The sequence below is a fragment of the Postechiella marina genome, from assembly GCF_039538365.1.
GTDB classification, from domain to species: Bacteria; Bacteroidota; Bacteroidia; order Flavobacteriales; family Flavobacteriaceae; genus Postechiella; species Postechiella marina.
Genome location: NZ_BAABCA010000002.1, coordinates 576,714 through 634,384, shown reverse-complemented (window position 1 = coordinate 634,384; position 57,671 = coordinate 576,714). Strand labels below are relative to the sequence as shown.

Genomic DNA, 57,671 nt, shown 5'->3' with positions numbered 1-57,671 from the left:
TAAGCCATTAGACTTTGACATTTTCTTTGTAGATGTACCTCTATTACTATTTAAAGACTATGTTTATTCTTTTGATGATACATCTAGATTTTTAGCCTTTCAAATAGCAGCCTTAGATTGGTTACTAACCTGGCATGATTTTCCAGATGTTATACATTGTCACGACCATCACACTGGTTTAATACCCTTTATGCTACAAGAAAGTTATAAATACGAGGTGTTTAGAAACATACCAAATATATTAACCATACATAATGCACAATATCAAGGTTGGTTTTCGCATAATAAAGTTAATTTAATACCTCCTTTCAATTTTAATAACGTTGGTTTACTAGATTGGGGCGGTCAAATAAACCCTTTAGCTGCAGCAATAAAATGTGCTTGGAGCGTAACAACGGTCTCTCCAAGTTATATGGAAGAATTAAAATCTAATGCAAACGGATTGGAACATTTATTAAGTGCAGAAAGTGCAAAATGCACAGGAATATTAAATGGAATAGATTGGAAAGTATGGAATACAGAAACCGATACCTATATTAAAAAACAATATACAGAAGGCTCTATAAGTGCAGGAAAAAAAGCAAATAAAAAATATTTGTGCGACACCTTTAATTTAGATATAGACAAACCTTTATTTGCTTTTATAGGTAGATTAGTGGGCGAAAAAGGATCTGATTTATTTCCAGAAGCCTTTAAAAACAGCCTAGAAAAGGGAAATGCCAATATTTTATTACTAGGTTCTGGTAATGATGCTGTAGAAGCAGAATTAGAAAAATTAAAAGCGCCATACAAAGGTATATACAATGCTTTTATAGGCTACGACGAAACCTTATCGCATATTATTTATGCTGGTGCAGATTTTCTTTTAATGCCCTCTAGAGTAGAACCTTGCGGATTAAACCAAATGTACTCTTTAAGATATGGAACCATTCCTATTGTACGAAGCATTGGCGGTTTAAAAGACACCGTTACAGATATAGCCGAAAAAGGTGGCTTTGGTATTTGCCATAAAAACACCGACGTTTTAGAAATAAACGAAGCTATTGATAGAGCTGTAGAACTCTATAAAAACAAAACAATATTTAACAAAATAAGAAAGCAAATCATGAAAATAGACCATTCGTGGGATGCTTCTGCTCAAGAATACATAACTCTATACGAATCAATAAATTAAAACCAACAAAGCATGATAAATAATAAGGTATTAGCCATTATACTAGGTGGCGGACAAGGCTCAAGATTGCATCCATTAACAGAAGAACGATCAAAACCAGCAGTTCCTATCGCTGGTAAATATAGACTTGTAGATATTCCTATTTCTAACTGTATTAATGCAGACATTAAACGCATGTTTGTACTTACTCAGTTTAACTCTGCTTCGCTTAATAGGCATATTAAAGATACCTATCATTTTAGTTTTTTTAGTAGTGCATTTGTAGATGTATTGGCTGCAGAGCAAACACCAGGAAACAAAGGGTGGTTTCAGGGCACTGCAGATGCTGTACGCCAAAGTATGCATCACTTTTTAAGACATGAGTTTGATTATGTTTTAATTCTTTCTGGCGATCAATTATACCAAATGGATTATGAGTTAATGATTAAAGCTCATAAAAAGAGTAATGCAAAAATATCTATTGCAACCATTCCTGTAAATGCAAAAGATGCTACTGGATTTGGTATTTTAAAAGCTGATGAAGATAGTATTATTAAATCGTTTGTAGAAAAACCAGATGCTAGCTTATTACCAGATTGGACATCGGAAGTTAGTGATGAAATGAAAGCCGAAGGTAGAAATTACCTAGCATCAATGGGAATTTACATTTTTAACAGAGATTTATTAATCGATTTAATGGCTGATGATAGTACTATTGATTTTGGTAAAGAAATAATTCCTCAAAATATAGAAAAACATAAAACATTAAGTTACCAATACGAAGGCTACTGGACAGATATAGGTACCATAGATTCTTTCTTTGAAGCCAATCTTCGTTTAACTAAAGATATACCAGATTTCGATTTATACGATAAATCTAAACGTATTTACACCAGAGCAAGAATGCTACCTACCACAAAGGTTTCTGGTACAACATTAAACAAAACGGTAGTTTCTGAAGGTTGTATTATTAGCGCATCTAAAATAGAAAATTCTGTAATTGGTATTCGTTCTAGAATTGGAGACGAATCGAACCTAATAAACACCTATATGATGGGTAGCGACTATTACCAAAGCTTAGAAGATGTAGATAACCCTAACATTAACACACTTGGTATAGGTTCGCGTTGCTTTATTAAAAATGCCATTTTAGATAAAAACTGTAGCATTGGTAACGATGTAAGAATTAATGGAGGAAAACACCTAGAAGATGTAGAAACAGACACTTATGCTGTAAGAGATGGCATTGTAGTTATTAAAAAAGAAGCTGTAATTCCTAATGGGTTTGTACTATAATTATGGCGCAGGTAAAACCACATAGTTTATTTTCAGATTTTGATATTAGCTTATTTAAATCGGGTAAACACTATCGTTTATATGAGAAATTTGGTTCTCATTTAGTAACGGTTGACGGAATAGAAGGCACCTATTTTGCAGTTTGGGCACCAAGTGCAAAATCTGTTTCTGTAGTTGGAGATTTTAATTATTGGACCGAAGGAGAACACCAATTAAACGTACGTTGGGACGAAAGCGGTATTTGGGAAGGTTTTATTCCTTTGGTAGGAAAAGGCAATATTTATAAATATAAAATAACAAGCCATAATAATGGTATAAAAACCGAAAAAGCAGATCCATACGCACGTCGTTGCGAACACCCGCCAAAAACAGCTTCTGTTATTTGGGACGATTCTTATAAATGGAAAGATACCTCTTGGATGAAAAAGCGTAAAAAGCACAATGCTTTAGACGCGCCATACTCGGTATACGAAGTCCATTTGGCCTCTTGGAAAAGACAAGTAGAAGAAGACCGATTTTTATCTTATTTTGAATTGGCAGACGATTTGGTTACCTACGTAAAAGAAATGAATTTTACCCATGTAGAGCTTATGCCCATCATGGAATATCCATACGATCCTTCTTGGGGTTACCAACTTACAGGTTATTTTGCACCTTCATCAAGGTTTGGATACCCTGAAGAATTTAAATATTTAGTCGATAAATTACATCAAAACGATATTGGTATTATTTTAGATTGGGTACCTTCTCATTTTCCTGAAGATGCCCATGGTCTTGGCTTTTTTGACGGATCTAATTTGTACGAGCACCCAGATAGACGCAAGGGCTATCATCAAGATTGGAAAAGCTTAATATTTAATTATGGTCGTAACGAGGTTAAATCTTTTTTAATTAGTAACGCTGTGTTTTGGATGGATCAATACCATGCCGATGGTTTACGAGTAGACGCTGTGGCCTCCATGCTTTTCTTAGATTATTCTAGAGAAGATGGCGAGTGGGAACCAAACATATTTGGCGGACGCGAAAATTTAGAAGCTATTGATTTTTTAAAAGAACTTAACGAAGAAATATACAAATCGTTTCCAGATGTACAAACCATAGCAGAAGAATCTACAGCATTTCCAGGAGTTTCTAAACCCGTATTTCTTGGAGGACTAGGTTTTGGTATGAAATGGATGATGGGATGGATGCACGATACTTTAGAATACTTTGGAAAAGATCCTATTTATAGAAAATACCATCAAAACGATATTACATTTAGTTTAGCCTACGCATTTACCGAAAATTTTATGCTACCACTATCTCACGACGAAGTGGTTTATGGTAAAAATTCTATTTTAGGCAGAATGCCTGGAGATGAGTGGCAACGTTTTGCCAACCTACGTCTATTATACGGTTACATGTTTACACACCCAGGAACAAAACTAATGTTTATGGGGGGCGAATTTGGACAATATGATGAATGGGATTTTCAAGGCAGCTTAAATTGGAATCTATTAGAGTTTGAACCTCATAAAAACTTTCAAGGGTATTTTAAAGCCTTAAACGGACTTTATAAATCTACACCAGCCTTGTACGAAAAAGGATTTTCTGGAGAAGGTTTTGAATGGATAAGTTATGATGACCACGAAAATTGTGTAATATCTTATATTAGAAAAGGAAAAGTTGCTAAAGACGATGTGGTTGTGGTTTGTAACCTATCTCCTACTGTACGAGAAAAATATAGAATAGGACTTCCTGTAAAAGGCAAAATTTCTGAAATTTTTAATAGTGATGCTCAAGAGTTTGGAGGCAGCGGTATAGGTAACCCTAAAAATATAACCATAAAAAAGAAACCTTGGAATGGTAAAGACTTTTCGGCAGAGGTTACATTATCGCCACTAGGCATAACCATTTTTCAGTTCAAATAATCAAAAATTAATGTTTTAGTAATTATCTGACTGAAACATTGATGTTTATATAATATTAGGTCTGTTTTTTTAATAAAAACAGACCTTTTATACATCTAAAAATTAGTAAATTCGTTACTCATATTAACTAGCCCACTATGATTTTAAATACCGAATTAGAATATAAAGGGGACATGTTCCCTTCAACCATAACAACTTATACAAAAGATGTAGATGTACTACATTTTTCTACAGCAAATAACGTTATTCTTCAACTTACTGTTTTAAGAGATAGTGTACTTAGATTTAGGTATACTACTGTTGGCAAATTTGGCAAAGATTTCTCTTATGCTATTGATGAAGATGCTAGTAGAGGTTATAATCATCTAGAAATTTCTGATGATGATGAAAAATATATTATTACAACTTCAAAATTAATTTGTCACATCTTTAAATCAGATTTAAGAAAATCTATTTATGATGCTAACGACAATAGTATAATTTGCGAAGACGAAAAAGGTTTCCACTGGGAAGAAAGTTACGAATTAGGTGGCGATATTGTAAAAATGAGTAAAGCTGCTCAAAATGGCGAAAGTTATTACGGGTTAGGCGACAAACCTCAACATTTAAATTTAAAAGGACGTCGTTTTGAAAATTGGGCAACAGATTCTTATGCCTTTGGAAAAGATACAGACCCAATTTATAAAGCCATTCCGTTTTACACAGGCTTACATAATGGGAAATCTTATGGTATTTTCTTTGACAATACCTTTAGAACATTTTTCGATTTTTGTAGCGAACGCAGAAATGTAACGAGCTTTTGGGCACAAGGTGGAGAGATGAATTACTACTTTATCTACGGACCCAAAATGCAAGATGTAGTTACTAGCTATACCGACTTAACAGGTACGCCAGAACTACCACCTTTATGGGCTTTAGGTTACCACCAATGTAAATGGAGTTACTATCCAGAATCTAACGTAAAAGAGGTGACTCAAAAATTTAGAGATTTAAAAATTCCTTGTGATGCTATTTATTTAGACATCGACTATATGGAAGGTTTTAGATGTTTTACTTGGAGCGAAAATTATTTTCCAGATCCAAAACGTATGGTAAAAGAACTAGCAGACGATGGTTTTAAAACCGTAGTAATTATAGATCCAGGAATTAAAATTGATAACGAGTACAGCGTTTTTAAAGAAGGATTGGATAACGATTATTTTTGTAAACGTGCCGATGGCCCTTACATGAAAGGAAAAGTATGGCCTGGAGAGTGTTACTTCCCAGACTTTACCAGACCTGTAGTAAGAGAATGGTGGGCAGGTTTATTTAAAGAACTTATTGAAGATATAGGTGTAAAAGGTGTGTGGAACGATATGAACGAACCTGCAGTAATGGACGTTCCTGGAAAAACTTTCCCGTCAGATGTACGTCACGATTACGACGGAAACCCTTGTTCTCACAACAAAGCACACAACATTTACGGTATGCAAATGGCTAGAGCCACTTACCATGGCGTAAAAAGGTTTAACTACCCAAAACGTCCATTTGTAATTACACGTTCTGCTTACTCTGGTACGCAACGCTATACATCAACCTGGATGGGAGATAATGTTGCAACTTGGGAGCATTTACAAATAGCAAATATTCAAGCACAACGTTTAGCCTTATCTGGTTTCTCTTTTGCGGGATCGGATATTGGAGGCTTTGCAGAACAACCAAATGGCGAATTATATGCACGCTGGATTCAGTTAGGTGCATTTCACCCATTTTGTAGAACACACTCTTCTGGAGATCATGGCGATCAAGAACCATGGGCTTTTGACGAAGAAGTTACAAATGTTGTTAGAAAATTTATAGAAATTAGATATCAGTTATTACCGTATTTATACACTTCTTTCTACCAGTATTCAGAAAATAACATTCCAATGCTAAAATCTTTAGTGTTATTCGATCAAGAAGATAACCAAACACACTATAGAATAGATGAATTTATTTGCGGAAACCAATTATTAATTTGCCCAATTAACGAGCCAAATGCCAAAGGAAGACGCATGTACATACCTAGAGGTGAATGGTATAACTATTGGACAAACGAAATAGTTTCTGGAGGTAGAGAAACTTGGATTGATGCCGATTTAGATAGTATGCCAATTTTTGTTAAAGCAGGAGCGGTTATTCCTAAATATCCAATACAACAATATGTAGGAGAAAAAGAAATAGACCAATTAACTCTTGATGTATATTACAAAAACGGAAAAGAAGATTCTGAATTATATGAAGATGCAGACGATGGTTACGATTACACAAAAGGACGTTACAGTTTGAAAAAATTTAATGTAGCTGGATCTGAGGACAAGTTAATTATTAGAATTCATAAAAGTGGTAAATACATAACATCGTACAGCACATTTAAAATTAATTTACTTGGCTTACCATTTGATGTAAAATCTATAAAATTAGATAACGAATATATAGACTTAGAAGAGGTTAGTTTTAAAGACAACACATTAGTAGTTTCTAAAGAATTTACAAACCTTCAAATTAAAGGATAAAGAATAAAATTATTGAAATTATTAAAAAGCTTCTTTGGTGTTATAATCAAAGAAGCTTTTTTTATATATTACACTCATAAACAACACTATAAACAAAAATGACACATCAAGAATTACAAAATTCAGATTATAGAATTAGAAAATTAATAGGTATTTTGGGTTTATGTCTTCCATTTATTTTAATTTTTGCAAAAGGTGAGTTATTAGCCTCTATAAGTCATTACTATTATAGCACATTATCGTCTTTATTTTTTATTATAATACTATCTGCTTTTGGTTTATTTTTAATCTCTTATAAAGGCTATAAAAAAGATAAAACTAACGAAACCATAAGTGATGATTTAATAACCAATATAGGAGGCTTAGCAGCTCTTATTGTTGTTTTTATACCCACACGATGCATGGATAGTACAAGTATGGCTATAGATCTTATTTGCAAGAGCGAAAACTACCCTTTGTTTGGGCACAACAACATGCTTAAAAGTGGTATTCATTTAGGTAGTGCTGCTGTATTTATTCTTTCTATGGGGTGGATGTCTCGTTATAAATTTACTAGAGATGTAAACGATAGTAATAATAAACTATACCGCATTTGTGGTCTTTTAGTTTTTATATCTGTAGGCCTTATAGTCTTGCTTATTGTATTAGAAAAACTAGGTTTAGATACAAAAACTATGTTTTCTAACTATTACGTATTTATTTTTGAAACAACTGCAGTTATTCCGTTTGGTATCTCGTGGCTTGTAAAAGGCAAAGTACTAGACGATGTAAAACGATTAAAGGCTAAGTTTTTATAATTTTTAAGTTGATATAAAATTGTTTTCTACACTTTTTCTACATCAAAAGGTTTTCCTAAATACACTAATTGGTAACCTTCTTCAATGGTATCTATATCTAAACTATAAGACGAAATAATATGTAATTCTCCTTCATTATCCTTAATAAACAACGGAATAATATCTTTATCATTATTCGTTATTTTTATAAGCCCTTCATAATGTTCTTTATCATCTAAATCAATTTCTTGTATAGAAGGGAATCGTCTTGTTAATTCTATTAAAGATGTAAAATCGTCTTTATGCGAAAACAGTCCTTCTTTTGGGTTATTTGTATCGTCTAGCATTTCTTCGGTTGTAACTAACCTAAACGAACCATTTTCTCCAAACTGTTTACCAAATTTATTAATAGCGTATTTGTTAATATCAGAATTTACGGTTAAAGCCATTAAATAACCAATGTCGTTTAACTCTATATTATCTAATAAAGTATCAGAATATATATTTGTAGCAATAGCTTCTAGGCCTAAACTTTTAGCTTTTTCTATATTTTTCTCATTACTATCAATAAGTACTACATGTCTATTATTACTTTCTAAATAATGCCCTAAAAGCCTAGAAACTTTTGATGCACCAACAATTAAAATTCCGCCAGACTTATTAAGAAACACACCAACAAACCTAGCAAAAAGCCTTGCTGTAGTTGCATTTAATAAAACGGTACCCAAAACAATCATAAAAACAAGAGGCGTAATATACTCTGCCCCTTCTACTCCATTTTTGGCTAATTTTAAACCAAATAAAGAAGCTATACCTGCAGCTACTATACCACGAGGCCCAACCCAACTAATAAAAATCTTTTCGTTTAATTTTAATAATGAGCCTTGCGTGCTTAAAAAGACTCCAATAGGTCGTATTACAAAAGCAACCAAGGCAAATAAAATAAGTGTATTCCAGTTATAAATTAACATTAAATCGTCTATGTTAATATTTGCAGCAAGTAAAATAAATAGAATAGATATAAGTAATACACTTAAAGATTCTTTAAAATAAAGTAACTCTTTTAAATATGGCGAATTCGAGTTACCAAGTACCATACCCATAACCACAACAGCTAATAAGCCAGACTCGTGCGCAAAACTATCAGACAAAACAAAAACACCTAAAACCGAAGCCAAAGCAAACACGTTTAGTAAGTAATGAGGCACTAATTTTTTGTTAATAGCAAAATTTAAAGCATGAGCAAATGTATAACCAAAGGTAGAGCCAAAAAGTACAATTTTACCAAATTCTATAGATGCTGTTTTGGTAAACTCTCCGCCAGCGTCTACACTTATAAACTCAAAAACCAATACCGCTACCAAAGCACCAATAGGGTCTATTAAAATACCTTCCCATTTTAAAACAGTAGAAATATCTTTTTTAAGAGGTATGTTTCTTAAAATAGGTGTTATAACCGTTGGACCAGTAACTATAATTAATGCAGAGAATAAATACGAAATTTGCCAGCTTAAATCAAAAATATATCGTGCAGCCATAGCTGCTCCAAAAAAAGTAACGATAGAACCTAAGGTAATAAGCTTTGTAATTACAGGACCTACATTTTTAATTTCGCTTAATTTTAAAGTCAGTCCACCTTCAAACAAAATAACACTAATAGCAAGCGATACAAAGTAAAAGAGACTCTCTCCAGGAAAAAGGCCCTCTGTACCATTCCATATGGGTTCTATCCATTTGGTGCCATCTTCGCTTAAAAAAGCAGCAGCAATAGGTCCAACAAGTAAGCCTATTAATATTAATGGTAAAATAGCTGGAATTTTAAATTTCCAAGCTACCCATTGCGCCAATATTCCTAAAATTATAATACCTGCTAGTTCTATCATATCTCTATTTTACTATAAAAAAGACTAAATTAAGTAAAACAGATGGTTATTTTTGAAGTCATCTTCAAAAAATGCTATATTACCACTTCTAGTAAAAAAATATAACATCAGTGTCTATAAAGACTTTTAAAAGTATTGGTATAGGTGTGGCATATTCACCTAACTTAAAGGCAAACCTCTTTGAAGCAGCTAGATTAGCTGTTTTTTTTAAAGCTAAATTATTTTTAATTCATGTTGGAGAAGCATCAGAAGATAAAAAAAACATGCTTCGTGTTATTCTTAAAAGTTTTGAAAAAGATAATTTAGATTACGAGGTTGTATTTAAAAAAGGAGACCCTGTAAATGTTATTCTATCCACTTCCGAAGAAAAAAAAATAGACTTACTAATACTTGGTGCTCTACAACGCGAACGTTTTGTAAAATACTACATTGGCTCTATTGCTAGAAAAATTACACGACAAGCAAAATGCTCTGTTTTGCTATTAATAAAACCATCGGTAAATCGTGTAGCTTGCCAACACATTGTTGTTAATGGTTTAAAAGACCCTAAAACAGCACAAACCATTAAAAGGGCTTTTTATGTAGGCCATAAACTTAAATCTCAAAAAATTACAATTGTAGAAGAGATTAATAAAGAAGAACTAGCTGTTAAGGTTGAAGATGATAAATCGCTTAGAAGAGCCACCATAATGAAGGAGCGTATAAAACTAAGAGAAAACCTAAGAATTAAAGAAATAATAGAACATATACCAAAACAATACACCGAGAATATAGTTGTAAAATCGCAACCTATTTTTGGTAAAAAAGGCTATTCTATTGGCCATTATGCCCAAATTTCTCGTGCCGATTTATTAATAATGAATGCGCCTACAAAAATGACTTTTTGGGACCGTTTATTTCCTCACGACATCGAGCATATTTTAACCGAATTACCAACCGATGTGTTAATTTTACAATGAGTCCAAAAAAAAATAATATAAAACACTTTTTAAGCGCTTTACCTAGAAATATATTTTCGGGTTTTGTAGTAAGCCTTATAGCATTACCCTTGGGCTTAGGTTTAGCTATGGCCAGCGATGCTCCACCAATAGCAGGTATTATAGCTGCAGTAGTTGGCGGTATTACAGTATCTATTTTAGGAGGAAGCCATGTTACTATTACTGGTCCGGGTAACGGACTAGTAGGCGTGCTACTTGTTGCCATTACAACTTTAGGTTTACAAAATGCTTATATAGCTATACTCTTTTCTGGAGTGCTATTAATGCTTTTGGGCTTTTTTAAAATGGGTAAACTAGCCGATTTTTTTCCCTCGTCTGCCATTCAAGGTATGCTTGCTGCTATTGGACTTATTATTCTTGGTAAGCAGTTTCATATAATGCTAGCGCATAAAATTAAACGCGAAGACACTATAGATTACCTTTTAGAAATACCCTTTACAATAAACGATGCTGTACATTACGGTAATAAAGGTTTAATTTTTGCATCTCTAGCTGGTGTTATTAGCTTAGCTATTATGCTCTTTTATTCTAAAATTAGAAATAAATATTTACAGCTTATTCCTGCACCAATGTGGATTGTTTTACTATCTATTGGGTTTAGCTATTATTTCGAAATGTGGCTACACGAGCCCAACCCTATTGCTAAAGATTATATGATTTCTGGCATACCCTCTATTCAAACTATTATTAACGATATACCAATACCTAACTTTAATGGTATTTGGAGTTTTTCGTTTTGGGGAAGCGTTTTAGCACTAACTCTTATTTCTAGTATAGAATCGCTTTTAAGTATTAAAGCTGTAGATAAATTAGACCCAGAAAAAAGAAGATCTAACGTAAATAGAGACTTAAAAGCTCTAGGTTTAGCAACCATTGGTAGTAGTTTATTAGGCGGTTTAAATGTGGTAACCGTAATAGCGCGTAGCTCTGTAAACGTTAATAACGGAGCCAGCAACAGATCTTCTAACTTTTTTCACGCTGTATTTTTGGTTTTATTTATTGTATTATTTAGCACACAACTTACAAGAATACCACTACCAGCTTTAATGGCTATTTTAGTATATACAGGTTATAAACTAGCTGCGCCAACAGTAATAACTAAAATATTTTTTATTGGTAAAGAACAACTTATTATATTTTTTGTAACTCTTATTGTTACCTTAAAAATTGGCTTAATAATAGGTATTCTTGCTGGTGTTTTGGCTACCCTTATTATTCATGTAGTTATAAATAAAAGTCTTAGCTTTTTTGTAAGAAACGTGTTAAAACCTAATGTTTTAATGTATCAAGAAACAGGAGAACAGCAAAATTTTTATATCAGTGTAAAACATTTTTGTAGCTTTTTAAATTACTACAAGCTTAAACAACAATTGGATGCGGTGCCAGAAGACCAAGATGTTATTGTAGATTTTTCGCTTTGCCAATTTGTAGATCATACGGTTATGGAAAACATTAATAATTATCAAGAATTGTTTGATAAACGAGGTGGCCATTTCGATGTTATTGGGCTAGATATGCACGATACAGATTCTAAACATCCGTTTGCTTTAAGGCGTATGTTACCTGTGCCAAAAATTATAAAAAACAACCTTACTAGACGTCAAACTAGTATAGAAAGTTTGGCGAAAGAGTACCAATATAATTATAGCTCTAAAAAAGTAAAAAAAGTATCGCATTTAAATAATTTTCAGTTTTTTAAAACAAAACATATTAATCATGTTTACAACAAGTTATCGCATAAAGATAAAGCAATGAAGCTTTTTGATATCGAATTTTCTGAAGGTGAATTTATAGCAAAAGAAGTGGTGAGATGTACCATGCTACATATTAATTTAAATAAAACAATTCCGGAATTTACATTAGACAAAGAGGGTTTTTTAGAAAAAGTTTCGGCACTTGCAGGTAATAAAGATATTGACATTAAGAATCACAACGATTTCTCTAAGCGTTTTCATCTTTTAGGCGATAATGAAACCGGAATTACTAAGTTTTTTAATAACGATATTACAAATTTCTTTGAATGTAACCCGTATTATCATGTAGAGTCTAACGGAGAATCTCTCCTTATTTTTGGTAAAGAACGACTTGCTAGCGTTAAAGAAATTAAAGCTTTATTTGATTTTGGTAAACGATTAAAAGTTGCTATTAAAGGAAGTGATTAAAAATGACAATTAATCAAAAAGAAATATGGAACAAGATTTAAAAATAAAAAAAGATGCTTAATAATAAGTCAATCATAGCTTGTAAACTAATCCTTTTTCTATAATGAATTATAAAATTTTAGTTGATTCCAAATCGTTATACGAATTTGCAGATGAGAAAACGCGTCTATCGGTATTTAACGCTTTAATTCTTAGTGGTAAAACTACGAATTATAAGTTTGAAGAATCTCTTAATATACAAGTTCAAAAGAATATTCCTGATTCCAATTTAGAATCCGAAAGAAAGCCTGTTCAGTTTATGACTGTAGGTGGTAAAATTTTTATTTCTCAAACCATAAGAAACATCTTTGAAAGCCATAAAGTAATTGGGGAATATTTTAGTGCTCAGGTAAAAAAAGAAGGAATAGCTTTTAATGAAAATTATTATCTGTTTAACCCACTAGTGGGAATTGATTGTTTAGATTACAAAAATTCTACATATCGCAAAGAGTATGATGATTGGAGTAAGTTATATAACATTTCTCAAATTTCACCTTTGAAAATTGACGAAAAAAAAATCCCAGACAATCCATCTTTATTTTTTTTGGGACAATTTCCAAATAAAGAAAATAATAATAGAATTTTAGATAGTATCATTATTATAAGGAATGATTTGGCAAAAAAATTACTAAAATCTAAATTAGTGGGAGTTAATATTTTCGAAATTGAAAAATATGAGCGTAGTTGGAAATGGAAATGAATGGAAAAACAGTACGCAAAAGCCTGTTGCCAACAATTTGAGAACCCATTTTAGCCTAGATCTCAGAAAACCTGCTGAAGTACATTTGAATCCAAATATCAAATACAAATTCTATAGAAAAAATAATGAAAATTTACCCGAACTTACGATTTAAGAACCGAGAATTTTAACTAAAAAAGAGTTAATCTATATCAGTATAATACAAAGAAGCTGATACTAAAAAAGGAAATTTAGTTTTCTATGATTATAGAAAAGATAATAATTCACCTATTCTAATTTACCAAACAAGTGTATTGCTTGATAAGGAAAAAATAAATATGTTTGATGCAGAAATTAGACAGATTTATGCAAATGAATTTAATGAAAGGTACAATTTTATAGAGTTTTCACCGAATTAAAAATCTTCAGTTTATACTTTAGTTATTATATAGAATTTAGGATTAAAAAAAAGAGACACTACCTAAATTTAATAGTATAATGCCTCTTATATAAACTATAAAGCAAGCTTAACATTTTCTAAAACTAAATAACAGCCTTTCTACCTCTTAAAAACTCAACAATTGCAATAATAACTACACTTGCTCCAAACAAAGGGAATACTATAGCTAAAACAATAATAATTGCTACAATACCATAACTTGCTTTAAACGATTTTGGCACCTTTGGTGTACTCCATTTTTTAGGTTCTTTTCGTTTTAAATACGATACCAAACCAGCAATAGCTACAAAAGCTAATAAAATGGCCACACATAGCATTACAAACCAGTTCCAAAGTCCAAATTGCCCTTGATGAAAAGCCATAAACCACAAACGACCACGCATTAAAACACCAACATCTTCCCAATTATGACTTATAAGTTGCTTACCAGAATACTGATCGAAATGAAAACGCTTTTGTGCTCCCAAATCAAACGTTGTGTTGTAGATGCTGTAAACACCTTTAGGGTTACTAGGTAAACCAATACTAACTTCGCCTTTTAAATGCATAGACTTAGCTAAAACAACCATTTCGTCTAGAGTAATTGCTTCTCCTTTTATGTTAGATTGTATACCTCTAGCGCTCCATGTTTTAGGAAAACCTGTATTTGTAGCGTCTTGTAACCATTTAAAATTAGCACCAAAAACATCGGTCCATGGCATGCCTCCAGCCAAAGTTATTAACAACAATACAGATATCCAAAAGCCAAAAACGGTGTGTAAATCTCTGTAGAGTGTACGTTTTCCTGCGTTAAATCTAATTTTAAAAAAGCCTTTTACACCTTCTTTTTTGTTTGGCCAAAACACATAAACACCTGTAATAATTAATACAAACATCCAGCTAGCAACCAACTCGATTATTTTTGTACCAAACTTACCCAAAAGTAATTCGCCATGTAGTTTTCTAACCGTATGCATATTAGAGTTTTTCGGACTTATTTTACCCGACACCTCAGCTTTATATGGATTTATATACACACTACTTTTATGGCTAAACATACCCGAAGAAAAAATAGTAGCTTGATTAGCTTTGGTTGGTATAACCATACTAAAAGGTGGTTTATGTAACTCTGGTTTTGCCAATTCCCATTGTTTTTGATAAGAAATAGCTTCCTTTTCAACTTTAACTGTTTTAATATGTGCTTGTTTTGGCGCATCGTATTTATCTTTAAATAAATATATACCTCCTGTAATGGCTAATAAAATAACAAATGGCATACTAATAAGACCAGCAATAAAATGCCATTTCCAAAGCCATTGGTTTAGTTTTCTGTTTTTCATAAAAAATGATATTTAAAAGAAGCTGCCAGTAAGCCTTTAATAATATTAAGTACTTTGAAACTAAAATTAATTAATAGCGTAAAAAATAATTCTAAAGCTTAATATCTCCCCCAAAACTTACATTTTAAGGCAGCTTCTTATTTTACTTAAAAATGATATTTAATGCCAAAATGAAATGCTCTTGGGTTACCAACACTATACGAGTTAGCACGACTCCATTTACTATAAGATACTCTAGGCGAATACAAATCGTCAAAAATATTTAAAACATGGCTCCAAATTTCTATATTTTGGTACCTATACGATGCTAAAAAGTTAAAAATATTATGCCCATTGTAAGTTGCTGTACCAAAAGTACCATCGCCATTATCTACTTGGTTTTCAAAACTTGTATTGTATTTTCCAACCAACTCGTGTGTTAGGCTTAAAACCATATTTTTTACATAAACAGGTTTGTATATAATTTTTGAATTCCCTAAAACCTTTGGTGCTGTTGGTCTATCGGTTTTAGAGTAATCTACGCCACCATCAAAAAAATCGATATATCTGTGTTTAGCAAAGCTTCCGTTGTGCGATATTGTTAATTCGTTTGTTAGTGTATATTTAAAACCATATTCTATACCGTAAGATCTTGTTTTTCCTGCGTTAGCACTAAAAAAATTATCGGCTTCGTCTCTTAAAGTTACTAGGGTGTTTTTTCCATCTAAAAAGTAAACAGCAACGTCTATTTTAAAGTTTTTGTGTAGTGTTAAGTATGTTCCAATTTCGTAGTTATGGTAGTTGCTAGGTTTTAAATCGAAAACATTTTCGCCAACTCCAACATAGCTATTTCTATATAAAGACGATGTTTGCGGAGGTGTAAATCCGTTAGAATAATTAGCATACAACCCTAAATTACGAGACACATTATAATTAGCACCAAATTTAGGTGACACATTATTATAACTATTTTTAGAATCTTTTGGGCCCGCAACACCATCAACTAAATTATTATAATCGTAATCGAAACCATCATAACGCAATGCAGCTGTAAGCTTTAATTTTTCTGTAGGGTTTATTTCGTATTGAAAATACCCTGCGTAGTTAAAAATATCTGCATCATAATTAATAATATAATCTCCTGCATTTAAAGTAAAACCAGTGTTTTGTCCTGTCTCTGTATTTACAATAACCGATATCGTTTCTGCTTGATAACTTTGCGGAGAAAAATCTGCGGAAGCACCAATAATTAAAGATGAATTTGCAAAATCAAAATCTATTTTATGCTGAATTAATCCCACATAACTTGTAAATCCGTTACTATTAATCTCTCCTGTTCCTGTTCCTGTTAACTCTCTTGTAGTCCAATCTCTTCCTTGCGAAACACGATACGAAGGGTTTTGATCCATATTGTTTTTTCTAAAAATAAAGTTGAAAGCTGTTTTATTTTTAACATTCCATTGTTTGTCTAAAGTAGATCTAAAGCGAAACGAGAACGCTTCGCGCTCTGTAAATGTTTGATCGCTTTCGTAGTTACCCTTAGAATAATCAGATTCACTTAAAGACCCAGACATGTCCGATCTATACTCTATAATATCGAATACATTTACCCAATTTGATGTTGCCGATAAATGATTTACATTTTTAAATGTTAATGCAAATTTTTCGTAATCACTGTGCTCAACAGGTCCATTTTTACGTTGCACATATTGTGTACCTAAATAAAAACCAACATTTTCTCCAGCATATTGAGAGACTTCTAAATCGTATTTAGTTAATCCCATATCGTTAATTTGAAAACCAATACCTCCTGTAAAATCTCTTGTTGGGTTTTTGGTTAAAAAATTAAAACTACCTCCAATGGCTTCGCTACCGTAAATACTAGATGCTGGGCCTTTTAAAACCTCAACCCTATTAAAAGCGACATCGTTCATTTCTAATAAAGCATTATGATTAAATACCGCAGTTGGACGAATTGGTAAACCATCTTCTACATATAAAAACAAAGATTTGGTAGATATTGGCGAACGCACAGACATCATATGTTGCTCGTTTCCTGCAGCTCTAGACATACTCATGTTAACACCTGGCACATCGTTAACCAATTGGTCTAAACCAAAGGCTTTTGTATCTGCTATTTCTTTTGCAGAAATTACAGAAATAGATGCTGGCACCTCTTTACGTTGTTGTTTTTCTCTACTTGCAGATATAACAACCTCGTTTAAAAGCTCATCGCTTTCTATTAATTTTATTTTATTATTTGATACTGATAGTGTTTGATCTACGGTTGCGAAACCCATAAATTTTACAATAACATGATTTCCTTTTTTAAGTGTAATTTTAAATGTTCCGTTTCCGTCAGAGATAACAGCATTATTTTTGTTTAATTTTGATTGAATAGTTGCTCCTGGTAATGGTTGATTATTCTCATCAATAATTTGTCCAGAATATGTGTTTTGAGCATATGTAAATAAGCTTACTAAGCAAATAGTAAGTGTAATTAACTGTTTCATTTTTTTAATTAAATAATATGTAGCACCTATTAGCCACTTTATTAAAAGCGAATTTTAAGGCAATTTTAAAAAGTTTAGTTTTTGTTCTCGATATAAATTACCGAGACTTTAGTGTAGTATGTTATTCTAATATTTTTAACTAAGTGTAAATACATTTAAGCCTAAAATTTGCTTTAATGAGGCACAGCGTAACATTAATTATTATTAACAATGTATACATTAGCCCTATTTAAATAGCAAATAGACTTAATAATTAAAAATAAAAAAATAGAATTAAACTTTTGGAGGAGGGTTTAGCACTTCGCTGTATATAGAATTAAACGTATTGTAATAATTCCAGTTATTTAAAGTAGAAACAAAACTATTTTTATTAAAAATGAAGGGCCTATATTCTTGAAAGTAAACAGGAACAAAGGCCTCAAATAATGTTGTTAAATAAGAATCTGAAGATGTATTTGTAGACAACTGGCTCATTAAATGGCATTTACCATTACATTGCAATTGTGGTTTTTCTTTATTAATACAATAAGTATCAATAATATAATCAATATTTAATTCATAATAAGCCACATATCCTACATTATACAATGGCCTAATAGCCAATGCTAAAAACAACATATATGATAAATAAATCTTCAATTAATTAATAATATTTGTGCGATTGCAAAGCTAATTTAAAAAACCATTAAAAAAAGAACGAATAACCTTATAATTTATTCTTAATAAATTCTTAACAATTCGTTATAATCGTTGCGTTTTTTTTAATTTTACAGCCATATGAACTTATTTCCTATAAATGCAGGTAATTTTAAATTAGATGGTGGTGCCATGTTTGGCGTTGTACCAAAATCGCTTTGGCAACGAACCAACCCTGCAGACGCTAATAATATGATCGATTTAACTGCACGTTGTTTACTTATAGAAGACGGTAATAGGTTAATATTAATTGATACAGGTATGGGCAATAAGCAATCTAGCAAGTTTTTTGGTTATTACCACCCTTGGGGCGATTTTACTTTAAACAACTCGTTAAAACAACATGGTTTTCATAAAGACGATATTACTGATGTATTTTTAACACACCTTCATTTCGATCATTCTGGTGGAGCTATTGAATGGAACAGTAATAAAACAGGTTATCAATCGGCTTTTAAAAACGCTCAGTTTTGGAGTAACATAGACCACTGGAAATGGGCTACACAACCAAATAACAGAGAAAAAGCATCGTTTTTAAAAGAAAACATAATTCCGATAGAAGAAAGCGGACAGTTAAAATTTACAACGCTACCAGACAATGATATTTTAAAAAATTCGGAACTAGGTTTCGATATCTTTTTTGCAAACGGACATACCGATAAGCAAATGATTCCCATGATAAATTATAAAGGAAAAACCATTTGTTTTATGGCCGATTTATTACCAACCGTTGGTCATCTTCCACTTCCCTATGTTATGGGTTACGATACAAGACCACTGCTAACCTTAAACGAAAAAGAAAGTTTTTTAAACCTAGCAGCCAAAAATAATTTCTATTTATTTTTAGAGCACGATGCTCACAACGAAATTATTACAGTAAAACAAACAGAAAAAGGGGTTCGTTTAAAAAACATACACACCTCTCAAGACATATTCTATTAAATAACAAAGACTAATTCAAATATATAAAATGAGCACATTCAAATCTTTAACATTTACTGCTGTTACAGCACTTTTACTTTCTAGTTGTGGTAGCACAGGAGATATTTTATCTACTCCTATAGAAAACATAGACAATACACCTTTAAAAGTTTCAGAATTAACTGAAGCCGAAAAACACAATTGGGGACATTTAGATTTGGCTAACGATACCATTCCAGGTATGGGTGTAGATAAAGCCTACTCTGAAATTATTAAAAATAAAAAAGGAAAAACGGTAATTGTTGCGGTTATAGATTCTGGTATAGATATAGACCATGAAGATTTAGACGATGTTATTTGGACCAACAAAGGCGAAAAACCTAACAACGGTATAGATGATGACAAAAACGGATACATTGACGATGTACATGGTTGGAATTTTTTAGGTGATGGTTATAACGAGCAATTAGAGTATGTACGCATTCTTGCAAGTAAAGACACAAATAACCCAGATTATGCTAGCGCTAAAGCTCAATACGACCAAGATTATAAAAAATATACAGGTTATAAAACTAACTACGAGCAAACATTACAACAAGTAACAGCTGCAGATGATGGTATTGCTAAATTTTTAAACAAAACCAATTATACTAAAGCAGATGTAAATGCAATAAAAACTGAAGACCAAACCATACAACAGTATGTTTCTATTATAAAATATGTGTATAGCGTAGATATGGAATCGGCTGCAGAGTTTAAAAAAGAATTATCTAACGCATTAGAGAGTATTACAGATCGTTTAAACTATAACCTAAACACTACTTTTAATGGTCGTGTAACAGGAGATAACCCTGACGATATGTCTACTAAGTTTTACGGTAATGGTAATGTAAAGCCAGTTAAGAAAAGTGAAAGTCACGGTACACACGTAGCTGGAATTATTGCTGCAGAACGCAACAATGGTAAAGGTGTAAATGGCGTTGCAAATAATGTACAAATTATGAGTATTAGAGCTGTACCTAACGGTGACGAGTACGATAAAGATGTAGCATTAGCAATTCGTTACGCTGTAGATAATGGTGCCTCTATTATAAACGGAAGTTTTGGTAAAAGCTTTTCTCCGCATAGCGACTGGGTAAGAGATGCTATTACTTACGCCTCTAAAAACGATGTTGTTTTTGTTCATGCTGCTGGTAACGATAGTAAAAATGTTGATGTAGAACCAAATTTTCCAGACGATAATGTTAACGGGCAAGAAATATCAGATACATACATAAGAGTTGGTGCTTTAGCTCCAAAATACGGTTCTGGTTTATTAGCTGGGTTTTCTAACTATGGTAAAAATAATGTAGATGTTTTTGCACCAGGAGCAAAAATATACTCTACAACACCAGAAAACGAATACCAAACCAAAGGAGGAACATCAATGGCTGCTCCTGGAGTTGCTGGTGTTGCAGCTTTAATTAGATCATACTACCCACATTTAAAAGCAGCACAAGTAAAGCAAATTATTATGGAATCTGGATTAGCTGTTCCTGCTAAAGTTGTTGTTGGTGGAGACACTAATAATGTACAACCTTTTAAAGATATTGTTAAGTCTGGTAAAATAGTTAATGCATACAATGCTTTAATAATAGCATCAAAAACATCAAAATAAAAGCGAGTTTTTTTATTTAAATAATTCAAATTTTTAGTAATATGAATCGTTTTTTAATTTCTATTTTTTGTATTTCGTTATTGTGGTCTTGTAATGGTAATAAAGCTGTTTTAGCTTCTGCTACAAATACACCAGAAAATCCATCAACTAAAAAAACTACATATTGGCAACAACATGTAGATTATAAAATGGAAATTGATATGGATGTAAATACCTATCAATACAAAGGAAAACAAGAATTAGCATACACTAACAACTCACCAGATGTATTAACAAAAGTATACTATCACTTATACTTTAACGCTTTCCAACCTGGTAGCGAAATGGATGTACGCTCGCGTACCATTGCAGATCCAGACAAACGTGTTGGCGATAGAATTAGTAAGCTTAAACCTAACGAAATAGGATATATTAAAGTTAATTCTCTTAAACAAAATGGTACCAAGCTTAATTACGAAACAGTTGGTACCATACTAGAAGTTGAGTTAGCAAAGCCTATTCAACCAGGAGAAAAAGTAATTTTTAATATGCTTTTTGATGCACAGGTACCTACTCAAATTCGTCGATCTGGAAGAAACAGTGCAGAAGGTGTTGCACTTTCTATGACGCAATGGTATCCAAAACTAGCCGAATATGATTTTGAAGGTTGGCATGCAGACCCATACATTGGTCGCGAATTTCATGGTGTTTGGGGAGATTTTGATGTAAAATTATCGATCGATAAAAATTATATTGTTGGTGGCTCTGGCTACCTTCAAAACCCAAACGAAATTGGTTATGGTTACGAAACTGGCGTGGTAAACAGGCCAAATTCTGATAAGCTTACATGGCATTTTAAAGCACCTAATGTACACGATTTTACTTGGGCTGCAGATCCTGATTATATTCACGATACCTACCAAATGCAAAATGGTCCTAAATTACATTTTCTATACAAAAAAACGTTAGAGGCCGATTATTTAAGAGATTGGAAAAAAATGCAGCCAAAAGCTGCCGAATTAATCCAATATTATAGCGACAACATTGGTAAATACCCATACAAACAATACTCTGTTATTCAAGGTGGAGATGGCGGTATGGAATATGCCATGTGTACTCTAATTACAGGAAAACGCTCTTATGGTAGCTTAGTTGGTGTTACTGCTCACGAAATGGCACATACATGGTTTCAGTTTTTGTTAGCTACCAACGAAGCTAAACACGAATGGATGGACGAAGGTTTTACAAGCTATATAAGTGATCATGCAATGAATACTGTTTTTAAAGAAAGCGAAAAAAATCCGACAGCAAATGCTTATAAAAATTACCTTTATTTAGCTAATTCTGACAAACAACAACCGCTTACAACTCATGCAGATCGTTATCATTATAATCAAGTATATAGTATATCGGCATATAGTAAAGGTGAGGTATTTATGGCACAATTAGGTTATGTTATTGGCGAAGAAAATCTAAAAAAAACCATTAAAAAGTATTTTGACGATTTTGCTTTTAAACACCCTAGGCCTATAGATATAATTCGCTCTGCCGAAAAGATAACAGGTTTAGAGCTAGATTGGTATTTAATAGACTTTACGCAAACTACAAACACTATAGATTACGGTATAAAATCGATTAAAAATAAAACTATTACTCTAGAACGCATAGGTTTAATGCCTATGCCAATAGATTTAAAAGTTACTTATACAGATGGTACAAGCGAAGATTTTTATATTCCGTTACAAATGATGCGTGGCGAAAAACCAACATCGGCAACCATTATAAAAGATTGGGCTTGGGCTTATCCTACTTACAGTTTTGATGTTTCTAAAACTGTGAAATCTGTTCAAATAGACCCAACAGAAATGATGGCCGATATTGATAAATCGAACAATAAAAAATAATTTTTGAATACATCAAACAACCATATAAACTACGTCGAGTTTAAAGCTAAAAACCTTGAAGACATTAAACGGTTTTACTCCTCTTGTTTTAATTGGGTGTTTACAGATTACGGACCAACTTATATCGCTTTCGCGGAAAGCGGTATAGAAGGTGGTTTTGAAAAAACAGAAAACCCCATTGTAAATGGGGTTCTTATTGTTTTATATCATGAAAACCTTGATACAATAAAAAATAAAATAATAGCTGCCAACGGAATAATTTCTATAGATATTTTCTCTTTTCCTGGCGGACGCAGATTTCAATTTTTAGACCCTTCTGGTAACGAATTAGCTGTTTGGTCTAATAAATAATACTACAGTAACATATCATCTAAAGTCAATTAGTATCTTTACTTGACTTAACGATTTCGATATGAAAACTAATATCACTAAAGTTAATATTCCAACAACATCTGTATTGTTAAATAATAATACGATTTACGATTATTCAGATAGTTATCAAACCTACTATTTAGATAAAAATAGCAATATTTCTTCTACGCAAATAGGCAAAGCTTTTTTTGCTTCGGCGCCAAAATGGAGCGAAAAACTTTTCGAATTAAGAAATAGAATCGTTTCTATCTTTGGTTTAAAAATATCAGAAAAAAATAAAGACAGACAACAACAACTAGAAAACTTTACATACGAACCTGGTAGCTCTTTGGGGCTATTTAATGTGTATTCTAAAACAGAAAACGAAGTTATTTTGGGCGAAGACGATAAACATTTAAATTTTAGAATATCGCTACTTAAAGAAAATGCCCAAACTCAAAATAAAAAACTTACTATTACTACCGTAGTTAAATATAATAATTGGTTTGGTAAACTTTATTTTTTACCCGTAAAGCCTTTTCATAAACTAATTGTTCCAAAAATGTTAAAAGGTGTTGTGAATAGCTTGAATAACGAAAACACAGAATTATCTAACTAATATTTATTTTTTTAATACCTTTACAGTGTAAACTTTAGGGGTGTTCGTTAAATCGGACTGAGAAAAACCCTTTGAACCTGATGCGGTTAGTACCGTCGAAGGGAAAAGTTGAAAAGCACATTGCAATATGTGTTTACAGCATTTCTATATTATACGCTACGTTAAAGGCCTATAACTTTTCAAATTTTTTTTTCTCTATTGTTTACAGCATTTTAATAAATACTGTATATGATAACTATTTACGTAAACCAAAAAGAGGTATCGCTAAAACCAAATACCAATATTTTGCAATTGTTGCAATCTTTAAATTCTCCATTACAAGGTATTGCGGTTGCCATTAAAGACGATATTATTCCAAATGCAAATTGGGAAAAACATTTATTATCAAATCAAGATCAAGTTTTAATAATTCAAGCCACTCAAGGCGGATAAAATAGCCATTAGCTTTTGGCTATTAGCCTTTAGCAAAATGTTCAAAAAAAATATTAACTGCTAAAAGCCTATGGCCAATAGCTAGAAGCGAAAAACATGAAAAGTAAAGACACTGCACCAAAAGAAGGACAAATTACAAGAAAACCATTTCCTAACTCTAAAAAGATTTACGTACAAGGTAAAATACACCCACAAATTAAGGTGGCCATGCGTGAAATTGAACTGAGTGATACGGTTGATTCTATGACGAAAAAGAAAACGCCAAACGAACCAGTTACTGTTTACGATACTTCCGGGCCCTATACAGATCCTAACAAAGAAATCAATGTACATAATGGTATTGAAAGAATTAGAGAGCAGTGGATTTTAGATCGTGGTGATGTAGAAGAATTAGATGCTTTTACCTCTAAATATTGTAATGAGCGTTTAAACGATAAAAGTTTGGATCATATGCGTTTCGACTTAAAACACAAACCTAAACGTGCCAAAAAAGGACAAAACGTAACACAGTTACACTACGCAAAAAAAGGCATTATTACTCCAGAGATGGAGTATATTGCTATTCGTGAAAACCAGCGAATAGATGAAATGACCGAAATTAGAAAGCAACACCCAGGAGAACATTTTGGAGCATCAATTCCAGCTAAAATTACTCCAGAGTTTGTACGCGAAGAAGTAGCTCGTGGTCGTGCTGTAATACCTTCTAACATTAACCACCCAGAAGCAGAACCTATGATTTTAGGTAGAAACTTCTTAGTAAAAATAAACGCAAATATTGGTAATTCTGCCACGACATCATCAATAGAAGAAGAAGTAGAAAAAGCAGTATGGGCTTGTCGTTGGGGAGCAGATAATATTATGGATTTATCCACAGGGCAAAACATTCACGAAACGCGCGAGTGGATTGTTCGTAACTCGCCAGTACCAGTTGGTACCGTACCAATTTATCAAGCCTTAGAAAAAGTAAATGGCGTTGCCGAAGATTTAACTTGGGAAATTTTCCGTGATACCTTAATAGAACAAGCAGAACAGGGTGTAGATTACTTTACTATTCACGCTGGAGTATTATTACGTTATGTACCCATGACAGCAAAACGTGTAACAGGTATTGTATCTCGTGGTGGTTCTATTATGGCAAAATGGTGTTTAGCGCACCACAAAGAAAGTTTCTTGTACACGCATTTTGAGGAGATTTGTGAAATTTTAAAATCTTACGATGTTGCCTTTTCTTTAGGAGATGGTTTACGTCCAGGTTCGGTTGCCGATGCTAATGACGAGGCGCAATTTGCAGAATTAGAAACTTTAGGAGAATTAACTCAAATTGCTCGTAAGCACGAAGTGCAATGCTTTATAGAAGGACCAGGTCACGTGCCAATGCACATGATTAAGGAAAACATGGAAAAGCAAATCGAAGTTTGTGACGAAGCGCCTTTTTACACCTTAGGACCTTTAACTACTGATATTGCTCCTGGTTACGACCACATTACTTCTGGTATTGGTGCTGCCATGATTGGTTGGTACGGTTGCGCCATGTTATGTTACGTAACGCCAAAAGAACATTTAGGATTGCCTAATAAAGAAGATGTACGTGTAGGTGTTGTTACCTATAAATTAGCTGCACATGCTGCCGATTTAGCTAAAGGGCACCCAGGCTCTCAGCACAGAGATAATGCTTTAAGTATGGCGCGTTTTGAGTTCCGTTGGGAAGATCAATTTAACTTAGGTTTAGACCCAGAACGTGCTCGTGAGTATCATGATGAGACATTACCAGCTGCAGGTGCTAAAATTGCACATTTCTGTTCTATGTGCGGACCAAAATTTTGTTCTATGAAAATTTCTCAAGAAGTTAGAGACTTTGCTGCAGAAAATAAAATTTCGGATGATAACGAAGTCTTACAAAAAGGAATGGAAGAAAAATCGAAAGAATTTAAAGAAAAAGGTTCAGAGGTTTATCTTTAATTAATTATCAGTTAACAATGTGCAATTAGCAATTTATTGTTAAAAGCACATTGATAATCGTTCATTGTTAATTGTTAATTGTTAATTGTTTATGATAATACTAATAGCACCAGAAAAAGACGTTCCAAACGAAATTGAAATACTACATCAGTTATTTCAAGAAGGTTTGCAATACTATCATTTAAGGAAACCAAATAAAAATTACGAAGAACATTGCGCTTATTTAAATCAAATAGATAAAAAATATCATAATAGAATTGTGGTGCATTATTTTCATGAATTGATTAACGATTTCAATTTAAAAGGCATTCACTTTCAGGAGCAAAAAAGAAGGGATAACATCGATAATCCTGGGCAGTACTTTAAAAATTTAAACATGTTTGGTAAATCCATAAGTTCTTCCTTTCACGAACCTGAAGATTTAGAAACCTGTTATTTTGAATTCGATTATCATCTGTTAAGTCCGGTGTTTTCGTCTATCTCAAAACAAGGTTATAAAGGTCGCGGTTTTGATGTAAATCACATCGATAAAAGGATTGTTGGTATGGGCGGAGTTACCACTGAAAACCTTGTAGAATTTAATAAACTAGGTTTTAAAGGTGTTGGTGTTTTAGGAGGCATATGGAATAGTAGCGAGCCTTTAAAGGAGTTTAAAATAATGAAGCGTTATTTTGAATAACAACAAATACATATTAACTATAGCTGGCCACGATCCTTCGGGAGGCGCTGGTTTAACTTCAGATATTAAAACTTTTGAGGCACATGGTTTGTATGGTTTGTCCGTTTGTAGCGCAATAACCGTTCAGAATGATATTGATTTTAAAGCATGTATTTGGACTGATGTAGAAGTGATTCTAGCGCAAATTGAAACCCTGTTTGACCGTTTTGAAATTTCAGTGGTTAAGATTGGCATCATTCAATCTTGGGATGTATTATCAATCGTAATCAATAAATTACACGCTTTAAATTCCGAAGTAAAAATTGTTCTAGATCCTATTATAAAAGCAAGTGCTGGTTTTGATTTTCATTCAACCGAAAGTCAAGAGTTATTAGACAATATTTGGGAACAATGTTTTTTAATCACGCCAAATTATGATGAAATTCAACAGCTATATCCAGAAAAAAATATTGAAACAACTATTGAACATATTTCAGAAAAAACAAACATCTATTTAAAAGGCGGACATAGAATCGATAAAAAAGGATGGGATGTACTGTACTACAATAAAATTGTAATGATAAACATACCGCCAATAGCCGAAAAAATTTTGGAAAAACACGGTAGCGGTTGCGTTTTATCTTCTGCTTTAGCAAGTAATATTTTATTAGAGCAAAGCTTAGAGGATGCTTCAAAACACTCTAAATATTATACCGAAAGGTTTTTAAATAGTAATAAATCTTTGTTAGGAGTTCATAATTACTAAAACAGTTTTAATTACTAAAATTCTCATATTCAAATAACCATGATTATACCAAAACTACATTATATATCGCAAGGTGAAACTCCTAAAGAACATCTAGAAAACATTCAAAAAGCATGTACCTCTGGAGCCGAATTAGTACAATTGCGTTTAAAAAACGTTTCAGAAAAAAAGATTTTAAAATTAGCTAAAGAAGCGAGAGATATTACCTCTCATTTTCAAACCAGATTAATTATTAACGACTATTATAAAATAGCCAAAGAAATAAAAGCCGATGGTGTGCATTTAGGTAAAACCGATACTTGCCCAACTATAGCTAGAAAACATTTATACACTTGGCAAATAATTGGTGGTACAGCAAACACACTAGAAGATTGTGAAATTTTAATTGACAAAAACGTCGATTATATAGGTTTAGGACCTTTTAGGTTTACTACAACTAAAGATAATTTAAGTCCAATTTTAGGACTTGATGGTTATACTGCAATCGTTGAAGCATTACATACAAAAATACCAATAATTGGTATTGGAGGTATAACTCTAGAAGATGTTACCGAAGTGCTTGAAACCGGAATTTCTGGTATTGCAGTTTCTGGAGCTATTACTCAAGATTTTAATAAAATACGAAAATTTAACCAGTTGTTAAACGCCTCTTCAACACTAGAACAACGCCATACATTTGATAAAAAATAGAATTTTATTATGAATGATTTATTAAAAATAGCAGATAAAGAATTTAACTCAAGACTATTTACAGGAACAGGAAAGTTTAGCTCAAATAATTTAATGTCTGAAGCTTTAAAAGCCTCAGAAAGTGAATTAATTACGGTAGCATTAAAACGTGTAGATGTAGATAATAGTCAAGATAAAATGTTGCAAAGTATTATGCGTCCTAAAGTAAATTTGCTTCCAAATACATCGGGTGTTAGAGATGCTAAAGAAGCTGTTTTTGCAGCACAATTAGCAAGAGAAGCTTTAGAAACAAACTGGATAAAATTAGAAATTCATCCAGATCCTAAATATTTATTACCAGACCCTATAGAAACACTAAAAGCTGCCGAGGAATTGGTAAAATTAGGTTTTGTTGTGATGCCATACATACACGCAGATCCTGTTTTATGCAAAAGACTTGAAGATGTAGGTACGCAATGCGTTATGCCTTTAGGTGCGCCAATAGGTACTAATAAAGGTATAAAAACATTAGATTTTTTAGAAATTATTATAGAACAAAGTAATGTTCCTGTAATTGTAGATGCAGGTATTGGTAGTCCGTCGCATGCAGCTTATGCTATGGAGTTAGGAGCAGATGCAGTTTTGGTAAACACAGCCATTGCAGTATCTAAAAACCCAACACAAATGGCAGTAGCTTTTAAAATGGCAGTAGAGGCAGGCAGGATGGCGTTTAATGCCAAATTAGCATCGGTTAAAAAACATGCAGAAGCTAGTAGTCCGTTAACCTCATTTTTAAACTAGAAACTGCGATACACAAAAAAACATGTCTTTTAAAAATACATTTAACACATACAATTGGGATACTTTAGAAAAAGAGATTTATGCTTTTACAGCTAAAGATGTTAGGCAAGTTCTTGATAAAGAAAAGATAGATTTAGAAGATTTTAAAGCCCTAATTTCTCCTGTAGCAAAGCCTTTTCTTGAAGAAATGGCGCAACGCAGCCATAACCTAACAAAAAAACGCTTTGGTAATACCATACAAATGTATGTACCCATGTATTTGTCTAACGAGTGCCAAAACATTTGTACCTATTGTGGGTTTAGTATGACTAATAAAATTCCTAGAAGAACTTTAAAAGATGATGAAATTTTAAAAGAAGTTGCCTTTTTAAAAACCAAAGGTTACGACCATATTTTATTAGTAACAGGCGAAGCCAATAAAACAGTTGGTGTCTCGTATATAAAACATGCTATAAATTTAATTCGCGAACATTTTTCTAATATTAGTATTGAAGTGCAACCATTAGATCAAGATGAATACGAACAACTTATTGAGGCCGGTTTATATGCCGTTTTAGTATACCAAGAAACATACCATAAGGCCACTTATAAAACACATCACCCTAAAGGAAAAAAATCTAATTTCGATTATCGTTTAGACACTCCAGATCGTTTAGGAAAAGCTGGTATACACAAAATAGGTCTTGGTGCTTTATTTGGTTTGGAAGATTGGCGAGTAGATAGTTTTTATACTGCTTTACATTTAAAATATTTGCAAAAAACGTATTGGAAAACAAAGTACTCCATATCATTCCCTAGGCTACGACCACACCAAGGCGAAGTGCAACCAAAGGTTGAAATGACAGATTCTGATTTGGTGCAACTTATTTGCGCTTACCGCTTACTAGATGAAGATGTCGAGCTTTCTATGTCTACCCGAGAAAGTGAAACGTTTAGAAACCATATTATTAAACTAGGTATTACATCTATTAGTGCAGAATCTAAAACAAACCCTGGTGGTTATGCAGTGGCTCCAGAAACATTAGAACAGTTTGAAATTTCGGATGAACGTGATACAAACGCTATTAAAGAAATGATTGAAAACCAAGGTTATGAAGTAGTTTGGAAAGATTGGGCTAATAATTGGCAATAAAATATAAAAGTTAAAAAAAGCATGTAAGTATTCATTATTATTTAAGACTATTTTCACATAAATCTATTTATTATATAGTTTCTTCGCAAAAAAATTTGAAGTTTTAAAATTATGAAAAAAGCACTTTTATTATTAACTATAATAACAGCAATAGCCACAACTAGTTGTAAAAAAAATACAGAGCTAAAAAAAGAAGTTGTTACAACAAAACTTGTAAATAAAAATTTAGCACTCAAACCAGAATCTTGGGTAAATGATCGTGTAGCAAAAGCCAAACAACGTTTACAAAGTACCGAAGCTGGTAAAATTGTTTGGAATGGTATGGAAGCTCAAGGCGGATTAAAAAAATGGTTTAGCAATGGCCCTATTGCATTTCATTTTGATTATGTGCCTTTAGACGGTAAAACACGTCGTAATACAAACCAAATTATAGATACTTGGAGTAACAAAGCACGCCACCATAGTGTTACTAATATAAAAGATGAATTTGGTTGGACCGGAGAAAAATCTTGGAAAAAACTACAAGATTCTACCGCTTTTGCTTTCGATATGACATTTTGGAACTTAACACCATATTACTTTTTAGCGCAACCTTTTGTTCTTGATGGCGAAGGTGTTATTTTAGAAAAATTAGAAGATAAATCGCATAAAAATGTAGTATATAATGCTGTTAAAGTAACTTTTAGTGCAGGTACAGGCGATGCTCCAGACGATTATTACATTCTTTATTTTGGTAAAGACAATAATAAGTTAGCAGTTATACGTTACATTGTGTCTTACCCATCTTATTTTAAAGATGGAAACCATGCTCCAGAAAAATTTATGGAAATACAAGGTTATAAAACCATAAACGGAATTGATTTAGCAACAGCTTACCATACACATTGGACCACTAAAAACGAAACTGCAGGAGAACATATAACAACAATTACAGTTGATAATGTTTCCTTTAAACCAGAGATAGAAAACTCGTATTTTGATATGCCAGAAGGAGCAGAACTTATAAAGTAAAAACACACTAAAATATTATTACTCTAAAACCACTTAATTTCTAAGTGGTTTTTTTATTTTATTACCTTTGATATCTTAAATAACGCACTTGAAATATACTTATAACAAAAAAGAAAAGCTTAAAAGTAAAAAACTCATAGATCAATTATTTACAGAAGGTAAGTCGGTTTCGGCATATCCTTTGCGATTGGTTTATATGCCAACATCTTTTAATGAAGATGTTATAGCTAAAACTGGTGTATCTGTAAGTAAGCGTAATTTTAAAACTGCAGTAGATAGAAATAGAATAAAACGCTTATTAAGAGAAATATACCGATTAAATAAAGCCGATTATTTTAACAATTTAACAACGCAACACACGTTTATGATTTTGTACATTGGTAAAGACAAACCAACATTTACTCAAATTGAATTAAAAATGAAACAACTGTTTGATAAGTTTTTAAACAAAGTTTTAGAAAAATAAAATGACCTTTTAAAAATCTATCTTTAAGAATAATCATCATAGAAAATGAAAAACATACTTAAAAAAAAGATACTAATCACAGTTTTAGCATGTACCATTTTTTTCACAGGAACAGCTTTTAAAAATGATTTCTTTGAAATTGCAAAACAAATAGAAATATTTACAACGCTATTTAAAGAAATCAACATGAATTATGTAGACGATACCAACCCTGGTGATTTAATGGACACCGCTATAAAAAGCATGTTAGAAGACTTAGATCCCTACACACGCTTTATGAACGAGCAAGATGTAGAAGCTGCCAGAATTAACAATACTGGCGATTACACAGGTATTGGTGCACGTGTAAGAACCTTTAAAGACAAACTTTTAATTGTAGAACCTTATAAAGATTATCCTGCAGATAAAGCAGGTTTAAAAGCTGGAGACGAAATTATTAAGGTTGGAAATACTCTTGTAGCAGATCATAAAGATGATTCTGGCGATTTATTAAAAGGCGCTCCAGAATCTACAGTAGAAGTTACTTTTATTCGTCAAGGAAAAACACAAACCGTTACAATAAAAAGAGCAGAAGTAGAAATTAAAGCAGTACCTCATTTTTCTTTAGTAGACGACAAAACTGGTTATATTGTTTTAAAGAAATTTAACCGAAAAGCATCAGCAGAAACTAATTATGCTTTAAGAGATTTAAAAGCTCAAGGAGCAGAACGTATTATTTTAGATTTAAGAGGAAATCCTGGCGGATTACTTAACGAAGCTATTAATATTGTAAATCTATTTGTACCAAAAGGCCAATTGGTAGTTACCACAAAATCTAAAATAAAAAAATACAATAAAACTTATTTAACAAGCAGAGAACCTATAGATACAGAAATACCTTTGGTTGTTTTAATTGATGGCGGAAGCGCATCTGCCAGCGAAATTGTTTCTGGTGCTTTACAAGATCTAGATCGTGCTGTTATTGTTGGTTCTCGTAGCTTTGGAAAAGGTTTAGTACAACGTCCAAAAATTTTAACTTATGGTACACAAGTTAAAATTACTATTTCGCGTTACTACACACCTTCTGGACGTTGCATACAAGCTTTAGATTATTGGAACAGAAACGAAAAAGGTGAAGCAGTACGCACAGCTCAAGAAAATTATAACGAATTTAAAACCAAAAACGGACGCCAAGTTTTTGATGGTGGAGGTGTTTTTCCTGATGTAAATTTAGGTGCTAATAAAAACCCTGAAATATTAAAAGCTGTTGTTACTAGCAATTTAATTTTTAATTATGCTACAAAGTATTATTATCAAAATGATATAAAAGATATTAATAGTTTAAAACTCTCTAATACCGATTTTTCTGATTTTAAAAACTTTTTAAATACCAATAAATTCTCTTACGAAACAAAAACAGAAAAAACCCTTTTAAAAGCTTACGAAGTATCTAAATTAGAAGGTTTAAGCGATAATATAACTAAAGATTACAATACACTAATATCTAACTTAAAACGCTCTAAAAATTTAGCTATAGACGAAAATAAAAGTTATTTATTAGAATTATTAACAGAAGAAATAGTAAAAAGATATGTGTATAGAGAAGGTTTATACGATTACTATAAAATTCATAATCCAGAGATAAAAAAAGCTTCAGAAATTCTTAAAAATAACAGCACATATTTAAGTTATTTAAAGTAAAAGTATAGAAAACACTATCTTTAACAAGATATTCTAAGTCCCTAACATGAATAAATTAGTTGTATTTATATTTTTAGCACTTAATTATAACGTGGTATATTCTCAAAAAGAATTTACCCACGATGTCTATTTTAATAGCGATAAATTTACAGTGCCTAGTACCGAAGAAAATAGGTTACTTCTTTTTATATCGACTTTAACAGATATTAATATAGAAAGTATTTCTATTTACGGTTTTTGTGACGATGTAGGCGCAGATACTTACAACTTAAAACTGTCTCAAAATCGTGCAAATACAATAAAAACTATTTTTTCTAATAATGAAATTAGCGAAGATTTAATAACCAATGTTGATGGCAAAGGCGAAATACTTTTAAAAATTGTAAATGAAGACAATGTTTTAAAAATTCGCGGACTTAATAGAAAGGTTGAAATTATTGTTAAAGAAAAAACTCCAGAACCAATTAAACCGGTAGAGGTAAAAGTTGTAAAAGACAGTATAATAAAACCACTAACTGTAGCAGAACGTATTAAAACTAACGATATTAAAGTTGGAGAAAATATAGTTTTCGAAAATATTTTATTTAAAACAGGTTATAGTAAAATTGTTCCTGGATCTGTAAAAACACTAGCAGAGATAGCAAAATCTCTTGTAGAACGCGACGATATTTATTTTACCATACAAGGCCATGTTTGTTGTACACAATTTAGTAGAGACGCCATAGATAGAAAAACTAAAAAACGTAATTTATCTGAAGCTAGAGCAAAATATATTTACGATTATTTTGCCAAAAAAGGTGTAAGTAAAAAACGAATGCGTTACTTAGGTATGCGCAGAAAATTTCCGTTAGGAGGCGAACCAGCTAAAGATAGACGTGTAGAGATTGTTATAACTTATGTAGATAATTAATTTACAAATCTTATGTTTGTAAGTAATAAAACTAATTTAGCTTGCTAAAAAACAGTATTTTAACTATCGTTTTTCTCTTATTAATACCATGTATTAGTTGGTCTCAGAACACCTACATTCCAGATGATAATTTTGAACAAGCACTAATAGATTTAGGTTTTGATACGCCACCATTAGACAATTATATTTCTACCACAACAGTTCTAGGTATAACAAATTTAAATATTACTGATAAAAACATATCTGATTTAACAGGTATTGAAGATTTTATAAATTTAAACATTTTAACTTGCGATAATAACAACTTAACAAGTTTAAATGTAACTACTTGTACCAAACTAACACAATTATTTTGTAGGTTTAATCAATTATCAACAATTGATGTTACTAAAAATATAGCTTTAGATATTTTTTGGTGCGAAGGTAACCAATTAACAAGTCTAGATGTTACCAAAAATATAAACCTGATATCGTTAGTTTGCAGAGACAACCCTATAAACCAGTTAGATGTTACTAAAAATACAAGTTTAAATGTATTAAGTTGTCAAAATAATGGGTTATCAACATTAGATGTTTCAAAAAATATTGATTTAGATAGATTGACTTGCGACTTCAATCAATTAACCACAATTAATACGTCTAATAATTTAAAATTAACACGATTTTCTTGTGGAGACAATCAAATAGCAGATGTAGATATTTCTAATAACACCAAATTAAAATGGTTTTGGTGTACTAGAAATAACTTAACAACATTGGATGTTACGCAAAACATAGATTTAGAAGATTTAACATTTGCAGACAATCAAATAACAGAAATAGATGTTAGTAACAATAGTAAATTAGAAATAATTAGGGCGTCAAGAAATGCATTAAAATTATTAAATACATCTAGTAATACAAGATTAGTAGAGTTGGCATGCGATATAAATAATATAACTACTTTAGATATTAGTAACAACCCTGTTTTAGAGCGATTTAGTAGTACTTTTAATGCTTTATGTAGTATAAATTCTAAAAATGGAAACCCTACTCTTTTCACAAATTTTAGTACTACAAATAACCCCAATTTAACTTGTATTTTTGTAGACGACGTAGCTTATAGTAATACCAATTGGACCAATAAAGATGCAACTACCAATTATGTTGCAACACAAGAGGCGTGCAATAATTTTGGCACTCGTATTCCAGAAGTTGATGTTTTAAGCGATTTTACGGGTATTAGCTACACATTACCAACACTTATTAACGGTAATTATTTTACAGCATCAAACGGTAATGGTTTACTTTTAAATGCTGGAGATAAAATATCTACTTCGCAAACCATTTACATATTTAATACAACAGCTTGCGAAAGTAACGAGTCTAATTTTAATGTGTTAATAACTCAAGATCCTTATTTTATTCCTAAATATTTTACACCAAATAATGATGGAAACCATGATTATTGGAAAGTATTTGATACAACTAATACAGTACAATCTATTTCTATTTTTGATAGATATGGTAAACTTCTAAAATACCTATCTCCAAATTCTAATGGATGGAACGGTACATACAAAGGACAATTAATGCCTAGTGACGATTATTGGTACTTATTAACATTTAATACAGGAGAAACTTTAAATGGGCATTTTACTTTAAAACGCTAAGTTATTTTTTAAGCATAGCAATATGCGGAATATTATCTTCTAAATACCACTCGCCTACTTTTTTAAACCCTAAATTATTATAAAATTTTTCTAAATGTTGTTGTGCAGATATTTTAATATCGGTTGTATTAAAATAATTTTTAACAGCATTTATAGAGGCGTTCATAATATCGTATCCGTATTTATGCTGGCGTTCATTTTTAGCCACTACTACCCTACCAATACTAGAAAGTTCGAAATAATCGCCTGGTTTAAAAATTCGTGTATAAGCCACAATTTTTTCGTTTTTAAAACCAATAATATGTAATGCATTTTTGTCTTTACCATCAATATCTTGGTATATACAATCTTGCTCTACAACAAAAACTTCGCTTCGTAATTGTAATAAGTAATACAATTCTAAAGTGCTTAGCTCTTTAAACGTTTTTACTTTTATTTCTAACATTTTTATTAAAATATGTTTTATTTTTAATCTTGTACAATAACATCTTTAGCATCATCTTTACCATATTCTGGTTGTATATTTACATGGTTAATATCGTAGGTATTAAAAACAAATTCTTCAATATCATGTAAAATAGCATCAAATTGAGATAAGGTAATATCTTCATTAAAATCTATATGTGCTTCTAAGTGAATTTCATCTTCATTTAATTGCCAAACATGCACATGATGCACATTTTTAATAGCTTCAAAAGCATTTATTTGTTCAACAATTTTTTTTAAAGGAATATCGTCTGGTGTAAACAACATCAAAACTTTAGTAGCATTTTTTAATAAATAGAATCCCATCCAAATTAAATAAATAGCAATGGCAAAAGTTAATACACTATCTACCCAAAACAGCTTAAAATATTTCATTAATAAACCGCCAATTAAAACAGCAACACTTGCCATCATGTCGGTTAATAAGTGCAAATATGCACTTTTCATGTTCATATTAGATTTAGAATCTTTTTTTAATAAAAGCACACTAAAACCATTAGCTAAAATAGCTACTGCAGATAACCAAATAACTAAATTAGATGCTATTTCTTGTGGATTATTAAAACGCTTAACAGCCTCTATTATTAATAAAATAGCCACTATTATTAAAGTTGAAGCATTAATAAATGCAGCTAAAATTTCGGCACGTTTATACCCAAATGTTTTTTGTAAAGAAGCTTTTCTTTTTGTTAATTTATTAGCTATATAACTTACTATTAACGATATAACATCGCTAAAATTATGTAAAGCATCGCTTAATAAACTTAAACTACCAGAAAGTATACCTCCAATTACTTGTGCAACGGTAATAATTATATTTAATAAAATAGACCAAAGTAAATTACGCCCTTTTAGGTCGTTATGAACATGGGTGTTATTATGCGTATGGTTGTGCCCCATTTAGCAACTTAACGGAATTTTATCTATTCTATTTTGATGACGTCCACCTTCAAATTCGGTGTTTAAAAATACCTCTACCATTTCTAAAGCTTGTTGTATAGCTGTAAAACGAGAAGGAATACACAATATGTTAGCATTGTTATGGCTACGTATTAAATGAACAATTTCTTTGTTCCAACATAAACCAGCACGTATTTTAGCATGTTTATTTGCTGTCATTGCAACACCATTAGCGCTACCACATATTAAAATACCAAATTGAGATGTGTTAGCTTCTACATCTTCTGCAACAGGATGTACAAAATCTGCATAATCTACACTATCATTACTATCTGTACCATGATTAGTAACTGTAATACCTTTAGATTCTAATAAAGTTTTAATAGCAAATTTATATTCGGTTCCAGCGTGATCGTTTCCTATAGAAATATTCATTTTTATGTATTATTGTATTGTGTTACAAAGGTAGTAAATTAAGAATTTAGATTTCCTTTTTTAGCTCCAACTAGTTAATATACTAGTAAACATATATATAGGTAAATCTTAAAAAATAGTATTTAAGGTTGTTAACAATGTGCACTATTATATTCATTAACTGTTAATAACTGTTCATTACTTTTTAAAATTAAAATTAGGATAATCCATTAAATTTTTCAATCCATAACATTCTGGTAACATCCAAATAAGTTAACGTAAATTTTTGGTTAACTTATAAGCACTAAAAAGTAACTTTATTAGAGCTGTTAATAAACATAATTATTAAAAATTATATGTTAATTGAGTTATTAACAATTGTGAATAGCAAAATTAAAAAACCTAATAATTAATACTTTAAGAAAATATAATATGTTAATTAAGGTTTAATTAATAGCTATAACTTAAAAACAAAACAAAATCGTATAAAGTTATACCGCTATTAACACACTATAATAACCACTATTGTTTTTTTTAAATTTTAAAAGAAAAATAATTATATATATATATATGTGGATAACTCTAAAAAAAACTTAAAAATTGAAAAATAGAGTATTCTAAAAATTAAGATATAATTAAATAGAAATTGAAATTTAACCTTAAGAAAATACCATTTAATATTAAAACCGTAGCTTTGTAATAAATAAATAGCAATTCTTCGCCACTAACAAAGCTATTTTATAACAAAATTTCCACTACCTTAGGAAATGAATATGATTAAACAATTACATGAGTAAAAAAAGAAAAAGAAAACCTAAAAAAGGCATTTCAAATTTATCAAATACAATCTTAAGTATTTTAAAAAAAGAGAGAAATAAAACTTTTAATTACAAGCAAATAGCAGCTAAATTAGGCGTTAACGACGCTAGTAGCCGAAATCAAATTATAAAAAAACTTCGCGATTTACAAGGTAAAAAAGAAATTGAAGAAGTAGAACGTGGTAAATTTAAAGCCATTGTAAACGCCGAGTATTACACAGGTAAATTAGACTTATCTGCAAAAGGATCGGGTTATATTATATGCGATGAGTTTGTAGACGATGTTTTTATAGCATCGAATAACATTAATAAAGCATTACATGGCGACGAAGTAGAGTTTTACGTATACAAGCGTCGTAAACGTGGTAGAATGGAAGGGGAAATAACCCAAATTATTAAGCGCGAAAAAAACGAATATGTAGGTGTTATTCAATTACACGAAAAATATGCTTTTGTTATAGCAGATAGTACAAAAATGTACAAAGATATTTTTGTACCTATAAACAAAATTTTTAAAGCAGAAGATGGCGATAAAGTTTTGGTACGAATAGAAGATTGGCCAGAAAAAGCCGATTCTCCATACGGTAAAGTAATCCAGGTTTTAGGTAAACCGGGCGATCATAATACCGAGATTCATGCTATTTTAGCAGAATATGGTTTACCACACGAATTTCCGCACGAAGTAGAAGAGTTTGCTAATAAGTTAAATACTTCTATTACAGAAAAAGAGATTGCCAAGCGAAGAGATATGCGTAAAGATTTAACTTTTACCATAGATCCTAAGGACGCTAAAGATTTTGATGATGCCTTATCTTTCGAAGTTTTAGATAATGGCTTATACGAGATAGGAATTCATATAGCAGACGTATCGCATTACTTAGAAGAAGGAACTATTCTTGATGACGAAGCTTACGAGCGTGCCACATCGGTTTATTTAGTAGATAGAGTAGTACCTATGCTACCAGAAGTATTATCTAACGGAGCTTGCTCGTTACGTCCGCACGAAGAAAAATATACCTTTTCTGCAGTATTTCAAATAAACGATAAAGCCGAAATTAAAAACCAATGGTTTGGTCGCACTGTAACTTATAGCGATGCACGTTATGCTTACGAAGAAGCTCAAGCAGTTATAGAATCTAAAACAAACGAAATTCCTGCATCAGTTTCTTTAACAGGAAAAGCTTATAAAACCGATCAACAATTAGCAGATGCCATTTTAAAAATGGATCAATTAGCTAAAATTATGAGAGGTCGTCGCATGCAATCTGGTGCACTATCTTTTGATAAAGTTGAAGTAAAATTTAATTTAGACGAGCAAGCAAATCCGGTAGGCGTATTTTTTAAAACCAGTATGGATGCTAATAAACTTATAGAAGAGTTTATGCTATTGGCAAACCGTAAAGTATCAGAATTTATAGGAAAGCAAGACCCTAAAAAAACATTTATATACAGAACACACGACGAACCAGACGATAGTAAATTAGCTAATTTACAAGGTATTGTATCTAAATTTGGATATAAACTTAATTTTAAAGACCGTAAAACAACAGCATCTTCGCTTAATAATTTATTAAAAGAAGTAAATGGTACAAAAGAGCAAAACTTGGTTGATACCCTTACTATAAGAAGTATGAGTAAAGCCGAATATACCACACATAACATTGGGCATTACGGTTTAGCATTCGATTATTATAGTCATTTTACATCTCCAATTCGTCGTTATCCAGACGTTATAGCACACCGTTTATTACAACATTATTTAGATGGCGGAAAATCTGTAAACGAAGATCTTTACGAAGAAAAATGCCAACACTCTAGCAACATGGAAGGTTTAGCAACTCGTGCCGAAAGAGATTCTATAAAATACATGCAAATTAAATTTATGCAAGATCATAAAGACGAAGAATTTGTAGGTGTAATTTCTGGAGTAACAGACTGGGGTATTTATGTAGAAATAATATCTAATAAATGCGAAGGTATGGTAAGTGTACGCGACATGAAAGACGATCATTACACATTCGATCAAGATATTTATGCTATGGTTGGCAAAGACTCAAAAATAACCTATCAACTTGGAGACGAAGTTGTTGTAAAAGTTAAAAATACAGATTTAGTTAAAAAACATCTCGATTTTAATTTAATAGGCAAACCAGAAAACTAATACAAAATAAAGCATTTAGTAAAACTAGCAAATAAAAACAAAAGCCATAAACTATTAGCGTCTATGGCTTTTTTTTATATAAAATTAATTTGGGCGTTATCACAAGGGTCGGGCTTTACACTATATATTTTTTTAGAAAAAAAAAGATGTCGTTTCAATCCCTAACGCGATAACTAGGTAAATTGGGGTTTAATTTAAAATAACTAGAAAAGTACCTCCTTCATTATCACTTAATGTACCATGGCCTGTATACCAATTTCCTGAATAAGTGGCGTTTGCACCAGTTACCAAAGATCCAGATAAAGATAGTTCAGATCCAGAATTATAAGCATAATCAGTTGTAATAGTAGTTCCATCCATAATCCAAGTTCCTGTTGCAAAATCAGGATTAGTTACACTATGCGCTCTAATCAGTAAAGTTCCATCTGTAATAAATTCTAATTCAAAAAAATGACTATTATCATAAGTGCCTGTAAAAATACCTTGAAAAGGGTTATTTATAGTTATATTTTCTACAATTTGTCCGCTACTATTAGCAACTATTACTTCTACATTATGTGTACCAATAGGTAAATCTTTAGTCCAACTTAAAGTACCAGAAGTATTAATGTTTAAACCTGTAATAGGCGAACCTAAACTAATGCTTCCGGTATTACCATTCCAATTAATGGTTGGTGTAAGCGAATTTCCAGCTTCAAAAAATGTAGCGTCTAAAACAATGTTTGAATAATTTATAGTAGGAAGATCTACTTTTGCAGAATCGTCGTCGCTACTACAAGAAGAAAAAGTTAAAAATAAAAAGGCTAGTAAAGTAATTTTAGACAAGTAAATTAAATGTTTCATAATGTTTGTTTTTTTTCAAAATTAGAAACTTTCAGTTCTTTTTATTTATTCTATTCCTCCAAAGTAATAAGGTGTTTTCACCCTTTTTAAGGTTTATTAATTTTTATAATTGAGCTATTATTTCATTTTATATAATTACAAAATAGGGTAGTAGTGCCTATTTTGTGTAATAATAGTTAAGTTTGTACACTTAATAATTTAAGTATGATGCAAGTTTTAAACGATTTAAAATCGGGAAAATTAAAAGGGTCTAAAACATTAAAATTATCCTGTGGTTTAACAACTTTTCCAGAAGAGATATTAACACTTGCTAGTACTTTGGAAGTTTTAGATTTATCAGACAATAATTTGTCTACACTACCAGATAGTATTGCAGAATTAAAACAATTACGAATCATTTTTTTTGCACGTAATAAGTTTACCGAGTTTCCGTCTGTATTAGCAAAATGTCCTAATTTAAATATGGTTGGTTTTAAAACCAATCAAATAAAAAAAGTACCAGAACATGCATTTCCACCAAAACTAAATTGGCTTATTTTAACAGATAATAAAATAAAAAAATTACCAAAAAGTATAGGTAATAGTACATGGCTTCAAAAATGTGCTTTAGCAGGAAATTTAATAGAAGAGCTGCCAGTAGAAATGTCTAATTGCGTTAATTTAGAACTTTTAAGAGTTTCTGCAAATCAACTTAAAACTATACCTAATTGGTTATTCGAGTTACCAAAATTATCTTGGGTAGCATTTGGTGGTAATCCTGCAGCATATCAAATTACAAAAAAGAATAATTTAGAGTCGTTTTTTTGGCAAGATTTTAAGGTAAAAGAACTTTTAGGCGAAGGCGCATCGGGTTTTATATATAAAGCAAATTGGATTTCTAAAAACCAAGATGTAGCCATTAAGGTTTTTAAAGGCGCAGTAACCAGCGACGGTTTACCAGAAGTAGAAATGGAGATAGCTATAGCAGCTGGTAATCATCAAAATTTAATTCCAATTTTAGGTAAAATTAAAGAGCATCCAGAAGATAAAAGTGGTTTAGTAATGCAACTTATTACTTCAAATTATATAAATTTAGGAAATCCGCCAAGCTTAAAAACCTGTACACGAGATACGTTTAATGCTAGTTGTACTTTTACAGAAAAAGAGTTATTAAGTATAGGTAAAAGTATAGCCTCTGTTTGCCAGCAATTACATAGAAAAGGCATTAATCATGGCGATTTATATGCACATAATATTTTAATAAATAGTAATGCAGAATCGCTTTTAGGCGATTTTGGAGCAGCCTCATTTTATAATGTAAATACTACTACTGCTAAAAATATTGAGCGTGTAGAAGTAAGAGCTTATGGTTGTTTACTAGAAGATATTTTTAATCTAGTAGATAAAACCAAACTTAATAACGCTAGTATTATTAAGTGGCAAGAATTAATAGAAAATTGTACAATACCAAATGTAAAAAAGCGTTTTAACTTCTCAGAAATTTCAGAAACATTAAACGCATTTTAAACTACTTTAAGTAAGTTTTTTTGGTATAAACTGTAACAATTTTATAATTTATCTTACTAGTAAGATAAATTATAAAACTTATGATACTAACAACAACAAACTCTATAGAAAACCATAATATTAAAGATTACTTAGGTATTGTAACAGGTGTAGATGTAAATATGCCAAAAGCAACACTAAGCTTTAATATGCAGAAATACTACGAATCTTACGAAAATAAAATTAACGAGGTTAAAGAAGCAGCTTTTCAAAAGCTAAAAAATAATGCTGTTAAATTACAAGCAAATGCGGTAGTTGGCATTTCGGTCGATGTAGAAACATCTGCAACAACAGGTTTAATTATGGTATCTATAACCGGAACCGCAGTAAAAGTATCTTAAAATTAGTGTTTTATTATAAAGTTTTGCTAAAGTGAATAGCAACGGAATAATTATTGATAATTTTACATTAAAATTAAAAACATAGCTTAATGAAAACACTTGTTAAAGTATTAGTACTGTTTGTAACTACAGTAGTTTTTTCGCAAAAACAAATAGAAAAAACAGTTGGAGATTTTAAAGAAATTAAGGTTTACGATTTAATAGAGGTAGAGCTTGTTAAAGCAAACGAGAATAAGGTAGTAATAACAGGAAAAAATATTGATGACGTACTAATTAATAATAAAAATGGCACGTTAAAAATAAAAATGAATTTAGGTGAAGCATACGATGGTAACCAAACCAAAGTTACTTTATATTATACTTTATTGGACGTTATAGATGTTAACGAAGGTGCTTACGTACACTCTAAAGATACGCTTAAACAATTTGAAGTAGCTTTAAATGCTCAAGAAGGCGGAAAAATAAAAGTAAATGTAGATGTAGACTATCTTAATATTAGGTCTGTAACAGGAGCAAATGTAAAAGCCTCTGGTAAAGCAAAAAATCAAGACATTTCTATTTTTACAGGCGGTGTTTATGGAGGTAAAAATCTTAAATCAGATTTTACAGATGTTTCTATACGTATTGCTGGCGAGGCACATGTAAATGCAAAGACACTAGTAAATGCTAAGGTTAGGGCAGGAGGCGATATTTACATATATGGCAATCCAGAACGTGTAGACGAGAGTAAAGTACTTGGTGGACGTATTAAACGTGTAGAAGAGTAAATAAAAATTATAAATAGAAAATTAAAACCACTTATACAGTGGTTTTTTTTATATTTTAATAGTAGTCTAGCTACAAGGGTTTAAAATATTTCTTTTCTTTGTGTAAAGATCAATAAAAATATGTTTGATGATATTTTAACAGCAATTCCTTTTGGTATAATACTCGCTTTTACCATTGGTCCAGTTTTTTTTGTTCTTTTAGAAACCAGTGCAACCAAAGGCTTTAGAAGCGCTTTAATTTTCGATTTAGGTGTTATTCTTGCCGATATTATTTTTATTGTAATAGCCTTTTACAGCACCAATAGTTTAAGAGGTAAAATAAAAGACGACCCTAGTTTTTTAATTTTTGGTGGTGCTTTACTTATTGTTTATGGTATAATATCGTTTGTAAAAACATCAAAATCTTTTAGAACTATAGTAAAAGAATATCATAAAGTAGAAATACAAAAAGACTACGGTAAACTATTTATAAAAGGCTTTCTACTAAATTTTATTAATATAGGTGTATTATTAGGTTGGTTAGGTTTTATAGTACTTGGCGACTCTTTAACAACATCAAAAAACGGAGAATTGGTTTTTATAGCCACCATGCTAACCTCTTATTTTATAGCCGATATTTTTAAAATTTTAGCAGCAAAACGTTTAAAAGATAAACTAACACCACGCCTTATTTTTAAAACAAAAAAAATAATATCTCTTGTTATTTTAGGCTTTGGTATACTATTACTTTCTCAAGGATTATTTCCAGAAACTTACGAAAAGAATAAAGAAAAACTAGAAAAAATAAATCCTATAAAAGATAAATTGGCAGTATAAAAACCTTTTTGTTTAAGCTTAATGTATTAAAAATAAAGCTTAATAATACTAAAATACACCTTAAAAAGGTAAGCTATAAAAATAAAAAAAACCTCCAAGTAATTAACTTAAAGGTTTTTAGAGGTGTCGAGCAGATTCGAACTGCTGTAGATGGTGTTGCAGACCACTGCCTAGCCACTCGGCCACGACACCGTAATTGTTTTGCAAATGTAAAAAAAAATATGACTTTTCAATACATTTAATAATTTTTAACGTTTATCTGTCATTTTTATGGTAACACGTTGCACATCTCCACCAATTGGCGGGTTTAATTTACTAACCCAAACTGTCGCTTTTTTAACCAATTTATCCTCTTTAAAAATCCTGTTTAAAATACGTTTAGCCACAGTTTCCAGTAGGTGCGAAGCCACATTCATTTCCTCTTTTATAATTCTATTAAGTAACACATAATCAACTGTATCACTTAATTTATCAGACTCAGCAGACGGTTGTAAATCTGACTTAACCTCTAAATCTACACGGTAATCACTACCAATTTTAGTCTCCTCTTTTAAACACCCATGATATGCAAACACACGAATGTTTTCAACTTTAATAATTCCCATTTTAATATATATTAAATTATTTTGGGCGTTCCAGCTCCTAAGGTCGCTGTCGGGCTTTTCGCTATATCTTTTTTGAGAAAAACAAAAAAGGATGTCGCTACAATCCCTAACGCACATACTCGCCAATAAAAGCCTAAACCAAAAAAGTTTTAATTAAATTAAAATTTGTTAGACTTCTTATCTATAGAATAGACCAAAAATAACTTGAATTTCCGTAATTTTGAAGCTTATTTATAGAAATAAATACGAAGTATGTCTGAAGAAAGAAAATCACTCAATTTTTTAGAGCAAATTATAGAAGAAGATTTATCGAATGGTATGTCTCAAGATAAACTACGCTTTCGTTTTCCGCCAGAACCAAATGGGTACTTACATATTGGGCACACTAAAGCTATAGGTATAAGTTTTGGTTTAGGCGAAAAATATAATGCACCAGTAAATCTTCGTTTTGACGATACCAACCCAGCCAAAGAAGAACAAGAATATGTAGATGCTATAAAAGAAGATATAGCTTGGTTAGGTTATAAATGGGATAAAGAATTATATTCTTCAGATTATTTCCAGCAACTTTACGATTGGACAATAGATTTAATTAAAGAAGGTAAAGCCTATGTAGACTCGCAAAGTAGCGAAGCTATGGCAGAGCAAAAAGGAACACCAACACAACCAGGTGTAGATGGCCCTTATAGAAATAGAACTGTAGCAGAAAACCTAGATTTATTCGATAGAATGAAAAAAGGAGAATTTGATGAAGGTGAACATATTTTGCGTGCCAAAATAGACATGCAACATGTTAATATGCTAATGCGAGATCCTATTATTTATCGTGTATTAAAAAAACATCATCATAGAACAGGTAACGATTGGTGTATTTACCCAATGTACGATTGGACACATGGCGAAAGCGATTATATAGAACAAATATCTCACTCCTTATGTTCTTTAGAATTTAAGCCACATAGAGAACTTTACGATTGGTTTTTAGATCAAGTAGTAAACACTAATAAACTTAGGCCAAAGCAACGCGAATTTGCTCGCTTAAATTTAAGTTATACCATAATGAGCAAACGTAAGTTACTTAAATTGGTAGAAGAAGGCGTGGTTTCTGGATGGGACGATCCACGTATGCCAACCATTTCTGGTTTGCGTCGTCGTGGTTATACACCAGCTGCTATTAGAAAATTTGTAGAAACCGTAGGTGTTGCAAAACGAGATAATGTTATAGATGTATCGCTTTTAGAATTTTGTATTCGAGAAGATTTAAATAAAACTGCGCCAAGAGTTATGGCGGTTTTAAATCCTTTAAAAGTTGTTATTACTAATTATCCAGAAGACAAAGAAGAGTGGTTTGATGCAGAAAACAATCAAGAAGACGCTGCAGCTGGTTTTAGAAAAGTACCTTTTTCTAGAGAAATTTATATAGAAAAAGAAGATTTTAAAGAAGAAGCTAGTAACAAGTTTTTTAGGTTAAAATTAGGAGGCGAAGTACGATTAAAAAACGCATACATTATAAAAGCAGAAAGCGTTGTAAAAGATGCTAATGGTAACGTAACAGAAGTACATTGTACATACTCTAACGATACAGCAAAACGTGTAAAGGGGACCTTGCATTGGGTATCTATTAAACATGCAGTAAAAGCAGAGGTTAGAGAATACGATCGTTTATTTATAGACGAAGCGCCAGATAGCCATCAAGACAAAGATTTTATGGATTTTATAAATCCTAAATCTTTAAATATTGTAGAAGCCTTTGTAGAACCTAGTTTGGTAGATGCTAAAAAAGCAGATCGTTTTCAGTTTCAACGTTTAGGATATTTTAATGTCGATATAGAATCTACTTCAAGTAAATTAGTATTTAATAAAATAGTTGGTTTACGCGATTCTTGGGCAAAACAAAAGCCTAAACCACAACAAAATCAACCTATAAAAGGTAATAATAATAAGCAACAACCTCAAAGAAAAGCTATCGATGTTATTCAAAAATTAGGAAAAAAATATACAAACTTACCAGAAGTAAAACAGCTTAAAGTTAGAGAAGAAATTTTAGAACTTGCCCAAAATGTAAATTACGACGAGGTACAACCTCTTTTTAATACAGCTGTTAAAAAAGTAGGAACACGTATAGCGGTAGCCCTTATTTTAAATGTTTTAATTAAAAACGGACAAGATAAAAACGATGATGTAAATGCTTTTATAGAAAAAGCTTTAGAAGATAAAAATGAGTTATTAGTTGCAGAGGCAAAAGCCATTTAGAGGTATACATTTAGGTTATTTTTATTTTAGTAACTTTAAAAAAATGAAAACACATAAGTTATTTAAAGTTAGCCTTAAACTCCTTTTTTCTTTTTTATTAGTACTTGTAGTGTATACTTTTTGTCCTTATAAACTTGATTTTTTAGGACATTATAATAAAGTTTGGGCTCATAGAGCAAATAGCATAGAAAAATTAAATTCAGCTTTAAACTATTACGGTGGTGTAGAGCTGGATTTAGTTTATAATACAGAAAATAACTTTTTTGATGTTAATCATCCACCTTCTAAATCACACGATTTAAAATTCGAAACTTACATTCAAGGTCTTAAAAAACCAGAAAGATTAAAAGGCATTTGGTTAGATATAAAAAATTTAAACAAAGAAAATGCATCAGCTATTTTATATAAAATAATTAAAATTTTAGATAGTAAAAACATTAAATATCAAAGTGTTTTAATAGAAACACGATATCCAGAAGCTTTACCTATTTTTACAAAAATGGGGTTTAAAACCAGTTATTACTTACCTTATAAATTATACCAAAAAAATGATAAAGAATTAAAAAATACTGTTTTTAAAATAAATCAAATTTTAAAAAATCAACCAAATATAGCAATCTCTTCAAGTTATAAAGATTATACTATTATGCATCAATATTTTCCAGATACACCTAAGTATTTTTGGGATTTAGTTTGGCCTATAAATATAGATTTTCTTTTAACTAGAAGAATTTTAAAAGACAAAACTGTAAAAATTGTTTTGGTGCATTATTTTGCTTTTAAAGGGAATAGATTTTAAATATGAATACACTAAAAAAGTATAAAAAAATTATTGTATTTCATTTAGTTTTAAATATTCTATTTGCTTTATTTATTACAGTTTCATCTTACTATCATATTCCTTTAAACTCAGTAAAATCTAAATTTATGTACTTTATACATTTATGTATTGTACAAGGTACTTTTGCAAGTATACTTTATTTTTTGTCGCTTAATAGGGCGATTTTTAAAGTACTATTTACTACTCTTTTTTTTATTTTAGGTTGTATTAGTTTTTGGACTTTTAGTATTAATATTTCTACATCTGCTACACTTATAGAGGCTGCATTAACAACCAAACCTTATATAATTTTAGATTTAATATCTGTACAGTTTGTTTTATTTTTAGTGATGCTTTTAGTAGTATTAAAAATAATTTTTAAGCTTTATAAAAGTGTAAAACCATTACAAGGTATTAGCTTATTTTTACCACTTAGTTGTTTGCTATTTGTTTTGTTTTTTTGGGCAGATAGTAAAAGAAGACACAGCTTTAGATCTAAATTACCCTATTCTTTTTTTTATGCTTTTAACGAAAGTTTTAACAAGGTTAATCAACCATTAAAAACAATTAATAAGCAGCTTACTACTACTAATTTTAATAAACTTAATGTTGTTTTTGTACTTGGCGAATCTTTAAGAGCAGACCATTTAGGAATAAATGGTTATGCGAGAACCACAACACCTTTACTTTCTAAAAGAGATAATGTAGTTAGTTATAATAATATTTTTACTAATAAAACAAACACTGCTTTAAGTGTACCTTGTATTTTAACAGATAAAAGTATTTATAGCACTTCTAAAGACTCTATTAGCTCTATTTATAATATTTATAATGCTTTTAATGTGCCAACATATTGGATAGGAAATCAGTTGTTAGAATCTAGTTATAAACAAATTGTTAATACCAATAAAGAGGTTGTAATTATTGATAAATTAAAATCGTATTGGAGTATTGGTAAAAAGCAAGATTTAGAATTATTAAAAGCATTTAATACACGTTTTAATAACAATGCTTATGGTTTATATACACTACACATGATTGGGAGCCATTGGTGGTACGAAGATAAATACACCAACGAATTTAGGCAATATAAACCTGTTGTAAATAGCAAATACATTCCATCATTAACAAAAGAACAAATAATAAACTCTTACGATAATACTATTTTATATTTAGATTATTTTTTAAACGAATTAATTAAAAAATTAGAAAAAAGTAATCAACCTACCGTTTTAATTTATTTATCAGACCATGGAGAATCTCTTGGAGAAAATGGACAGTGGTTACATTCTCATACCAAAGCCTTAACCAAACCGGGCATGTTGGTTTGGTATTCTAATCAATTTAAAGCCATGTATCCAGATAAGGTAAAAGCTATTTATTCTAATAAAAATAAAACTTTAACAACAGATATTTTGTTTCATAGTTTATCTAATTTGGTAAATAAAGACAGTGTAAATTTCAATATAAACCAAAGTATATTTTATTCTAAATAACTTTATAAAGTATTTTTAAGTTATTTACATACATAAAAACAAATTTTGTAATTAATTAATATATTTAAAGACTGAGGTGTTAACTTCGGTCTTTTATTTTTAAAGTGAAAACATACCAAATTTATTCTTCTGTTAAAGAGCTTCCAAAATCATGGGACACTATAACCCATCACGATACTTTTTTACAATCTGATTATTTTGAAGCTTTAGAAAAATCTTCGCCAAGTAATATTCAATTTTATTATGTTGGTGTTTTTAATAAAGATATTTTGGTGGGTGTTGTTGTAATACAACGCGTGCAATTGTATTTAAAAGATATGTTTAGAAAAACATCTGTTTCATGTTTAAAAACTTTTTTTAGAGATCTTGTTTCAAAAGTATTAAAAGGAAACATATTAGTGGTTGGTAACTTAATGCATACAGGCCAACACGGTATGTTTTATCAACCTAAAAAGATATCTCAAGTAGAATATCTTAAAATTGTTTTTAAAGCTTTAAATACGCTTAAAATAAGAATTGAAAAATCTCAAAAAAAAACCATTAGGGTTATTATGCTTAAAGATTTTTTTATGGATGATATGCTGCATAGCCATAAAGATACTTTTAAAATAAACAAACTGCATAATGTTTTTGTACAACCAAATATGATTATGCAAGTTAAACCAGAATGGTTAAAAATAGAAGATTATATATCTAGTTTAAATAAAAAATATAGATCGCGATATAAACGTGCTAAAAAGAAATTAGGCACAGTAAATTGTAAAGAATTAAATTTAGAAGGTATTAAAAGTAATTCTGCAAAGCTTCATCAATTATATTTAAATGTATCTAACAATGCTAAGTTTAATACGTTTATACTTCCAGAATATCATTTTTATCATTTAAAACAACATTTAAAAACAAAATTTAAGGTTTTTGGCTATTATTTAAATGATGAATTAATTGGGTTTTATACTCTTATTTTAAATGATGAATTTTTAGAAACGTATTTTTTGGGTTATGATACAAAATACCAATACCAAAATCAGTTGTATTTAAATATGCTTTACGATATGGCTAAGTTTGCTATAGATAATAAATATATTAAAATTATTTACGCACGTACAGCCATGGAAATTAAAAGCTCGGTAGGAGCAAAGCCTAAAGCTATGAGTATGTATATAAAACATACTAATGGTTTTGTAAACATTGTTTTAAAACAGGTTTTTAAATTTATGAATCCTACTCAAAATTGGCAAGAGCGTCATCCTTTTAAATAAATCTAAATTAATAATAAAAAAAGACCAATTAGTTTTAAAACTAATTGGTCTTAATATTGTTTAAGCTAAAATACTTTTAGCTTAAAGTAAGAACTATTCTTCTTTTGTTTTCTTTTTCTGGTTTTTCATAGATTCTCCAATTTGGTTACTTGCAGTAAAACTAGCAACCATATCGTTTAGCATATTACTACCTGCTTGTGGCGAATTTGGTAATAAAATTAAGTTACTGTTTGTTTCGCTACCAATAGCTTGTAATGTGTCGTAATGTTGTGTAACAACAATAAGAGCAGAAGCTTCTTGGCTGTTAATACCAACTCTATTTAAAACATCTACAGACTCTTCTAATCCTCGTGCAATTTCTCTACGTTGGTCTGCAATACCTTGACCTTGTAAACGTTTACTTTCTGCTTCTGCTTTTGCTTTTTCTACAATTAATATACGTTGTGCATCACCTTCGTATTGTGCAGCTGTTTTTTCTCTATCGGCAGCATTAATACGGTTCATAGCTTCTTTTACCTGCGCATCTGGATCTATATCTGTTACCAAGGTTTTTATAATGTCGTATCCATAGTTTTGCATAGCATCATTTAATTCGGTTTTAACAGCTATGGCAATATCATCTTTTTTTAAGAAAACATCATCTAAAATCATTTTTGGTACTTCGGCACGTACTACATCAAAAACATAACTTGTTATTTGATCGTGTGGATAGTCTAATTTATAAAAAGCATCTTCAACTTTGTCTTTTATTACTTTGTATTGTACAGATACTTTTAAACGTACAAATACATCGTCTTTAGTTTTGGTTTCTACAATAACATCTAGTTGTTGAATTTTTAAACTTAAGCGACCAGAAATTCGGTCTACTAAAGGAATTTTTAATTGTAATCCCGAATGACGAATGCTTTGAAATTTACCAAATCGCTCTATAATTGCAGCGGTTTGTTGTTTTACGGTAAAGAGGCCAGATATTAAAATAAATAGCCCTAAAAGAATAAAAATAATTGAAAAAATAGGCATAATAAATAATTAAAAAGGTTAGAAAATTAAGATACTAAAATTATACTATATTTGGTTGTTTATAACTTTAACTTATATGAAATATAATAGAATTTACCTATTAGTAGCTCTAAGCCTTTGTTTTGTTACAAAAAGTTTTTCGCAAAAGGGAAATTACGATATTGTTAATGGTATTGGTTTTTTTGGTGGAATAACTAAAGTAAACTTAGATACAGATAATTTTATTACCAAAGATAGCGATGGTTTTATAGGTGGATTAACTGCTACTGTAGAGATACCACATCGTTGGTATAATATGAGTTTTGGTATGCAACTCTCTGAAAGTAAGATTGGTATTTTAGCTAGACCAACAGCGTCTAGTACTGCAAACCAATTTATAGATTATAAACTTTTTGCTGCTCAAGTGGCTTTAATGGGACATATAAAATTAGCTGGAGAATATGTAACCTTAGACGTAGGACCCATGTTACAATACAATAGTAAATTAGAGTTTAACGATAAGGCCCAAGAAGATTATTTTATTAATAATTACAATAATTTATTAGCTAAAGATATTAGCGAAATTTCTAATTTTAATTTAAATGGGGCTGTGGGAATTACTGCTGGTTATAAATTTTTAAAATTGAGAGCTCACTATATCTATGGGTTTACAAATATTTTAAATAAGCTTGAAAACGAAAATATAGATACCACTGGTGGCAATGCTCGTTTTAAAGGAAACTTATCTATGCTTGTTTTTGGAGCTATGCTTTCTTTTTAATTTAAAAAGTTGTTTTAAAGACGTTTACTTTGTTCTTGCATGTGTTTTTTTATCCTTCTTTCTACTCTGTCTGTAAAGAATGTCTCATAACCGCTAGCTTCTATAGTATGGTCAGATATTTCTATACCAAAGGCTTCTGCAATTGTTTTTTCAACTCTTTTTTTCTTAGAAAGTGTATTTTCTGTTTTAGCGTTATCTAATAAATTTAATTGATTAGAAATATATAATTTAATGTCTTTATCTAAAACTTTAAGTTGCTTTGCTGTGGCATAATCTTTTAGTCTTTTTGGTAACTCGTTTTCTAAGTAATCAGAAATAACATTTATAGAAATTTGAAGTATTTCACTTTGACTCTCTTTTTCTTTTTTCTCTTTATTTAAATGCTCTATTTTTTTTAAATTTTCTTCTTCAAGCATTTTTTTCTCAAGAGTATTTTCTCTTCTAATCTGCTTATTAGTAACTATTAATTTCATTATAACAGCTACTAAGCCAAGAATAGCTGCAATAAGGCCAATAAAAGTTACATAGTTCTCCAAAGTTTCATTTATTTTAATGCATAATAAGTATAGATTGTTAAACGAAAGTAGTTTAAAATATTTATAAATTAAAATTTATATAATGCTTTATTTCAGTGTTTTATATAGATGTATGTCTTGCTTATAAAACTTTGTAATATATGTTATATGGCGTTTTTTGTATATTAGTAGTTGGTTTAACCTTTAAAAATTAATAAAAAATGGTTTTCTACAATAAGCTAAAATGGATACTTGGCATTCTTATGGTTTTTGTTTTAATAGTTGCCACAAACTTAATTGATAAAAACAATTTTATTCGAGTTCGTGATTCTGTTGTTACTATTTACGAAGACCGATTAATTGCTAATGATTTAATTTTTGAAATGCAAAAATCTGTTCAGCAAAAAGAATTGGCTGTAGCAGTATCAGATTCTATTTTTTTTAATAATGAAAACGAAAAAATTAGTAATAATTTAAAATCTTTAGTTAATAAGTTCGAGAAAACAAAATTGACGCCAAAAGAAAGAGGTGTGTTTAACGATTTAAAGAATAATGTACAGTATTTATTGGACGCCGAAAATCAACTTTTAAATTCGCAATACAGTAACAATTCTAAAGTTCTTAATTATATAAAAAATTTAAAAATAAATCTTGATGATTTATCAAAAATTCAGTTAACTGAAGGAAGGAGGCAAATGTCAATTAGTAAACGTGCTATTGATACTGTAGAATTATTTACCCAAATAGAAATTTATTTCTTGGTTTTTCTAGCTATTATAATTCAAATTATTGTCATGTATAATCCTAAAGAAAAGGAGTAAAGTAGACTTTTTTTTGGATTTAATTTTCTATAAATTAGTATTCATTTTTAAAGCAGCGATAATTGCTCCTTCCATATAACCACCAAACCTAGTGTTGGTTTCTGAGCCCGAAAAAAACAACTTACCATTTAAATAGCTTTGTTGTAATGTTGGGTGTCCGTTGTTTTGGTGTGGTCTTTTAATGGTTGAATTTTCGCTTAAAATAAATTCATCGGTCCAAATTTTATCAACATAACTAATGGGGTTTAAAGTTTCTTTGCCTAAAAGTTCGCTTAATTGTTTTAAAACCAATTCTTTTCTAACTTTTTGAGAATAAGATATACTTTCTCCGTTTAAGAAACCTGTAAACCCATATTTAGTTGCTTTAAAATTTGTATGATCGTACATTTCTGTAATAATACCTACATGGCTGTATAACATACCAGAATATCCATTTTTTCTCCAAAAAGGTGTGTTATATTCTAAAACAAATTTTATGGCACCAGACATCCACGTTTGTACTGTTGGTAAAATTTTAGAAATAGCATTTGGAAGTTGAGGCGAAAATTTAATGTTAGATCCTGCCAATTGTGGTGGTAAGCATAAAATAATTTTGTCTGCTTCCCATTTTTTTCCGTTAGCGGTGTTAACTACTAATTGGTTTTCTAATTCTGTAATGCCTATCACTTTTGTATTTAAATGGATATTTTTGGTATCTAATTTATTGATTAAAGTGTTAATTAGACTTTGTGTTCCTTCTTTTAATCGATATGAAGGGTTCTCAGATTCTGGAACAAAAAATTGCTGAGGAGGTTCAAAAGATTTGGTTTGAAATAACGATTTGCCTGTAGAAAATTGAGGATACTTTTGTAAACCCAATTCATTTATTAAAGCTAGTAAATGCTGATGCATATTAGAAAACCAAGTAGCACCTAGTTCTAAAGGTGTTTCTAATGCCCCTTTAATGGTTTGTATGCGTCCACCTAACCTAGACGAAGCTTCTAATATTATGGCTTCCTTATTTTTTTTAGATAGTAAATAAGCTAATGTTAATCCGCTTAATCCTCCGCCTACAATTATAATACGTTCTTTCATTTTAAATTTCTATTAAAAAGCTATTGTAAATTTACAATAGCTTTTACTTTATTAATATTATTGAGGTCTGCTAGAAAATACCAACCAATTTACACAAGCTAAAATACAGGTGTTTGCAATACCTAAATATACAATTGGCCAACTAAAACCAAACCAGTAAATTATAGGAATCCAATAGGTAAAAATACTCCAAACCGACGACATACAAATAGGACATTGAATTATAGGTTTTCTTAAGTATTTATTCACTTTGTACTGTGTATATTCTTTGTGAAATTGTATACCAGTTTCCGTTAAGGTTATCACAATATTTGGGTCAATGCGTTTTATGCGTTCGTTTAATAAATTCATAAACGCTACAAAATCACTATCCTTTCTAGTTAAAAGTATTTCAGTATTAGAGGTTTTAAAATCTATTTCAGGTAGTTGTACACGAATTTTTTTAACTAGTGCTTCCAAAAAATCAGCTTTAAAAAACACAATCTCTTTGGTAGATTTCATAACCCTTTTTTTAAATGGATATAAAATCATTTCACTATCATAATCTTTTCCGTTAGGCATTTTTTCTGTTCCGCCTTTTGCCGAAATCCATACGCCAACCATAAATAGCGATTCTATTAAAAGGTAACCTAAAGCTGCTAAAATGTTATAAAAATAAAAACTTGCTTCCATAATTTTAAATGATTTAAAGATGAAAAAGAAGCTTTGTTTTAAACCAATAAAGCTTCTTTTGTAAACCTAGTAACCTGTTTTTAATTAAGCTACTGTATAAATTCTTACCTCAGGATTATCCTGTAACGGTTTCTAAAAATGGTGCTTTGTATTTGCTGTACACAGCTGCTGCGTTTCTCTGTTTAAATCGTTTATTTTAAGACTGATTTCTAAATATGCTTTTGTCATTTTAATTTCTCTTAATTGTTAATAATTTCTTCCTGCCATTACGCCTCCATCAATATCCCAAATAGCACCTGTAACCCAAGCACTATCTTCGTCTAATAAAAAGGCGATTGTTTTGGCAATGTCTTGTGATGTTCCTACGCGTCCAATAGGATGAAAATCGTTAAAACCTTGTAAGGTTTCTTCAATTTTATCTTCTTCTATAAACGAACCATAAATTGGTGTTACTACTACTGCAGGAGATACTGCGTTTACACGAATATTACTTTCTGCTAACTCCATTGCTAAATGTTGTGTTAAGCTGTGTAAACCTGCTTTTGCCATAGAATATGCCGAAGATGGTGTGGCTTTTATAGCTTGTTTTGCCCACATAGATCCTATATTTACAATAGAACCACTACCATTAGTAGCCATTACTTTTGCTGCTTCTTGTGTGATAAAGAAAAATGCTTTATTGAAATTATGGTAAATGTCGTAATCTGCTTCAGTATGCTCTAAAAAAGGTTTCGGACTAAAATAGCCTGCCGAATTCACCAAGTATTTTAAATTCGGTAGGTCTTTAGATATATTTGAAGCAAATGCTTTTACTTCATTCATATCAAAAAGATTTACTGCTTTGGTTTTTACATTCCCAAAAGTTGCTAATTCTGTTTTGGCAGTGTCTAGATTTTTGTTGGCTCTACCAACAATAGTAACTTCAAAACCTTTTTCAAGTAAAAGTTGTGCTGTAGCTTTACCCATTCCTGTAGTTCCACCAATTATAAGTGCTTGTGTTTTTTCCATGATATACTTTTTTTAATTACACTGCAAAGTTCAGGATAACTCCAGTAGTATACGATGGACAAAAACGAAAAGGAATGGTACTTTTAGGAAACGGACTTCCTAAAGCTTAAAGGTGAGAGGTTTGTGTGTTTTTTGAAGTATTTTACAAAATACGACGGATCGTCAAAACCTAAACGGTAGCCAATTTGGTTCACGTTTAAATCGGAATACAATAACAAACGTTGCGCTTCTAACACAATACGTTCTTGTATTATTTGCGATGGTGTTTTATTTAATTGCAAATTAGTAAGATCAGACAATGTTCTTGAAGATA

At 30.9% G+C, this 57,671-nt stretch carries 51 protein-coding genes, 1 tRNA gene and 1 riboswitch (2 of these 53 cut by a window edge); of the genes, 36 read left to right on the top strand and 16 right to left on the bottom strand.

Annotation, left to right across the window (positions count from 1 at the left end; genetic code table 11):
* The 5 genes from ABD715_RS06565 to ABD715_RS06545 form a co-directional block, all read left to right on the top strand.
* On the top strand, positions 1–1,174 hold the 3' portion of the coding sequence (locus tag ABD715_RS06565; protein ID WP_344787327.1) for a glycogen synthase. 233 nt of this gene lie to the left of the window's left edge; only the last 1,174 of its 1,407 coding nucleotides appear in the window; its start codon lies beyond the left edge, outside the window; the stop codon is at positions 1,172–1,174.
* A gap of 12 nt (positions 1,175–1,186) precedes the next feature.
* A complete protein-coding gene (locus tag ABD715_RS06560) occupies positions 1,187–2,449 on the top strand; it encodes a glucose-1-phosphate adenylyltransferase (RefSeq protein ID WP_344787326.1) in 1,263 nt (420 codons plus the stop codon).
* Positions 2,450–2,451: 2 nt separating this feature from the next.
* Positions 2,452–4,359, top strand: a complete 1,908-nt coding sequence (gene glgB / locus ABD715_RS06555; protein ID WP_344787325.1) for a 1,4-alpha-glucan branching protein GlgB — start codon at positions 2,452–2,454, stop codon at positions 4,357–4,359.
* A gap of 137 nt (positions 4,360–4,496) precedes the next feature.
* Positions 4,497–6,893: a glycoside hydrolase family 31 protein gene (locus tag ABD715_RS06550; RefSeq protein WP_344787324.1), complete on the top strand. Its 2,397-nt coding sequence runs from the start codon at positions 4,497–4,499 to the stop codon at positions 6,891–6,893.
* Between the two features lie 98 nt (positions 6,894–6,991).
* Entirely contained in the window at positions 6,992–7,690 is a 699-nt protein-coding gene (locus ABD715_RS06545; protein ID WP_344787323.1) for a hypothetical protein, read from the top strand.
* Between the two features lie 26 nt (positions 7,691–7,716).
* Here the strand turns inward: ABD715_RS06545 and ABD715_RS06540 are convergent, their stop codons facing one another.
* Positions 7,717–9,552: a cation:proton antiporter gene (locus tag ABD715_RS06540; protein ID WP_344787322.1), complete on the bottom strand. Its 1,836-nt coding sequence runs from the start codon at positions 9,550–9,552 to the stop codon at positions 7,717–7,719.
* Positions 9,553–9,662: 110 nt separating this feature from the next.
* Here ABD715_RS06540 and ABD715_RS06535 point away from each other — a divergent pair, with 110 nt between their 5' ends.
* The 3 genes from ABD715_RS06535 to ABD715_RS06525 all read left to right on the top strand — a co-directional run bounded on the left by ABD715_RS06535 (position 9,663) and on the right by ABD715_RS06525 (position 13,451).
* Entirely contained in the window at positions 9,663–10,511 is an 849-nt protein-coding gene (locus tag ABD715_RS06535) for a universal stress protein (protein WP_344787321.1), read from the top strand.
* Positions 10,508–12,712, top strand: coding sequence for a SulP family inorganic anion transporter (locus ABD715_RS06530; protein WP_344787320.1), 2,205 nt, complete (start codon positions 10,508–10,510; stop codon positions 12,710–12,712). The genes ABD715_RS06535 and ABD715_RS06530 overlap by 4 nt, the downstream gene beginning before the upstream one ends.
* Positions 12,713–12,815: 103 nt before the next feature.
* Positions 12,816–13,451, top strand: a complete 636-nt coding sequence (locus ABD715_RS06525) for an imm11 family protein (protein ID WP_344787319.1) — start codon at positions 12,816–12,818, stop codon at positions 13,449–13,451.
* Between the two features lie 522 nt (positions 13,452–13,973).
* Here ABD715_RS06525 and ABD715_RS06520 read toward each other — a convergent pair.
* The 3 genes from ABD715_RS06520 to ABD715_RS06510 form a co-directional block, all read right to left on the bottom strand.
* The gene (locus ABD715_RS06520) at positions 13,974–15,209 is read right to left on the bottom strand and encodes a PepSY-associated TM helix domain-containing protein (protein ID WP_344787318.1); all 1,236 of its coding nucleotides are present in this window, start codon (positions 15,207–15,209) and stop codon (positions 13,974–13,976) included.
* A gap of 146 nt (positions 15,210–15,355) precedes the next feature.
* Complete coding sequence (locus tag ABD715_RS06515) at positions 15,356–17,701, bottom strand: TonB-dependent receptor (protein ID WP_344787317.1); 2,346 nt, start codon at positions 17,699–17,701, stop codon at positions 15,356–15,358.
* A 273-nt stretch (positions 17,702–17,974) separates the two neighbouring features.
* Positions 17,975–18,340 carry a hypothetical protein gene (locus ABD715_RS06510; protein WP_344787316.1) on the bottom strand — a complete coding sequence of 122 codons (366 nt, stop codon included), beginning with the start codon at positions 18,338–18,340 and terminating at the stop codon, positions 17,975–17,977.
* A 138-nt stretch (positions 18,341–18,478) separates the two neighbouring features.
* Between ABD715_RS06510 and ABD715_RS06505 the strand changes: the two genes are divergently transcribed.
* The 17 genes from ABD715_RS06505 to ABD715_RS06425 all read left to right on the top strand — a co-directional run bounded on the left by ABD715_RS06505 (position 18,479) and on the right by ABD715_RS06425 (position 35,964).
* A complete protein-coding gene (locus tag ABD715_RS06505) occupies positions 18,479–19,339 on the top strand; it encodes an MBL fold metallo-hydrolase (RefSeq protein WP_344787315.1) in 861 nt (286 codons plus the stop codon).
* Between the two features lie 28 nt (positions 19,340–19,367).
* Entirely contained in the window at positions 19,368–20,975 is a 1,608-nt protein-coding gene (locus tag ABD715_RS06500; RefSeq protein WP_344787314.1) for a S8 family peptidase, read from the top strand.
* A 41-nt stretch (positions 20,976–21,016) separates the two neighbouring features.
* Positions 21,017–22,858, top strand: a complete 1,842-nt coding sequence (locus ABD715_RS06495) for a M1 family metallopeptidase (protein WP_344787313.1) — start codon at positions 21,017–21,019, stop codon at positions 22,856–22,858.
* Positions 22,859–22,861: 3 nt separating this feature from the next.
* Positions 22,862–23,209: a VOC family protein gene (locus tag ABD715_RS06490; RefSeq protein WP_344787312.1), complete on the top strand. Its 348-nt coding sequence runs from the start codon at positions 22,862–22,864 to the stop codon at positions 23,207–23,209.
* 61 nt (positions 23,210–23,270) lie between these two features.
* Positions 23,271–23,828, top strand: coding sequence for a DUF2867 domain-containing protein (locus ABD715_RS06485; protein ID WP_344787311.1), 558 nt, complete (start codon positions 23,271–23,273; stop codon positions 23,826–23,828).
* A gap of 26 nt (positions 23,829–23,854) precedes the next feature.
* A riboswitch (TPP riboswitch) is annotated at positions 23,855–23,949 on the top strand.
* Positions 23,950–24,056: 107 nt separating this feature from the next.
* Complete coding sequence (gene thiS / locus ABD715_RS06480; protein WP_344787309.1) at positions 24,057–24,260, top strand: sulfur carrier protein ThiS; 204 nt, start codon at positions 24,057–24,059, stop codon at positions 24,258–24,260.
* A gap of 96 nt (positions 24,261–24,356) precedes the next feature.
* On the top strand, positions 24,357–26,219 hold the full coding sequence (gene thiC, locus ABD715_RS06475) for a phosphomethylpyrimidine synthase ThiC (protein WP_344787308.1): 1,863 nt from the start codon (positions 24,357–24,359) through the stop codon (positions 26,217–26,219).
* Between the two features lie 91 nt (positions 26,220–26,310).
* Positions 26,311–26,898 (top strand): thiamine phosphate synthase, encoded by a 588-nt coding sequence (locus ABD715_RS06470; RefSeq protein WP_344787307.1) that lies wholly within the window; start codon positions 26,311–26,313, stop codon positions 26,896–26,898.
* The gene (locus ABD715_RS06465) at positions 26,891–27,643 is read left to right on the top strand and encodes a hydroxymethylpyrimidine/phosphomethylpyrimidine kinase (protein WP_344787306.1); all 753 of its coding nucleotides are present in this window, start codon (positions 26,891–26,893) and stop codon (positions 27,641–27,643) included. The genes ABD715_RS06470 and ABD715_RS06465 overlap by 8 nt, the downstream gene beginning before the upstream one ends.
* A 39-nt stretch (positions 27,644–27,682) precedes the next feature.
* Positions 27,683–28,333: a thiamine phosphate synthase gene (thiE, locus tag ABD715_RS06460; protein ID WP_344787305.1), complete on the top strand. Its 651-nt coding sequence runs from the start codon at positions 27,683–27,685 to the stop codon at positions 28,331–28,333.
* Positions 28,334–28,342: 9 nt separating this feature from the next.
* Positions 28,343–29,113, top strand: a complete 771-nt coding sequence (locus tag ABD715_RS06455) for a thiazole synthase (protein WP_344787304.1) — start codon at positions 28,343–28,345, stop codon at positions 29,111–29,113.
* Positions 29,114–29,135: 22 nt separating this feature from the next.
* Positions 29,136–30,245, top strand: coding sequence for a 2-iminoacetate synthase ThiH (gene thiH, locus ABD715_RS06450; RefSeq protein WP_344787303.1), 1,110 nt, complete (start codon positions 29,136–29,138; stop codon positions 30,243–30,245).
* 111 nt (positions 30,246–30,356) lie between these two features.
* Entirely contained in the window at positions 30,357–31,256 is a 900-nt protein-coding gene (locus tag ABD715_RS06445; RefSeq protein ID WP_344787302.1) for a hypothetical protein, read from the top strand.
* Between the two features lie 88 nt (positions 31,257–31,344).
* Complete coding sequence (gene rnpA / locus ABD715_RS06440) at positions 31,345–31,722, top strand: ribonuclease P protein component (protein WP_344787300.1); 378 nt, start codon at positions 31,345–31,347, stop codon at positions 31,720–31,722.
* Between the two features lie 45 nt (positions 31,723–31,767).
* Positions 31,768–33,402, top strand: coding sequence for a S41 family peptidase (locus tag ABD715_RS06435; RefSeq protein WP_344787299.1), 1,635 nt, complete (start codon positions 31,768–31,770; stop codon positions 33,400–33,402).
* Positions 33,403–33,448: 46 nt separating this feature from the next.
* Positions 33,449–34,312: an OmpA family protein gene (locus ABD715_RS06430; protein ID WP_344787298.1), complete on the top strand. Its 864-nt coding sequence runs from the start codon at positions 33,449–33,451 to the stop codon at positions 34,310–34,312.
* A 41-nt stretch (positions 34,313–34,353) separates the two neighbouring features.
* The gene (locus ABD715_RS06425; protein WP_344787296.1) at positions 34,354–35,964 is read left to right on the top strand and encodes a T9SS type B sorting domain-containing protein; all 1,611 of its coding nucleotides are present in this window, start codon (positions 34,354–34,356) and stop codon (positions 35,962–35,964) included.
* A 1-nt stretch (position 35,965) separates the two neighbouring features.
* On the opposite strand, the gene ABD715_RS06420 is transcribed toward ABD715_RS06425, so the two are convergent.
* From ABD715_RS06420 to rpiB, 3 genes are read right to left on the bottom strand one after another with little or no spacing between them, the layout of a single operon-like run.
* Positions 35,966–36,409, bottom strand: a complete 444-nt coding sequence (locus ABD715_RS06420; protein WP_344787295.1) for a GNAT family N-acetyltransferase — start codon at positions 36,407–36,409, stop codon at positions 35,966–35,968.
* 23 nt (positions 36,410–36,432) lie between these two features.
* A complete protein-coding gene (locus tag ABD715_RS06415; RefSeq protein ID WP_344787294.1) occupies positions 36,433–37,350 on the bottom strand; it encodes a cation diffusion facilitator family transporter in 918 nt (305 codons plus the stop codon).
* Entirely contained in the window at positions 37,351–37,785 is a 435-nt protein-coding gene (gene rpiB, locus ABD715_RS06410; protein ID WP_344787293.1) for a ribose 5-phosphate isomerase B, read from the bottom strand.
* 768 nt (positions 37,786–38,553) lie between these two features.
* On the opposite strand from rpiB, the gene rnr reads away from it, so the two are divergent.
* Positions 38,554–40,743, top strand: a complete 2,190-nt coding sequence (rnr, locus tag ABD715_RS06405) for a ribonuclease R (RefSeq protein ID WP_344787292.1) — start codon at positions 38,554–38,556, stop codon at positions 40,741–40,743.
* A gap of 189 nt (positions 40,744–40,932) precedes the next feature.
* On the opposite strand, the gene ABD715_RS06400 is transcribed toward rnr, so the two are convergent.
* The gene (locus ABD715_RS06400) at positions 40,933–41,586 is read right to left on the bottom strand and encodes a hypothetical protein (protein ID WP_344787291.1); all 654 of its coding nucleotides are present in this window, start codon (positions 41,584–41,586) and stop codon (positions 40,933–40,935) included.
* A 204-nt stretch (positions 41,587–41,790) separates the two neighbouring features.
* Between ABD715_RS06400 and ABD715_RS06395 the strand changes: the two genes are divergently transcribed.
* From ABD715_RS06395 to ABD715_RS06380, 4 genes are all read left to right on the top strand, one after another.
* Complete coding sequence (locus ABD715_RS06395; protein ID WP_344787289.1) at positions 41,791–43,092, top strand: protein kinase; 1,302 nt, start codon at positions 41,791–41,793, stop codon at positions 43,090–43,092.
* An 80-nt stretch (positions 43,093–43,172) separates the two neighbouring features.
* A complete protein-coding gene (locus tag ABD715_RS06390; RefSeq protein WP_344787288.1) occupies positions 43,173–43,472 on the top strand; it encodes a heavy metal-binding domain-containing protein in 300 nt (99 codons plus the stop codon).
* Between the two features lie 89 nt (positions 43,473–43,561).
* Entirely contained in the window at positions 43,562–44,239 is a 678-nt protein-coding gene (locus ABD715_RS06385) for a head GIN domain-containing protein (protein ID WP_344787287.1), read from the top strand.
* Positions 44,240–44,359: 120 nt separating this feature from the next.
* The gene (locus tag ABD715_RS06380; protein ID WP_344787286.1) at positions 44,360–45,055 is read left to right on the top strand and encodes a LysE family translocator; all 696 of its coding nucleotides are present in this window, start codon (positions 44,360–44,362) and stop codon (positions 45,053–45,055) included.
* Between the two features lie 121 nt (positions 45,056–45,176).
* On the opposite strand, the gene ABD715_RS06375 is transcribed toward ABD715_RS06380, so the two are convergent.
* Together ABD715_RS06375 and folB are read right to left on the bottom strand one after the other, a co-directional pair.
* A tRNA-Cys gene (locus tag ABD715_RS06375) sits at positions 45,177–45,247 on the bottom strand.
* 56 nt (positions 45,248–45,303) lie between these two features.
* Positions 45,304–45,660 carry a dihydroneopterin aldolase gene (gene folB, locus ABD715_RS06370; protein WP_344787285.1) on the bottom strand — a complete coding sequence of 119 codons (357 nt, stop codon included), beginning with the start codon at positions 45,658–45,660 and terminating at the stop codon, positions 45,304–45,306.
* A gap of 252 nt (positions 45,661–45,912) precedes the next feature.
* On the opposite strand from folB, the gene ABD715_RS06365 reads away from it, so the two are divergent.
* From ABD715_RS06365 to ABD715_RS06350, 4 genes are all read left to right on the top strand, one after another.
* Positions 45,913–47,913: a glutamine--tRNA ligase/YqeY domain fusion protein gene (locus ABD715_RS06365; protein WP_344787284.1), complete on the top strand. Its 2,001-nt coding sequence runs from the start codon at positions 45,913–45,915 to the stop codon at positions 47,911–47,913.
* Between the two features lie 43 nt (positions 47,914–47,956).
* Positions 47,957–48,712, top strand: a complete 756-nt coding sequence (locus ABD715_RS06360) for an FAM151A/B family protein (protein WP_344787283.1) — start codon at positions 47,957–47,959, stop codon at positions 48,710–48,712.
* A gap of 2 nt (positions 48,713–48,714) precedes the next feature.
* On the top strand, positions 48,715–50,229 hold the full coding sequence (locus ABD715_RS06355) for a sulfatase-like hydrolase/transferase (protein ID WP_344787282.1): 1,515 nt from the start codon (positions 48,715–48,717) through the stop codon (positions 50,227–50,229).
* Positions 50,230–50,333: 104 nt separating this feature from the next.
* Complete coding sequence (locus tag ABD715_RS06350; protein ID WP_344787281.1) at positions 50,334–51,488, top strand: GNAT family N-acetyltransferase; 1,155 nt, start codon at positions 50,334–50,336, stop codon at positions 51,486–51,488.
* Positions 51,489–51,581: 93 nt separating this feature from the next.
* On the opposite strand, the gene ABD715_RS06345 is transcribed toward ABD715_RS06350, so the two are convergent.
* Positions 51,582–52,508 carry an SPFH domain-containing protein gene (locus ABD715_RS06345; RefSeq protein WP_344787280.1) on the bottom strand — a complete coding sequence of 309 codons (927 nt, stop codon included), beginning with the start codon at positions 52,506–52,508 and terminating at the stop codon, positions 51,582–51,584.
* A 76-nt stretch (positions 52,509–52,584) separates the two neighbouring features.
* Here ABD715_RS06345 and ABD715_RS06340 point away from each other — a divergent pair, with 76 nt between their 5' ends.
* Positions 52,585–53,268 (top strand): hypothetical protein, encoded by a 684-nt coding sequence (locus ABD715_RS06340; RefSeq protein ID WP_344787279.1) that lies wholly within the window; start codon positions 52,585–52,587, stop codon positions 53,266–53,268.
* A 14-nt stretch (positions 53,269–53,282) separates the two neighbouring features.
* Here the strand turns inward: ABD715_RS06340 and ABD715_RS06335 are convergent, their stop codons facing one another.
* Entirely contained in the window at positions 53,283–53,804 is a 522-nt protein-coding gene (locus ABD715_RS06335) for a hypothetical protein (RefSeq protein WP_344787278.1), read from the bottom strand.
* 200 nt (positions 53,805–54,004) lie between these two features.
* Here ABD715_RS06335 and ABD715_RS06330 point away from each other — a divergent pair, with 200 nt between their 5' ends.
* The gene (locus ABD715_RS06330; RefSeq protein WP_344787277.1) at positions 54,005–54,604 is read left to right on the top strand and encodes an MCP four helix bundle domain-containing protein; all 600 of its coding nucleotides are present in this window, start codon (positions 54,005–54,007) and stop codon (positions 54,602–54,604) included.
* A 27-nt stretch (positions 54,605–54,631) separates the two neighbouring features.
* On the opposite strand, the gene ABD715_RS06325 is transcribed toward ABD715_RS06330, so the two are convergent.
* The 4 genes from ABD715_RS06325 to ABD715_RS06310 all read right to left on the bottom strand — a co-directional run.
* Positions 54,632–55,678: a flavin monoamine oxidase family protein gene (locus ABD715_RS06325; protein WP_344787276.1), complete on the bottom strand. Its 1,047-nt coding sequence runs from the start codon at positions 55,676–55,678 to the stop codon at positions 54,632–54,634.
* Between the two features lie 57 nt (positions 55,679–55,735).
* Positions 55,736–56,350 carry a hypothetical protein gene (locus ABD715_RS06320; protein ID WP_344787275.1) on the bottom strand — a complete coding sequence of 205 codons (615 nt, stop codon included), beginning with the start codon at positions 56,348–56,350 and terminating at the stop codon, positions 55,736–55,738.
* Between the two features lie 246 nt (positions 56,351–56,596).
* Complete coding sequence (locus ABD715_RS06315; protein ID WP_344787274.1) at positions 56,597–57,358, bottom strand: SDR family NAD(P)-dependent oxidoreductase; 762 nt, start codon at positions 57,356–57,358, stop codon at positions 56,597–56,599.
* 83 nt (positions 57,359–57,441) lie between these two features.
* On the bottom strand, positions 57,442–57,671 hold the end of the coding sequence (locus tag ABD715_RS06310) for an AraC family transcriptional regulator (RefSeq protein ID WP_344787273.1). It continues 673 nt past the right edge of the window; 230 of the gene's 903 nt are visible here — the last part of the coding sequence; the start codon falls outside the window, past its right edge; the stop codon is at positions 57,442–57,444.

Excerpts from the sequence above, each read along its gene's own strand:
- ABD715_RS06560 (WP_344787326.1), top strand. The coding sequence starts at position 1,187 with ATGATAAATAATAAGGTATTAGCCATTATACTAGGTGGCGGACAAGGC.
- glgB (WP_344787325.1), top strand. The coding sequence starts at position 2,452 with ATGGCGCAGGTAAAACCACATAGTTTATTTTCAGATTTTGATATTAGC.
- ABD715_RS06550 (WP_344787324.1), top strand. The coding sequence starts at position 4,497 with ATGATTTTAAATACCGAATTAGAATATAAAGGGGACATGTTCCCTTCA.
- ABD715_RS06545 (WP_344787323.1), top strand. The coding sequence starts at position 6,992 with ATGACACATCAAGAATTACAAAATTCAGATTATAGAATTAGAAAATTA.
- ABD715_RS06540 (WP_344787322.1), bottom strand. The coding sequence starts at position 9,552 with ATGATAGAACTAGCAGGTATTATAATTTTAGGAATATTGGCGCAATGG.
- ABD715_RS06530 (WP_344787320.1), top strand. The coding sequence starts at position 10,508 with ATGAGTCCAAAAAAAAATAATATAAAACACTTTTTAAGCGCTTTACCT.
- ABD715_RS06525 (WP_344787319.1), top strand. The coding sequence starts at position 12,816 with ATGAATTATAAAATTTTAGTTGATTCCAAATCGTTATACGAATTTGCA.
- ABD715_RS06520 (WP_344787318.1), bottom strand. The coding sequence starts at position 15,209 with ATGAAAAACAGAAAACTAAACCAATGGCTTTGGAAATGGCATTTTATT.
- ABD715_RS06515 (WP_344787317.1), bottom strand. The coding sequence starts at position 17,701 with ATGAAACAGTTAATTACACTTACTATTTGCTTAGTAAGCTTATTTACA.
- ABD715_RS06505 (WP_344787315.1), top strand. The coding sequence starts at position 18,479 with ATGAACTTATTTCCTATAAATGCAGGTAATTTTAAATTAGATGGTGGT.
- ABD715_RS06500 (WP_344787314.1), top strand. The coding sequence starts at position 19,368 with ATGAGCACATTCAAATCTTTAACATTTACTGCTGTTACAGCACTTTTA.
- ABD715_RS06495 (WP_344787313.1), top strand. The coding sequence starts at position 21,017 with ATGAATCGTTTTTTAATTTCTATTTTTTGTATTTCGTTATTGTGGTCT.
- ABD715_RS06485 (WP_344787311.1), top strand. The coding sequence starts at position 23,271 with ATGAAAACTAATATCACTAAAGTTAATATTCCAACAACATCTGTATTG.
- thiS (WP_344787309.1), top strand. The coding sequence starts at position 24,057 with ATGATAACTATTTACGTAAACCAAAAAGAGGTATCGCTAAAACCAAAT.
- thiC (WP_344787308.1), top strand. The coding sequence starts at position 24,357 with ATGAAAAGTAAAGACACTGCACCAAAAGAAGGACAAATTACAAGAAAA.
- ABD715_RS06470 (WP_344787307.1), top strand. The coding sequence starts at position 26,311 with ATGATAATACTAATAGCACCAGAAAAAGACGTTCCAAACGAAATTGAA.
- thiE (WP_344787305.1), top strand. The coding sequence starts at position 27,683 with ATGATTATACCAAAACTACATTATATATCGCAAGGTGAAACTCCTAAA.
- ABD715_RS06455 (WP_344787304.1), top strand. The coding sequence starts at position 28,343 with ATGAATGATTTATTAAAAATAGCAGATAAAGAATTTAACTCAAGACTA.
- thiH (WP_344787303.1), top strand. The coding sequence starts at position 29,136 with ATGTCTTTTAAAAATACATTTAACACATACAATTGGGATACTTTAGAA.
- ABD715_RS06445 (WP_344787302.1), top strand. The coding sequence starts at position 30,357 with ATGAAAAAAGCACTTTTATTATTAACTATAATAACAGCAATAGCCACA.
- ABD715_RS06435 (WP_344787299.1), top strand. The coding sequence starts at position 31,768 with ATGAAAAACATACTTAAAAAAAAGATACTAATCACAGTTTTAGCATGT.
- ABD715_RS06430 (WP_344787298.1), top strand. The coding sequence starts at position 33,449 with ATGAATAAATTAGTTGTATTTATATTTTTAGCACTTAATTATAACGTG.
- ABD715_RS06420 (WP_344787295.1), bottom strand. The coding sequence starts at position 36,409 with ATGTTAGAAATAAAAGTAAAAACGTTTAAAGAGCTAAGCACTTTAGAA.
- ABD715_RS06415 (WP_344787294.1), bottom strand. The coding sequence starts at position 37,350 with ATGGGGCACAACCATACGCATAATAACACCCATGTTCATAACGACCTA.
- rpiB (WP_344787293.1), bottom strand. The coding sequence starts at position 37,785 with ATGAATATTTCTATAGGAAACGATCACGCTGGAACCGAATATAAATTT.
- rnr (WP_344787292.1), top strand. The coding sequence starts at position 38,554 with ATGAGTAAAAAAAGAAAAAGAAAACCTAAAAAAGGCATTTCAAATTTA.
- ABD715_RS06400 (WP_344787291.1), bottom strand. The coding sequence starts at position 41,586 with ATGAAACATTTAATTTACTTGTCTAAAATTACTTTACTAGCCTTTTTA.
- ABD715_RS06395 (WP_344787289.1), top strand. The coding sequence starts at position 41,791 with ATGATGCAAGTTTTAAACGATTTAAAATCGGGAAAATTAAAAGGGTCT.
- ABD715_RS06390 (WP_344787288.1), top strand. The coding sequence starts at position 43,173 with ATGATACTAACAACAACAAACTCTATAGAAAACCATAATATTAAAGAT.
- ABD715_RS06385 (WP_344787287.1), top strand. The coding sequence starts at position 43,562 with ATGAAAACACTTGTTAAAGTATTAGTACTGTTTGTAACTACAGTAGTT.
- ABD715_RS06380 (WP_344787286.1), top strand. The coding sequence starts at position 44,360 with ATGTTTGATGATATTTTAACAGCAATTCCTTTTGGTATAATACTCGCT.
- folB (WP_344787285.1), bottom strand. The coding sequence starts at position 45,660 with ATGGGAATTATTAAAGTTGAAAACATTCGTGTGTTTGCATATCATGGG.
- ABD715_RS06365 (WP_344787284.1), top strand. The coding sequence starts at position 45,913 with ATGTCTGAAGAAAGAAAATCACTCAATTTTTTAGAGCAAATTATAGAA.
- ABD715_RS06360 (WP_344787283.1), top strand. The coding sequence starts at position 47,957 with ATGAAAACACATAAGTTATTTAAAGTTAGCCTTAAACTCCTTTTTTCT.
- ABD715_RS06355 (WP_344787282.1), top strand. The coding sequence starts at position 48,715 with ATGAATACACTAAAAAAGTATAAAAAAATTATTGTATTTCATTTAGTT.
- ABD715_RS06345 (WP_344787280.1), bottom strand. The coding sequence starts at position 52,508 with ATGCCTATTTTTTCAATTATTTTTATTCTTTTAGGGCTATTTATTTTA.
- ABD715_RS06340 (WP_344787279.1), top strand. The coding sequence starts at position 52,585 with ATGAAATATAATAGAATTTACCTATTAGTAGCTCTAAGCCTTTGTTTT.
- ABD715_RS06330 (WP_344787277.1), top strand. The coding sequence starts at position 54,005 with ATGGTTTTCTACAATAAGCTAAAATGGATACTTGGCATTCTTATGGTT.
- ABD715_RS06325 (WP_344787276.1), bottom strand. The coding sequence starts at position 55,678 with ATGAAAGAACGTATTATAATTGTAGGCGGAGGATTAAGCGGATTAACA.
- ABD715_RS06320 (WP_344787275.1), bottom strand. The coding sequence starts at position 56,350 with ATGGAAGCAAGTTTTTATTTTTATAACATTTTAGCAGCTTTAGGTTAC.
- ABD715_RS06315 (WP_344787274.1), bottom strand. The coding sequence starts at position 57,358 with ATGGAAAAAACACAAGCACTTATAATTGGTGGAACTACAGGAATGGGT.